Source organism: Nocardia thailandica NBRC 100428 (assembly GCF_000308795.1).
Taxonomy (GTDB): Bacteria; Actinomycetota; Actinomycetes; order Mycobacteriales; family Mycobacteriaceae; genus Nocardia; species Nocardia thailandica.
The window spans coordinates 1-46604 of the sequence record NZ_BAGK01000095.1 but is presented as its reverse complement, the minus strand read 5'-3'; the positions used below and the strand labels follow the sequence as shown (position 1 = coordinate 46604).

Here is a 46604-nt window from a genome sequence, read left to right as displayed (position 1 = left end):
GTCGGACTCGACCAGCGCGCGGCCGGTGTCGCCGTAGCCGCTGACCACGGCGAGGATGCCCGTCGGCAGCTCGGGGTTGGCCCGCGCGAAGGACTCGACGTACCAGTGGCCGATGGCGGTGGTCAGCTCGCTGGGCTTGAACACGACGGTGTTGCCCGCGGCCAGCGCGTAGGCGATGGACCCGTTGGGGGTGTAGACGGGGTAGTTCCACGGGCCGATCACGCCGACGACGCCGTGCGGGCGGTGCTCGATGACGGCCTGATGGTTGGACAGCATCGCGCCGGGCCAGACCTTCTCGGTCTTCAGCACCTTTCCCGCGTTCTTGGCGGCCCAGGCCAGGTGCTCGACGGCGGTCAGGATCTCGACCTCCGCGTCGTCGAGCGGCTTGCCGTTCTCGGCGGAGACCAGCGCGCGGAACTCGTCGATGTCGGCCACGATTCTGCCGGCCCAGCGGAGCAGGGCGCGCTTGCGGCCGGTGAACCCGAGGTCTTCCCAGGTCCGCGCCGCGCGGCGCGCCCGGGCCACGACGGCGGCGACCTGCTCGGGGCCGTCGACCGCCCAGCTCCCGACCGGCTCGCCCGTCGCGGGGTTGGCGGTGGCGAGAGTGGACCGGGAAGTGGTTTCTGTCGTGGGAGTTTCGGTCATCTGTGACCATCCTTCGAAGTGCAGAGGACGTGATGGTGCGGCGCCCGCTGATCCACGGGGCGCCGATCCGGGGCCCCGGCGACGATCTGTTGACACCCTGCGCCCGGGGCCGTTAAGTTAATTTTGATTCTGGTTAAGTTAATCACGATTCGCACCGGTTGCAAAGAGCTTCGCCGCTTTTCGCCGCGACCGGGAAGAACGTCGGATCCGAAAGGGAGAGCGCGATGCTGCGCACCCGATTCACCGAGACATTCGGTATCGAGCACCCGATCGTGCAGGGCGGGATGATGTGGGTCGGCCGCGCCGAACTCGCCGCCGCGGTCTCCAACGCCGGCGGGCTCGGCATCCTCACGGGGCTGACCCAGCCGACCCCCGACGCGCTACGCGAGGAGATCGCCCGCACCCGCGATCTCACCGACAAGCCGTTCGGGGTGAACCTGACCATCCTGCCCTCGATCACGCCGCCGCCCTACGCCGAATACCGGCAGGCCATCATCGACGGCGGGGTGAAGATCGTCGAGATCGCCGGCGGCAACCCGGCCACCCACCTGCCCTACCTCAAGGACGCGGGCATCAAGGTCGTGCACAAGTGCACCAGCGTCAAGCACGCGCTCAAGGCCCAGCAGGTCGGCGTGGACGCGGTGAGCATCGACGGTTTCGAATGCGCCGGGCACCCGGGCGAGAACGACACCCCCGGCCTCGTCCTCATCCCCGCCGCCGCGCGGGAACTGGAGATCCCCATGATCGCCTCCGGCGGCATCGCCGACGCGCAGGGCCTCGTCGCGGCCCTCGCGCTCGGCGCCGACGGCGTGAACATGGGTACGCGGTTCCTGTGCACCGCCGAGTCGCCGATCGCGCAGCGCGTCAAGGAGCAGATCGTCGCCAACTCCGAGCTGGACACCAAACTCATCTTCCGCACGATGAACAACACCGCCCGGGTCGCCGACAACGCGGTCAGCCGTCAGGTCGTGGAGATCGAGCGCAACGGCGGCAGCTTCGAGGACGTGCGCGAGCTGGTCGCGGGCGCGCGCGGGCGCCTGGTCTACGAGAACGGCGACGTCGACGCCGGGATCTGGAGCGTCGGCCAGTGCCAGGGCCTCATCCACGACATCCCCACCTGCGCCGAGCTGATCGGGCGCATGGTGCGCGAGGCCGAGGACCTCATCAACGGCCGGCTGGCCGGCGCCGTGGTCGAGGCGGTGGCGTCGTGAGCGAGAGCGTGCTGATCACCGAGGAGAACGGCGTCCTGCGGGTCACCATCGACCGCCAGGCCCGGATGAACGCCATCGACCTGACCACCATGGGCGAGCTCGCCGACATCGTCACCGCCGCGGTCACCCGGCCGTCGGTGCGGGTCATCGTGCTCACCGGCGCGGGCAAGGCCTTCTGCACCGGCGCCGACCTGGCCGCGGCCAGCGCGGCGGGCGGCAACGAGGCGACCCCCGAGGTCGTCATGGACACCGCCAACGCGCTCATCCGCGCCATCCTGGACTCGCCGCTGCCCGTCATCGCCGAGGTCAACGGCCCGGCCGCCGGCGTCGGCGCCTCCATCGCCCTGGCCGCCGACCTGATCTACGCGGCCGAGAGCACCTACCTGCTGCTGCCGTTCACCAACATCGGACTGATGCCCGACGGCGGCGCCACCGCGGTCGTCGCGGCGGCCATGGGACGGGCCCGCGCGGCGCGCATGGCGCTGCTGGGCGAACGCCTGCCCGCGACCGAGGCCGCCGCGGCGGGCCTGATCACCGAGAGCGTGCCCGACGCCGAGCTCGGCGCGCACGTCGCCGGCGTGGCGACCAAGCTGGCCAACGGCCCGCGCCGCGCCTACGAGCTGACCAAGGCGGCCATCAACGCGGCCACGCTCGACGGCATCGACGCGGCCCTGGCCCGCGAGAAGACCGGGCAGACCGAGCTGCTCACCTCCGCCGACTTCTTCGAGGGCATGACCGCGATGCTGACCCGTCGCGCCCCGAAGTTCGCAGGCACCCCCGAACCGGTCCAGCCCCACACCGTCTAGGAGACGACCGCCATGTCCACTGCCGCACAGCCGATCGCCTCGCGCCGCAATCATTGGATGAACCAGGTCGCCCTGCACGCGACCGCCCGCCCGGACGCGCCCGCGCTGCGCTATCTCGGCAAGACCACCACCTGGCGCGAACTGCACGAGCGCGTCGGCAAGCTGGCGGCCGCGCTGGCCCGCCGCGGCGTCGGCGCGGGCGATCGGGTCATGATCCTGATGCTCAACAACGCCGAGTACATCGAGTCGGTGTTCGCCATCAACACCCTCGGCGCGATCGCGGTGCCGGTCAACTTCCGGCTCACCCCGCCGGAACTGGTGTTCCTGGTGCGCGACAGCGGCGCGGAGACCATCATCACCGACGCCGCGCTCGCCCCGCTCACCGCGGCGGTGCGCGCGCAGACCGACGCGCTGCGCCACTGCGTGGTGGTCGGCGGCGCCACCGAGGGCGACGTGCTGGGCTACGACGATCTCGTCGCCGAGGACAACCCGCCGCTCGCGCCCCTCGACATCCCCGAGGACACCGCGTCGCTGATCATGTACACCTCGGGCACCACCGGCAACCCCAAGGGCGCGGTGCTGACCCACATCAACATGAACGCCCAGGCGCTGACCTGCATCCGGGCCATGCAGTACCGCACCGACGACATCGCGTTCTGCGCCTCGCCGCTGTTCCACATCGCGGGCCTCGGCAGCGTCGCGTCGTGCTTCCAGCTCGGCGCGCTCACGGTCATCCACCCGCTCAAGGCGTTCGACGCGGGCGAGGTGCTCGACGCCTGGGAGCGGGAGAAGGCCACCTCGGTCTTCCTCGTGCCCGCGCAGTGGCAGGTCGTGTGCGCGGATCCGACCGTGCCGCAACGGGATCTGCGCCTGCGGGTGATCAGCTGGGGTGCCGCGCCCGCCTCCGACACCGTGCTGAGGGCGATGGCCGAGACCTTCCCGAACGCGCTGAACGTGGCGGTCTTCGGCCAGACCGAGATGTCGCCGATCACCTGCGTGCTCGACGGCGAGGACGCCATCCGCAAGCTCGGCTCGGTGGGCAAGCCGATCCCGACCATCGCCACCCGCATCGTCGACGACGAGATGAACGACGTCGCCCCCGGCGAGATCGGCGAGATCGTCTACCGCGGCCCGACCATGATGCGCGAGTACTGGAACAACCCCGCCGCGACCGCGGACGCGTTCGCCGGCGGCTGGTTCCACTCCGGCGACCTGGTCCGCGTGGACGAGGAGGGCTTCGTCTACGTGGTCGACCGCAAGAAGGACATGATCATCTCCGGCGGCGAGAACATCTACTGCGCCGAGGTCGAGAACGTGCTGTTCGCCCACCCGCGCATCCGGGAGGCGGCGGTGATCGGCCGCGCCGACGACCGGTGGGGCGAGGTCCCGGTCGCCGTCGTCGCGGTCGAGGGCGAGGGCGAGATCGGCCTGGCCGACCTCGAGGAACACCTCAACGCCAACCTCGCCCGCTACAAGCACCCCAAGGCGCTGGTCGTGGTCGAGGCGCTGCCGCGCAACGCGGGCGGCAAGGTCGTCAAGCACGAGCTGCGCAAGGCGCACGCCTAGCCGCCGGGGCCGGGCCCGGCGCACCCTCGGCCGGGCCCGGCCCACACAAACCGGCATGGCGTACTGTTTTCGATCCGGGATATGTCACAACGCCCCGTGCCGCCCGGTGACTTGTCCGTAAAACCGGCGACACGTACGGTTCTGAGGGTGACCATGCAACGCCCCCGTCGCACGCAGGCGGAGCGCCGGGAGACCACCCGGACGCTCATCCTCGACAGCACCGCCGAGTGCCTGCTCGAGCGCGGGTACGCGGCGACCACCATCAGCGAGGTGCTCGACCGCACCGGCCTGGCCCGCGGGACCCTGCAGCACCACTTCCCGACCCGCACCGAACTGCTCATCGCCGCGATCACGCACGTGGTCGACAGCCGCATCGAGCGCTTCCGCCGCGAGGCCGAACTCATCCCGCCCGACCAGGACCGCCTGCAGGCACTGGTCGACCTGGCCTGGCGCGACCTGAACAGCCCGGCCTTCTTCACCGCGCTGGAACTGTGGGTCGCGGCCCGCACCGACGGCGACCTGCGCGACAACCTGCTGATCGAGGAGCGGCGCCTGTTCGCCGAGATCCGCCGCACCTACGCCGAGATGCTCGGCGAGCCCTACCGTTCCGACCCGCGCACCGAGCTGTTCGTCGAGTACACCATCGACATGCTCACCGGCCTGTCCATGACCACCATGCTGACCGGCCGCCTCGGCGAGCGCGAGGCCGCGCTGCGCCGCTGGAAACGCGCCCTGGCGGTGCTGTCCGGCGCGCTGCCCGCCGAGGAACTCCTCGGCGGGCGGGCGCCGCGCTGGGACGCGCGCGCGGTCTGAGTCCCGCGCCCGCGCCGACCGCGGTCAGCGCGCGGTGAGCCGGGTCAGGTAGGTGCGCGCGAACGCGCGCACGGCCGCGTCGTCGGTGGTCGGGATCGCGCCCTCCGGGGTCAGCGCGAGGGAGTGCGCCAGGCGGGCGTAGATGTCGGCGACGATCTCGGCGTCGAGGCTGCGGTCGCCGTCGATCTCCTGCCTGCGCCGGATCAGCCCGGCGAGGAAGGTGCGGCCGAGCAGCAACAGCGGCGCGCCGCCGGAGGTCAGCATGGGCAGGGCGTCGGAGTCGTTGCGGAACACCGCGGCCAGCACGGGCCTGCGGCCCAGTTCGCCGACGAAGGCGACGAATCCCTCGGTCACCTCGTCCTCGAGCGTCTGCGCGGGCGCGACGGCGGCGTCGACGTTGTCGATCATGCGCCGGGCCTCGCGCAGCAGCACGGCCTGGACCAGCAGTTCCTTGCGGGCGAAGCGCCGGTACACCGTGGCGACGCCGAGCCCGGCGCGGTCGGCGATCGCGTTCATGGTGACGCCCTTGATCTCGCGCGCGTCGGTGAAGCACGCCAGGGCGGCGTCGAGGATGCGCTCGTTGCTCGCGTCGGAGGGATCGAGCGCGTGCAGCATCTCGGCGAGGGGGGACTCGGGACCGGCCACGATCCGGCATTCTACCGGCCGCCCTCGGCGAACATTGATAGAGAACCTGTTGTTCTCTATCATCGGGGGTGATAGAAATTTAACAGGAACCTCTCACCGCGCCCCGCGGTGTGTTCACAACGATGTGAAAGGCCGGCCTGCGATGACCACCTCGGCTGTCCACGCTCCCACCGAGACCGACTTCCTCGACCTCGTCTCCCCCGATTCCCTGCTCGCGCGGACCGCCGGATTGTGGGCCTATCTGCCCGCCAACGGCGTCGCCTTCCTGCTGCAGACCATGCACCCCACCATCGGCGACGTCGTCGGGAAGTACTCGACCTACGGCAGCGATCCCTTCGGGCGTGCCATCCGCTCGATCGACTCGGTCAACCTCTGGGTCTACGGCGAGTCGGCCGCGATCGAGGAGGGGTACCGCCTGCGGCGCCTGCACCAGCCGCTGCAGATGGTGAACGGCGAGGGCAAGCGCATCAGCGCGCTCAATCCCGCGCCGTACGGCTGGGTCATCGCCACCGGCTACGCGGGCGCGGTGTGGCTGTGGCCGCACCTGTTCGGACGCGAGCTGACCGAGGCCGAGCAGGATGCGCTCTTCGAGGACACCGCCAAGGTGGCCCGCATCGTCCAGGTGCCCGAGAGCGCGTTCCCGTCCTCGCGGGCGGAGTTCTGGACCTACTTCGACGACATGGTCGCCAACACCCTGGTCAACCATCCGGTCACCCAGGACCTCATCGGCAACCTGATGACCGAGTCCGGCCCGGTGCCGCGCCACCTCCCGCGCGGGCTGCGCAGGCCGTGGGCCCCGGTCGGCAGGCTGATCGGCCGCTCGGAGTACCTGCTCAGCATCGGCCTGCTCCCTCCGAACGTCCGCGAGATCCTCGGCCTGGAGTGGACCGAGCGCGAGGCCGCCGCCGCCAAGGCCCTGTGGACCTCGGTCCGGCTCGGCTCGAAATACCTGCCCGACCGCCTGCGCTACACCCCCGTCGCCTATCACACGCTGCGCCGGGCCGCGGCCATCGACGCCATCAAGCACCGCGCCCGTTCGTCGTTCACCTCCTGAACCGGACCCGGCCGGGGGTGGTCCACCTCCGGCTACGAGGCCGCCGCGACGCCCGCCGCGCTCACGGTGACCGCGGCGACCAGGGCGGCGTCGATGGCCCGGACGGCCTGCCGGACCGCGCCCGACGCCCAGTCGCCCGCGCCGATCTCGGCCGCGCGCCGCTGCACCGCGCGCCGGTCGAGGTCGGGGAACACGCTGGCGGTGGCACCGATCGCCGACAGCAGAGCGATCGAGGCCACGGCCCGCGGATCCGACGCCGGGGTCGCGCGGTCGGTGAGGACGCGGACCAGCGCGGCGTGCAGCTCGGCGCGCGCGCCGGCGGGAACGCGGGAGGTGCGGGGGACGAGGCCGAGCAGCCGCGCGCGCTCGACCCGCACCAGCCCGGCCCGCTCGAGCCGCTCGGTCACCCTGGGCCGCAACCCTTTCTGCAGCTTCTCGATGGCAGCGCCCGGCTTCCTCGGCGCGCCCGCGCCGAGGGCCGCCGCCGCGTCATCGAGGAGCGGGTCGCCGACGCGGTCGCGCAGCACGACCAGGCGGCCCGGTGCCACCCGATCCCCCGGCTCCGCGAGCCGGATCGCCCCGGCCCGCAGGAGGTCGAGCAGGACCGCGCCGGCCAGCGCCCGCGGCAGCCGGGTGCCGTCGGTCAGCGGGCGCCCGGCCGGGTCGAGCAGCAGCAGGAGGAGGTCGTCGGCGAGGACCGTGCTCATCGCTGGTCCTCCGGCTCGGGATCGGGCCGGTTCCAGCCCAGGATCATGGCCGGGGTGCACCCGCCGACGAGCAGCGCCGTGAGCACCATCAGCCCGCCCGCGTAGGCGGTCTGCATCGCGTCCAGGCCGGTGAGCGCGCCGGCGAAGACCAGCCACAGCGCCGGGATCATGCCGAGGGACTGGGTCACCGTCAGCCCGATCGAGCGTGCGGCGTTGCGCTGCTCGATCTCCCATTCGTCGAGGGTGCCCGAGGGCGCGTCGGCCTGGCGGCCGCCCGCGATCTGCAGCATGATCCACGCGGGGAAGAACGCCACGCAGACCGGAAGCCACAGCAGCGGCGCCCACTCCAGACCGCAGGCGGTCAGCACCGCGACCACGGCCATGGACACGAACGCCCCGGCCAGGATCCGGACCAGCAGCCGCCTGCGCCGCCGGGTGCGCCAGCCGGGCAGCAGGTGCGCGGTCGTCTCCGACCGGCGCAGGAACCGCCGCGTCCGGCCCTCCTGATACCGCTCGAGCAGACTCGGGTGTGTCATCGGTTCTCCCCTCCGGTGCGATAGACCGCCGTGGACAGCGGCCCGAACTCCTCCCGTGAGAACACCGCCTCGACCGGCAGCCCGAACACCTCGCAGATGCGCAGCGCCAGATCCAGACTCGGATAGTGGTCGCCCCGCTCGAGCGCCCCGACCGTCTGCGGGTTGACCTCGATCGCCTCGGCCAGCTGGACACGGCTCAGCCGCCGCTCGGCCCGCAGCACCGCGATGCGGTTGTAGATGGGAAGGTTCTTCCCACGCCTCACCGGACTCATACAAGAAAGTGTTGCAAAAACCCAACACTTCGTCAATGAGTCCGAATGGGTCCTCCGGTCAGCCCGCCTTGGGCAGGTCCCTCGGCTCGCCCGCGGCCGCCGCCCCGCGGACCGCCGCCGGCAGGAGCCCGAACAGGACGAACTGATCGCGCGGCAGCCGGGCGACCTCGGGCGCCCAGTTGTGGACGAAGCCGACCGCCAGCCCGGAATCGGGGTCGGCCCAACCGCCGGAACCGACGAAACCGATGTGGCCGAAGCTGTTCGGCGCGCCCGGCACCGGGAAGGAGTGATAGCCCAGGCGCCAGCCCATGGGCAGCAGCATGTTGCGGTCGGGCAGCCAGGTCTGGACCCGGCTCATGGCGCGGACCCGGGGGCGCGACAGCAACGGCGACTCCGAGGCGATGGCGGCGAAGACCGCGCCGACGGCGCGGGCGGTGAACACGCCGTTGGCGCCGGGCAGCTCGCCGCGCAGGATGGCCGGGTCGGGACCGTGGGAGAGGCGTTCGATGCCGTCGGTGTAGATCGCGCGCAGGAAGCCGGCGCCGGGGATCGGGGTGCGCGCGCCGAGCCGGAAGACGGTGTCGGCCGAGGGGATACCGAAGGGAGTCGCCGAGCCGAAGGACTCGGCCAGCGCCACGCCCGCTCCGGGGGCGGGCGCGCCGAGCCCGAGCCCGTCGCCGATGCCGAGCGGTTCGGCGAGCTCGGTGCGGTACAGCTCGGCCATCCCCCGCCCGGTCACCCCGCGCGCGATCCCGCCGATCAGGGTGCCGAAGGAGATCGCGTGGTAGGCGGGGATCCCGCGGAACCGGTCGGGCGCGGCGGCGGCGAGCCGGTCCTCGAGGAGCCGGTGATCGGCGAGGTCGTCCACGCTGCGGGCGAATTCGCCGATCCGCGACAGGCCGGCGCGGTGGCTCAGCGCCTCGGCCACGGTGATGGTCGATTTCCCGTTCGCCCCGAATTCCGGCCAGTAATCGGCGACGGGAGCGGCGTAATCGATCAATCCCCGCCCGGCGAGCACGTGCAGCACGGTCGAGGTGATGCCCTTGGAGGTCGAATACGACAGCGCCGCGTGATTCTCCCGCCACGGCACGGTCCCCGCCGCGTCCGCCCAGCCGCACCAGACGTCGACCACGGGGCGCCCGTGGTGGTAGACCGACAGGGCCCCGCCACCGCGTCCCCCCGCGAACAGACGCGCGAACCGGTCGATCAGTTCCCGGTAGTGCGGCGCGGCGGTCCCCCGCACCTCGGGCACCGGCCCGTTCGACAGTCCCGGCAGCGGCCATTCCATTCGCACAGCGATTCCCTCACACGTCCCCGTTGACAGCAGAATGTCGACGCTACCGGCGCGACGGGCCGAAGAGAACCGCGACCGGGCGAGAATCGTGTTCGGCGACAACAATTCTCGTTTCCGACGAATTTTGCCGCCGAGATGTTGTCACCCGGAATGAACCCACGGATCCGATCAGGCGAGTTCTTCGATGCGGGCGGCGAGTTCGGCGCCGGTCAGCGGCTCCCGTGCGATGACGGCGATGGTGTCGTCGCCGGCGATCGTGCCGACCACGTACGGCAGTGCGGCGCGGTCGAGGGCGCTGGCGAGGAAGTGCGCGGCGCCCGGCGGCGTGCGCAGGACGGCGATGTTGCCGGACGCGTCGGTGGACACGAGCAGGTCGCCGAGCAGCTTGGACAGCCGGCCGGTACCGCCGGTGACACCGCGGACCGGGCTGCCGTCCTCGGGGACGACGTAGACCCCGGCGCCGCCGTCGGCGGCGCGCAGCTTCACGGCGCCGAGTTCGTCCAGGTCACGGGAGAGGGTGGCCTGGGTGGTCTCGATGCCCTCGGCGGCCAGCAGCGCGGCCAGTTCGGTCTGGCTGCGGACCGGGTGCGCCGAGAGCAGCTCGACGATGCGGGACTGGCGGCCGGCGCGGGTGCGGGCGATGGCGGGCGAGCCCTTGGCGGGTTCACTCATGATCGCCGCCCCGCGCCGGCCGGTCGTCGGGGAATCACGCAGCGGCCCGCTTCGCCAGCAGCCACACCAGCAGCGCCTTCTGGGCGTGCAGGCGGTTCTCGGCCTCGTCCCAGACCACGCTGTGCGGGCCGTCGAGCACCTCGTCGGTGATCTCCTCGCCGCGATGGGCGGGCAGGCAGTGCAGCACGATGGCCTCCGGGTCGGCGTGCGCGAGCAGCTCGGCGTCGACCCGGAACGGCACGAACGGGGCGACGCGGTCCAGGCCGTCGTTCTCCTGGCCCATGGAGGTCCACGTATCGGTCACCAGCACGTCCGCGCCGGTGGCGCCGGCGACGGGATCGTCGGTGACCGCGATCTTGGCACCGGTCTCCGCCGCCCGCTTGCCCGCCGCCTCGAGGATCCACGGCAGCGGCTCGAAACCGGCCGGGGCCGCGATGGTCACGTTGATCCCGGCGGTGACGCCGCCCAGCAGCAGCGAGTGCGCCATGTTGTTGGCGCCGTCGGCGAAGTAGGTCAGGTTCAGCCCGGCCAGGCGGCCCTTGCGTTCGGCGATGGTCTGCAGGTCGGCGAGCACCTGGCAGGGGTGGAACTCGTTGGACAGCGCGTTGACCACGGGAACCGTCGCGGTGGCGGCCATCTCGTCGAGGCGGCTCTGCTCGAAGGTGCGCCACACGACGGCGTCGACGTAGCGCGAGAGCACGCGGCCGGTGTCGCCGAGGGTCTCCTCGCGGCCCAGCTGGGTGTCGCGGCCGTCGACGACGACCGCGTGCCCGCCGAGCTGGGCGATGCCGAGCTCGAAGGAGAACCGGGTGCGGGTGGAGTTCTTCTCGAAGATCACCCCGACCCCGCGCGGCCCCTCCAGCGGGCGGTGCGCGAACGGCGCGGCCTTCAGTTCCGCGGCGAGGGCGAGGATCTCGGCCTGCTCGGCCTGGGTGATGTCGTCGTCGCGCAGGAAGTGGCGCAGCTCGGTCACTTCTCGGCTCCCTTCGCGTCGGCGGCCGCCGCGTCGAGGATGCCGGGCAGGTCGGCGACGAAGTTGTCGGCCTGGGTCTCGGTGAGGATGAGCGGCGGCGCGAGCCGGATGACGTCCGGCTTGGCCGGGTTCACCAGATAGCCCGCCGCCCTGGCCCGTTCGTCGACCTGGGCGGCGATGGGGTTGCGCAGCACGATGCCGATGAGCAGGCCCGCGCCCCGCACGTGGTCGATCTCGGGGTGCTCGAGCAGGGCGATGCCGTCGCTGAGCTTCTTGCCCACCCATTCGACGTGCGGGAGCAGGTTCTCGCTGTCGATGGTGCGCAGCACGGCCAGCGCCGCGGCCGCGCAGACCGGGTTGCCGCCGAAGGTGGTGCCGTGCAGGCCGGGGGTGAGCAGGTCGGCGGCGCGGCCCTGGGCCAGCACGGCGCCGATCGGCAGGCCGCCGCCGAGGCCCTTGGCCAGGGTGATGGCGTCGGGGACGATGCCCGCGGCCTGGTGGGCGTAGAAGGTGCCGGTGCGGCCGATGCCGGTCTGCACCTCGTCCAGGATCAGCAGGGCGCCCGCCTTGGTGGTGATGTCGCGGGCCTTGGCCAGGTAGTCGAACGGCGGGACGACGACGCCGCTCTCGCCCATGATCGGTTCGAGGAACACCGCGGCGGTGTCGGTGTCGACCGCGGCGGCCAGGGCGGCGGCGTCGCCGTAGGGGACGTGCACGACGCCGGGCGGCATCGGCTCGAACGGCGCCCGCTTGGCGGCCTGGCCGGTGAGGGCGAGCGCGCCCATGGTCCGGCCGTGGAACGCCTCCTCGGCGGCGACGATCTTGGTGCGGCCGGTGAGCCGGGCGATCTTGAACGCGGCCTCGTTCGCCTCGGTGCCGGAGTTGCAGAAGAACGCCCGGCCCTCGCCGTCGCCGAAGTGGGCGAGCAGCTTCTCGGCCAGCTCGACGGCGGGCTCGCTGAGGTAGAGGTTCGAGGTGTGCCCGAGGGTGCCCAGCTGCTGGGTGACCGCCTCCAGGATCGCCGGGTGGGCGTGGCCGAGGCTGTTGACCGCGATGCCGCCGAGGAAGTCGACGTACCGCTTGCCGTCGGCGTCGTAGAGCACCGCGCCCGCGCCGCGCGCCAGCGCCACCTTCGGCGTGCCGTAGTTGTTCATCATCGCAGCGGACCACCGCTGCTGGAGCTTCTCTACTTCACTCACGGTTTCACCATCGTTCCGATTCCCTCGCCGGTGAACAGTTCCAGCAGTACCGAATGCGGCACGCGACCGTCGATCACGTGCGCGCTCGGCACGCCGCCCTGCACGGCGCGTAAGCAGGCTTCCATCTTGGGCACCATGCCCGCATCCAGACCGGGCAGCAACTCCGCCAGCGCGGCGGCGTCGATCTCGCTGGTCAGCGAGGACCGGTCCGGCCAGTTCGTGTACAGGCCCTCCACGTCGGTGAGCACGACCAGTTTCTCGGCGCCGATGCCCTCGGCCAGCGCGGCCGCGGCGGTGTCGGCGTTGATGTTGTGCACCACGCCGTCGGCGTCGGGCGCGATGGTCGAGACCACCGGGATGCGGCCCGCGTCGATGAGGTCGAGTACCGCACCGGGATTCACCTCGGTGACGTCACCGACCAGGCCGATGTCGGTGGCCTCGCCGTCGACGGTCACGGTGCGCCGGGTCGCGGTGAACAGGTGCGCGTCCTCCCCGGAGATGCCGACCGCGTACGGGCCGTGGGCGTTGATCAGGCCGACGAGTTCGCGGCCGACCTGGCCGAAGAGCACCATGCGGACCACGTCCATCACCTCGGGGGTGGTGACGCGGAAACCGCCGCGGAACTCGCCCGCCATCCCGAGCCGCTTCAGCATGGCGTTGATCTGCGGGCCGCCGCCGTGCACCACGACCGGGTGCACGCCGACGGTGCGCAGGAAGGCCATGTCGGCGGCGAAGGCGGCCTTGAGCTCGTCGTCGATCATGGCGTTGCCGCCGTACTTCACGACGACGACCTTGTCGCGGAACTTCTGCAGCCAGGGCAGGGCGTCGGCGAGGACGTGGGCCTTGTCCAGGGCGCTGAGGCTGTGCACGGCGCTGCTCATGAGCTGTAGGCCGAGTTCTCTTCGACGTAGTCGTGCGAGAGGTCGGTGGTGCGCACCATGGCCTCGCCGTCACCGACGTTGAGCTCGATGAGCACGGCGATGTCCTCCCCCGACAGGTCGACCTCGCGCGCGCCCGGCGCCCCGACACTGTCCACACACACCGGATTCCCGTTGAACGACACCGCGATCCGGTTCGGGTCAAGGGTGACCGGGGCGATGCCCACCGCGGCGAGCACGCGGCCCCAGTTGGGATCGGAGCCGAACAGCGCGGTCTTGACCAGGCTGTCGCGGGCCACCGCGCGGGCGACGGTGAGCGCCTCGTCCTCGGTGGCCGCGCCGGTCACGGTGATCTCCACCCGCTTGGTGACGCCCTCGGCGTCGGCCATGAGCTGGGCGGCCAGGTCGTCGCACACCGCGAAGACCGCGGCCTCGAGCTCGTCCTGGGTCGGGGTGACCTCGCTGGCGCCGTTGGCCAGCAACAGCACGGTGTCGTTGGTGGAGCAGGAGCCGTCGACGTCGAGGCGGTCGAAGGTGTACTTCGTGGCCTTGCGCAGGGCGGCGTCGAGCTGTTCGGGGGTGGCCACGGCGTCGGTGGTGAGCACGACGAGCATGGTGGCCAGCGACGGGGCGAGCATGCCCGCGCCCTTGGCCATGCCGCCGACGTTCCACTTGCCCTCGGCGTGGAAGGCCGCCTCCTTGGGCACGGTGTCGGTGGTCATGATGGCGTGCGCGGCGTCCGCGCCGCCGGACAGCCCGCCCGCCATCTCGTGCACGATCTCGGTGATGCCCGGCAGCAGCTTGTCCATGGGCAGCCGGTCACCGATGAGACCCGTGGAGCAGACCGCGATCTCGCCCGCGCCGGTCTCGGTGCCCCAGTTGCTCAGCGCCTCGGCCAGCTTCTCGGCGGTGGCGTGGGTGTCCTGGAAACCGCCCGGACCGGTACAGGCGTTCGCGCCGCCGGAGTTCAGGACGACCGCGCGCAGCCTGCCGGTCTTCAGGACCTGCTGCGACCACAGCACCGGCGCGGCCTTGACCTGGTTGCTGGTGAACACGCCCGCCGCGGCGTACTCCGGGCCCTCGTTGAAGACCAGCGCCAGGTCGGGCTTGCCGCTGGCCTTGATCCCGGCGGCGATGCCCGCGGCGCGGAAGCCCAGCGGGGCGGTCACGCCCTGGGAGCGCACGAGCTTGCCGTCGGCGGGGAGCTGGGGGGAAGTCACGGGGCCACTCCTACGGTGGAAAGTCCGGCGGTCTCGTCGAAGCCGACGGCCAGGTTCATCGATTGCACCGCGGCGCCCGCGGTGCCCTTGGTCAGGTTGTCGATCGCGCCGATCACGACCAGCAGGCCCGCGTCGGCGTCCACGGCCACCTGCAGGGTGACCGCGTTGGAGCCGAGTACCGAAGCGGTCTGCGGCAGTTGGCCCTCGGGCAGCAGGTGCACGAAGGGCTCGTCGGCGTAGGCCTTCTCGTAGACCGCGCGGGCCTGGGCGGCGTCGACCTTCACCGGGGCGGTGCAGGTGGCCAGGATGCCGCGCGGCATCGGGGCGAGCACGGGGGTGAACGACACCGAGACGTCCACGCCGCCCGCGGCTTTCAGGTTCTGCGCGATCTCGGGGGTGTGCCGGTGGGCGCCCGCGATGCCGTAGGCGCGCGAGTTGCCCATGGTCTCGGAGCCGAGCAGGGCGACGTCGAGCTTGCGGCCCGCGCCGGAGGTGCCGCTCACCGCGACGACCTGCACGCTGGGCTCGACGATGCCCGCGGCGATCGCGGGGGCCAGCGCCAGGCTGGACACCGTCGGGTAGCAGCCGGGCACGGCGATCCGCCGCGCGCCGGTCAGCCGGTCGCGCCCGCCGGGCAGTTCGGGCAGGCCGTAGGGCCAGCTGCCCGCGTGCGGGGTGCCGTAGTACTTCTCCCAGGCGGCGGGGTCGGTCAGCCGGTAGTCGGCGCCGCAGTCGATGATCACCGTGGACTCGGGCAGCGCGGCGGCGATGGCCGCGGACTGGCCGTGCGGCAGGCCGAGGAACACGATGTCGTGCCCGGCCAGCTCCTCGACCGTGGTCGGGGCCAGCACCCGGTCCGCCAGGGGCAGCAGGTGCGGCTGGAGTTCGCCCAGCGGGGTGCCCGCGTTGGACCCGGCGGTCAGCGCCCCGATCTCGAGGCGCCCGGTTCGGTATTCCGGATGGCCCAGCAGCAGGCGCAGCACCTCACCACCGGCGTACCCGCTCGCACCTGCCACCGCCACCCGCAGCGCGGATCCCGAAGACTTCCCGGACGCATCAACCATGTGATGATTATGCACGACTGTGCAATCTCATTCATAGTCACCCCGCGGATCCGGCCCGCTCCCCGCGCGGCCCGCCCAGCAGCCGGGCGCACAGGGGGAACACCAGAACCGTCGCCGCACCGGCCGCCACCAGCACCGATGCCGTCGCGCCGGACATCAGGCCGGTCGAGACCGCCACCTGGGTGACCGCGACGATGATGGGCAGGCCGGTCGCCGCATACAGCGCCAGCTGCGCGCGCTCGCGCGGCGCCGCGAGGTTCTGCCCGTGCTGGACGAACCGCTCGGACAACCAGACCGGCAACCCGCGGGCCACCGCGATCGCCAGCACGAACGAGACCCACAGCACCGGCTCGGCCGCGACCGCCGCCGGGTCGATCCCCATGCCCGAGACCACGAAGAACACCGGGATGAGCAACCCGTAGCCGATGGTCTCCAGCTGCTCGTCGACCCGCGGGTGCCCGGCGGCGATGAGCCGACGCAGCACCATGCCCGCCGCGAAGGCGCCCAGCACCACGTCCAGGTCGAAGCGCTCGGCCACCACCATCAGCACCAGCAGCAGCAGGATCGCGCCGCGCACCGGCAGCTGCGAGGTGCCGCCGTCCATGCGGGCCAGGGCGGCGCCCAGATCGGGGACGCGGCCGAACAGGCGCAGCGGGACGAGGCCGACCAGCAGGGCGGCCACCACGAACAGCACGAGCACGATCACCGCCGCGCCGACGTCGCGGCTGCTCAGCAGCACCGACATGGCCACGATGGGCCCGAGCTCGCCGACCGCGCCGTGCGCGAGGACCGCCCGGCCCAGCGGGGTGTCCAGGAGCCCGGCCTGTTTGACGATGGGCAGCAGGGTGCCGAGGGCGGTCGAGGTCATCGCGATGGCCACGGCGACGTGCCCGGTGATCGATTCGCCCGGACCGACCAGCGTGACCAGCGCGAAGGCGAAGACCAGCCCGGCCAGCCACACCGCCGACGCGACCCGCCCGGAGCGGCCGCGCAGCAGCGCCGGGTCGAGTTCGTAGCCCGCGAGCAGGAACAGCATGCCGAGGCCGAGTTCCTCGATGAGGTCGACGCCGCCGTCGGCGTTCGCCCAGCCCAGCGCGTGCGGGCCGAGCGCCATCCCGGCGACCAGCAGGATCACCACGTCCGGGACGAAGCCGCGCAGCGCCCGGGCCAGCAGCGGCGCCGCCACCGCGACGAGCGCGATCCAGAACAGCGACACGATGGCCGACGGTTCCGTGTCGGCGGCGGCGTCGGCACCGGCGAGCAGTTCCATGCGCTGATGCTGACACGCCCGGCCCCGCGCTCACGGGTGCCGCGCGGGCCGGGTCACTCGCGCGGCGGGGTCAGCCACAGCTCGGCGACCAGGGCGCGGTGGTCGGCGCCGGGCAGCGCCACGGTGCGCACGGCGTCGGCCCGCCCGTGGGTCAGCAGGATGTGGTCGAGGGCGGCGAGCGGCGGGTAGGGCTTGTCGGTGGGGTAGGTCGGGGCGAAGCCCGCGCCCGCCTGCTCGGCGGCGTCGTGGAAGGCGGGGCCGAGCAGGGCGCGGAAGGCGCGGTGATCGCGGGTGGCGTTGAAGTCGCCGCCCACGACGGCGGGCCGATCGGGCGGCGCGGCGGCCAGCAGCGCGCCGAGCCGGTCGAGTTCCCCGGCCCAGACGCCGGTGTCGTAGACCGGCGGCACCGGATGCAGGGCGAAGACCGAGACCGGCCCGAGGCCCGGGACGGTCGCGGTCGCGGCGAGCTGGTTGAGCACGTAGCCGTCGAACTCGGTCGGGCCGGTGAGCGGATACGCGCTCCAGATCCCGGTGCCCGAGGCTGTTCGACCCGGCGAGAGGTGGCGATGCGGCAGCGCGCGGTCGAGGCCGGCCTCGGTGAGGGCACGGGCCATGTCGCGGGTCAGCTCGTTCACCGTGAGCAGGTCGACCCCGCGCTCGCGGACCTCGCGGACCACGGCCGCCGGGTCCGCGCCGTCGAACAGGAGGTTCGCCTGCATCACCGTCACGCGCACCCCGTCGCCCGCCGCCGCGTCCGCGACGTACAGCGGGACCTGCGTACCGATCCCGGCCACGGCGACCACCGCCGCCACCGCCGCGCCGACGCGGTGACCGCAGGCGGCGAACAGCACCGCGCCCGCCGCGCCGCCGAGGACGAGCACCGGCACGGCCACGGTCGCCGCGACCAGCGGGAACCATGGGAAGGGGTTGACGTACAGGGCGATACCGAGGACGCCCGCGGCGGTGGCACCCGCGGCGAGCACGCGCGCCACCCGCCGGAGTGCCGGGGCGGGAAGGGAGATCGGTCGCATCCCCCCACTCAACCAGCCGGCGGCGCGTCGGCCCCGATCCGTGCCGGCCACCACACCCGGTCGCCGAGGAGCGCGAACAGGGCGGGCACGACCAGGGTCCGCACCACGAAGGTGTCGAGCAGGATGCCGACGCCGACGACGATGCCCAGCTGGGTCAGGGTGATCAGCGGCAGGACGCCCAGCACGCAGAACACCGCGGCCAGCACGACGCCCGCGCTGGTGATGACGGCGCCGGTGGAGGCGACGGCGCGGACCATCCCGCGGACGGTGCCGTGCGCGGCGGCCTCTTCGCGGGCGCGGGTCACCAGGAAGATGGTGTAGTCGACGCCCAGCGCGACCAGGAACAGGAAGCCGTAGAGCGGCACGCCCGTGTCCAGCGCCGGGAACCCGAAGACGTGCGCGCTGATCCAGCTGCCCGCGCCGAGGGCCGCCAGCGCGCTGAGCACGGTGACGCCGACCAGCAGCAGCGCCGCGGGCACCGCGCGCAACAGGATCAGCAGGACCACCAGCACGACGGCCAGCACCAGCGGGATGATCAGCAGCTGGTCGCGGCGCGCGGCGTCGCGGATGTCGAGGGCCTCGGCGTCGGAGCCGCCGACGAGCGCGTCCGCGCCGGGCACCGTGGCCAGCGCCGACCGGATGTCGCCGATCGTGGTGAAGGCCTCCGCCGAGGCGGGCGGGGCCGCGAGCACCACCGACCAGCGGGTCGTCCCCGCCGGGGAGGTGCCGGTCGGCGTGGCCCGCACCACGCCGGGGACCGTCTCCAGGGCGGCTCGCACCGCGCCGGACGCCGCGGTGTTCGCGACCACCTCGGCCGGATCGGACGAGCCGGAGGGGAAGTGGGCGGCCAGGGTGTCGAGGCCGTCGACGGATTCGGCGCGGACCCGGAACTGCTCGGTCTGCGAGAGCCCGATCGCGGTGGTGGCCAGCCCGGTCGCGAAGACCGCCAGCACCGCGACGGCGGCCCCGGCCACCACCAGCGGGCGGCGCACCACCCGTTCTGCCACCGTGGCCCACGCGCCGCTCGCGGCGGGATCGACGCCGTCGGCGCGGGGCACGAAGGGCCAGAACACCTTCCGGCCGCACAGCGCGAGGGCGGGCGGCAGCGCGACCAGGACGAAGACCAGGGCGACCAGCAGCCCGGCCGCGGCGAAGGCGCCGAGGGCCCGGGTGTTGGGCAGGGTGCCGAGCAGCAGCGTCAGCAGGGCGAGCACCACGGTGACGTTGCTGGCCAGCACCGCCGGGCCCGCCCGGCGCACGGCCGCGCGCAGGGCGTCGCGGTGGTCGTCGTGGCGGTGCAGCTCGTCGCGGTACCGCGAGACCAGCAGCAGCGCGTAGTTGGTGCCCGCGCCGAAGACGAGGACGCTGGTGATCCCGGAGGTCGAGCCGTCGAAGGACAGCCCGGTCGGCCCGGACAGCAGGGTGCCGACGGAGGTGGCGACGCGGTCGGCGAGCGCGACCACGGTCAGCGGCACCAGCCACAGCACCGGCGAGCGATAGGTGACGATGAGCAGCACCATCACCACCAGCGCGGTCACCAGCAGCAGCAGCGTGTCGGCCCCGGAGAACGAGTCGGCGATGTCGGCGCCGAAGGCGGGCCCGCCGGTGATCTGGAGGGTCAGCCCGGCGGGCGCGCCGGTCGCGACGGCGGCGCGGAGTTCGGCGACGCGGTCGGTCAGGGCCAGCCCGTCCAGGTCGGCGGCCAGCGGGATCCGGCCGAGGGCGGCGCGGCCGTCGGCGGCGTCGGTCAGGTCGGGCGGCGCGCCCGCGCGAGTCAGGGCCGCGGCGGCCGCGGCGCGGTCGTCGACGGCCAGCGGGGCGCCGTCGGCCCGGCTGACGACCAGGATGGCGACCGCGGTCCCGGCGTCCGGGAAGGTGCCGAGTTCGGCCGCGGCGCGCGCGGATTCGGCGGTGACCGGCAGCGAGTCGGGCGCCCGGCCCGCGCTGTCGTTGCCGCCCGCCACGCCCATGATCGCCGACGCGGCGAGCGCCACCGCCACCAGCAGCACCCACGATCGCCGTCCGCTGACCACGCGCGCGAAGCGTTCCCATGCCGCATCCGCGCCCCATCGAGTCCGAGTCACGCCCCGAACTATTTCAGAAACTTAACTAATAGGCAACCCCGGTTCGCCCTGGGGCTAGGCTCTGACCCGGACGGACAGGAGGGCACGGGTGGACGAGGGCACGGCGGACCGGGCGGCACTCGAGACGGGTATCGCCCGCGACCTGCGCGCGCTGTCGGCGGTCTCGGAGCAGATCGGGCACGCGTTCGCCCGGTCGCACGATCTGCGCCCCAACGACTTCCGCGCGCTGGTCCACATCGCCACCGCCGAGGCCGAGGGCGCGCCGCTCACCGCGGGCGGGCTGAGCAGGCTGATGGGCATCTCCGCCCCGGCGGTCACCTACCTCGTCGAGCGGATGATCGAGGCCGGATATCTGGCGCGCGTCCCCGACGCCACCGACCGCCGCCGCGCGCACCTGCGCTACACCGACCACGGCAGCCGGGCCGCGGGCGGCTTCTTCGGCCCGCTCGGCAGCCGCACCCGCGCGGCCATGGCCGACCTGCCGGACACCGATCTGGCCGCCGCGCACCGGGTCCTGCTGGCGGTCATCGCGGCGCTGCGCGACTTCCACGCCGAACTGCCCGGCACACCCGCCCCCGACTGATTCCTCCCGCGCCGGGGTCGGGGCCGCTCGTTCGCCCGGCGTCGGCGGCTCGCCTCGCCGAACCGCTCCGCCGCTTCGACCGGGACGCGGAGCACGCCGCGACCAATGAGCGTGAGCGCGGCGGCGGATACCGCGCGGGCTCGCGTCGGTACACACTCGCCAGGGTCAGGTGCGGCGCGGATAACTCGCGCGCGCCCCGTCGTGTCGTCGATCCACCACCCATAGGCGTGCTTATCGTGAGTTTCCCGGCACATCCGCCTCGAGTGAGGAGCACAAGGTCATGTGGGATTCGTTCTGGGACGTCGTGTGGACGACACTGCTCATCTTCGCCTTCGTCGCCTACCTGATGATCCTCTACACCATTCTTGTCGACCTGTTCTGGCAGGACCACAAGACCAAGGGCTGGGTGAAGGCGGTGTGGGTGGTCTTCCTGATCATCTTCCCGTTCCTGACCGCACTGGTGTACCTGATCGCCCGGGGTGGCGGCATGGCCGAACGGGCCAGGGCCCGCGCGGTCAAGGACAAGCAGCAGGCCGACGAGTACATCCGCGAGACCGCGGGCCGCTCGCCCGCGCAGGAGATCGCCGACGCCAAGAAGCTGCTGGCCGACGGCAGCATCACCGAGCAGGAGTACGCGGCGCTCAAGGCGCGCGCGCTGAGCTGAGCGCGCCCATCCACCCGCTCCGCCCGCGGCCGGTCCTCCGGCCGCGGGCGGAGAAGTCTCTCAGTGCTTGCGCACCACCGTCTCCCCCCGCCCGGGCTTCCACACGGTGATGTCGAGGTGGTCGCCGACGACCTCGACCGTGGAGGCGCCGGTGAGGTCGGCGACGTAGAAGTGGGCGAATGTCTCCCCGCGCAGGTCCATCCCGCTGTCGTCGAACAGCTTCTGCGCGAAACGCGCGTGGACCCGCTCGTCACGCAGGTCGGTGACCGCGCCGAACAGCTTCGCGTCGCCGTCGGTGACCTGCGTGTCCACCGTGGCGGTGTGCAGGCAGAACCTCGGGTCGCGGGCGAGGTCGTGGAACTTGCGGGTGTCGGGCATGCCGGCCAGGACCAGCATGTCCTCGAAGATCACCGGCTCGATCGGGCTGATCCGCGGCGACCCGTCGGCCCGGACGGTGCCGAGCAGGCACAGGTTGCCGGTGGCGGCGTGCCTGCGCAGGAACAGCGCGCTGATGGTGGGTGCTTCGGCGGCGAACTCGCTCCAGGTGGTCATACCCGCGACGGTACGGCCGAACCTTGTCATCGCCTGTCAGGTTTTCCCGGCTAGTCTTCCCGGCATGCGAGCGAGCAGGCTGGTACACCTGCTGCTCCTGCTCCAGACCAGGGGCCGGGTGACGGCGCCGGAGCTGGCACGGGAGCTGGAGGTGTCGGTGCGGACGGTGTACCGCGACGTGGAAGCGCTGTCGGCGGCGGGCGTCCCGGTCTACAGCGAGCCCGGCCGCGCGGGCGGGGTGCGGCTCGTCGACGGCTATCGCACGCGCCTGACCGGCCTGACCTCCGAGGAGGCCGACGCGGTGCTGCTGGCCGGATCACCCGGCGCGGCGGCCGATCTGGGGCTCGGCACCGTGCTGGCCACGGCCCAGCTCAAGCTGCTGGCCGCGCTGCCGCCGGAACTGCGCGGCCGCGCCAGCCGCATCGCCGAGCGGGTGCACACCGACATGCCGGGCTGGTTCCACCGCACCGAGGAGACGCCCGCACTGGCCGTCCTCGCCGACGCGCTGTGGCACGACCGCCGCGTCGCGGTGGGATACCAGCGCGGCGACCGGGTCGTGGAGCGGGTGCTCGACCCGATCGGCCTGGTCGCCAAGGCGGGGACCTGGTACCTCGTCGCCCGCGCGGGCGAGGACGTCCGCTCCTACCGGGTCGGCCGGATCCGCACCGCGACCGCCACCGGGGAGACCTTCACCCGCCCGGCGGGTTTCGACCTCGCGGCGCACTGGGAACGCTCGGCGGAGGTGTTCGCCCGCTCGATCCTGCGGGTGGAGGCCCGCTGCCGGATCACCGCCGCGCGCCTGGGCCTGCTGCGGCTCATGAACGATCCGGTGGCGGTGGCCGACGCCCTGGCCGGCGCCGGCGAGCCCGACGCCGAGGGCCGGGTGGAGGTGACGGTGGCGGGCGAATCCTGGGAGATCCTCGCGCACGCGCTGCTGCCGCTCGGCGAACATCTCGAGGTGCTCGGGCCGCCGGAACTGCGGACGCGGATGGCGGACACCGCCGCCGCCATGGCGGCGCTGTACGGGCGCGGGCCCGTCACCGCCAGTCGAGGATCGGGGCCAGGGCGCGAAGCTGGGCCGACGCCGGGGTGAGGCGCGCCAGGGCGGTCCGCAGGCCGACCAGGGCGGGGTTGGACCACTGTGCGACCGCGCCGACGCGCGCGGAGCGCGCGGCGATCCGCTGGGTGCGGGGCCTGCGCTCGCGGTCGTAGGCGGCGAGGCCGCCGGGTTCCCCCGCCCGTCGTGCCAGGACGACCGCGTCCTCGAGGGCCTGGCAGGCGCCCTGGCCGAGGTCGGGCGTCATGGCGTGGGCGGCGTCGCCGAGCAGGGCGACGCGTCCCGCGACATAGCGCGGCAGGCGGGGCAGGTCGTAGATGTCGTTGTGCAGGAAGGTCGTCCGCCCGGCCTCGGCCAGCAGCGCGGGAATCGGCTCGTACCAGTCCGCGAAGCGCGCGGCCACCTCGGCGGGCGTGGCCCGGCTGCCCTCGGCGGCGTCGTAGACCGCGAAGCAGTAGACGCGCCCGTCGGCCAGCGGGGCCGTGCCGAACCGCGCGCCCCTCCCCCACGTCTCGCCGAATTCGCGGATCGGCACGGGCGGGTCGACCACCGCACGCCACGCCGTGTACCCGGCGTAGCGGGGCTCGACCCGGCCGCACACCGCCTCGCGGACGCGGCTGCGGATGCCGTCGGCGCCCACCACGAGATCGGCCGTCTCCGTGCCCCCGTCGTGCTCCACGGTGCCGTCCGGCCGCACCGCGCGCACGGTCACCCCGGTCCGCACCGCGCCGTCGGGCACCGCGCCGCGCAGGATGTCGAGCAGGTCGGCCCGGTGCAGGATCACCGGCAGCCCGAACCGCTCGCGCACCGCGGCGACGTCGGCACGCGTGAGCCACCCGCCGCGCGGCGCGCGCACCCCGGCCGAGAGCTCGCGCAGCGATCGGGCGCGCACGGCGTCGCCGATCCCGAGTTCGTCCAGGGCGTGTACCGCGTTGGACCACAGCGAGATCCCCGCGCCCACCTCGCCGAGCGCGGGCGCCCGCTCGAGGACGCGGACCTCCCAGCCGCGCCTGCCCAGTGCCACCGCCGCCGCCAGGCCGCCGATGCCGCCGCCGACCACCACCGCTGTCGCCATCCGTCCGCTCCTCCGCTCGCCGTCGCCGTGACGCTACTACAGCCGTAGTGCCGAGACACTACGGCTGTAGTGAAGGTCACTACGGCTGTAGTATCGCGGCGTGAGTACCCGACGCGAGACCGTGCTGGACGCGGCGATCGATCTGCTGGGCGCCCGCGGGTCGCGCGCGCTGACCCACCGTGCGGTCGACGAGGCCGCGGGCGTCCCGGCGGGCTCGTCGTCGAACTACTTCCGGACGCGCGAGGCCCTGCTGCTCGGCATCGCCGAGCGCCTCGAGGAACGCGACCGCCTCGACTGGGCCGCCCGCGACGGGGCACCGACCGACCCCGCCGCCCTCGTCGACGCCCTGGCCTGGTTCGTCACCCGCGCCGTCGGGCCCGACCGCGCCCGCACCCGCGCCCGCCTCGCCCTGCTGAGCGAGGGCGGCGCGACCCCCTCGGTCGCCGAGGCGGTCCTGCGCGGGCACCACCGCCTGCGCGCGGCCGCCACCGACCTGGCCACCGCCGCGGGACTCGCCGCCGAGGACGCCCCCGTCCTCGTCGACTACCTCGACGGGCTCGTCGTCCACCTGCTCCCGGGCGGCACCGCGGACCCGCGTCCGGGCATCCGGCGCCTGGTCGGCGCGCTGCTGGCTCAGCCCTGACCGGCGGGCGCGGCGAACATCGCGCGCACCGAATCCGCCGTCGGCCGCCAGGTCAGGCCGAAGTCGGCGAGGGTGGCCGAGTCGTCGGTCGGGGTCGCGGCGGTGAGCAGCCAGGCCGCCTCGTAGCCGAAGGCGGCGTCGATGTCGAACCAGCGGCCCGCCGCGTCGGCGGCGCGGCCCATCCCCCGGAAGACCGAGGGGCGCACCGGGATCCGGCGGATGCGCGTGCCGGACGCGTCGGCGAGCAGGTCGATCGCGCGGTCGAAGCCGACCTGGTGGCCGCCGCAGAGATAGCGGCGCGGCCCCCGGCCGGGACGCATGACCGCGGCGTGCACCTCGGCCACGTCGCGGACGTCGATCATGGCCATGCCGCCGTCCAGGCGCGGGGCGAACCCGGTGCGCAGCATGGTGTTCCAGCCGCGCTCGGTGATGCCGCGCGTGCCCGCCAGGCCGGGACCGATCACGCTGGAGGGGTAGGTGATCACCACCGGCGCCCCGGCCCGCTGGAGGGCGCGCGCCATCCGGTCGGCCGCGGACTTGGTGCGCCCGTAGGCGCTACGCCCGGGCGCGGTCGGGCTGTCGGGGGTCATGACCGGGTCGGGGCACGGGAACAGCGCGCTGTAGCTGGCCACGTGCACGATGGGGTCGAGCCCGGCCAGCGCCGCCCTGGCGAGGATCTCGGCGGTGGCGTCGACGTTGACCTGCCACATGAGCGCTTCGCGCTTGTCGTCGGTGGCGACGATGCCCGCCGCGTGCAGCACCGCCGAGCAGCCGTCGAGCAGCGCGGTGATCGTGGCGCTGTCGCACACGTCGCCGCGCACCACGGTGATCCGCTCGCGGTGCGCCGCGAAGTCGGGCCACCACCGCTGCAGGGACTCGGCCGGGTGGACGAGCAGGGCGATCTCGTGCCCGTCGGCGAGCAGCCGGGCGACGGTGGGCGCGCCGAGGTACCCGGTGCCGCCGGTGACCGCGATCCTCACGGGCGCACCCCGCCCGCGATCGGCAGCACGCAGCGCGTGCCGGTGTAGATGGTCGGCATGCACTCGTTGCAGTGGGTGCACACCGAGGTGGTGCCGACCTCGGCCCGGATCCGGTTCGGCAGATCCGGTTCGCACAGCAGCGCCCGTCCCATCGCGGCGAATTCGAAGCCCTCGGACCGGGCCAGCGCCAGGCCCGCGTGGTCGGTGATGCCGCCGAGCAGCACCAGCGGCATGCGCAGCGCGGCGCGGAACTGCCGGGCCCGCTCGAGCAGATAGCCGGGACGGTACGGATATTCGCGCAGGAACACCGGCCCGGCGACACGCATGCCCGCGCGCATCGGCTGCGGGAACATCCGCGCGAACGACCGGCGCGGCGCGTCGCCGTGGAAGTAGAGCATCGGGTTGAGCAGGGAACTGCCCGCGGTGAGTTCGAGGGCGTCGAGGGTGCCGTCGGCCTCGAGCCACCGGGCGACCTGCACCGATTCCGCCGGGCGCAGGCCCCCGGCGACGCCGTCGTCCATGTTGAGCTTGGCCAGGACGGCCAGCCTGCCGCCCACCGCCTCGGCCACCGCCTCGGCGATCTCCCTGGCCAGGCGCGCCCGGTTGGCGAGCGAGCCGCCGTAGCCGTCGCGGCGGCGGTTGAGCAGCGGGCTCAGGAAGGCGCTGACCAGGTAGTTGTGCCCGAAATGGATTTCCACGGCGTCGAATCCGGCCTCCTCGGCGTGCCGGGCGGCGCGCGCGTGCGCGGCGACCAGCCCGGCGATGTCGGCGGCGTCCGGCTTGCGTGTCATCCGCATGCCGAGCGGCGAGAACAGCCGGCTCGGCGAGAGCGCGGGCTCGCGGTTGGAGGCCGCGTTGGCGACCGGGCCCGCGTGGCCGATCTGGGCCGAGACCGCGGCGCCCTCGGCGTGCACGGCGTCGGTGAGCCTGCGCAGGCCCGGCACGGCCTCCGGGCGCATCCAGATCTGGTGCCGGTCGGTGCGGCCGCCGGGCGCGACCGCGCAGTAGGCGACCGTCGACATGCCGACGCCGCCCGCGGCCATGGCGCGGTGGAACTCGATCAGCTCGTCGGTGACCAGCGCGTCGGGGGTGCGGCCCTCGAAGGTCGCGGCCTTGATCAGCCTGTTGCGCAGGGTGATCGGGCCCAGGCGGGCGGGCGAGAAGATATCGGTCATCGTGCACTCTCTCCAGTGAGTCCGGCCAGAACGAAGTCGCGCAGGGTCGCCACGGTGGCCGCCGACGGCGCGCGGCCCGCCCCGAACCGCAGGAGCAGGATCTCGAAGGCGAGCATCCAGCGCCGCCCCGCCTCGGCCGGTTCCAGCTCGGGCAGGAACCGCAGCCACGGCTCGAGCCGGAACCAGTCACCACGCCAGACGACCTCGTCGCCGCCGAGCACCAGCTCCGCGAGCAGCCGCAGGTAGAGCCGCCCGCGCGGGTCGGCCGCCAGCTCGGTCAGCGGTTCGATGACCGCGTCGACCACCTCGGCGGGCTCGGCGTCGCGATGGGCGGCGGCGCCGAGCCGCTCGGCCCACAGCGGCGCGAGACGATCCTCGAGCAGGGCCGCGACCAGGGCCTCCTTGCTGCCGAAGTGGTAGTGCACCGCCGCCGGATTCGCCTCGGCCGCGGTGCACACCGCCCGCACCGACACCTCCGCCGACGGCTGCGTGAGCAGCAGGTCCTCGGCCGCGGCGAGCAGGCGCTCGCGGGTGGCCGCCGAGCGGGTGTCGCGGCCGCGGGTTCCGTTCGATCCCATACAGGGAGGGAACCAGATTTCAATCAGTGTTTCAATCACTGTTTGAAAATTGACCCGGAATCGGTCAGAAGAACGTCTGCACCAGGTCGACCACGCGGGGGCCGACGGCGTCGGCGGAATCGATGACCGGGAGGAGCCGCCACTTGTCGAAGGCGGTGCACGGATGCGAGATCCCCAGCCGCACCACGCTGCCCACCGGCAGGTCGGCGGCGGCGGCGCCGGGCAGGCGCAGGAAGGCGTGCTGGTCGTTGAGCGCGGTCACCGCGGCCTCGGCGGGCAGGACCCCGGCCCGGCCGTCCGCCCGCTGCGGCACCGGCAGGCCCAGGTCGAAGGGCAGATCGCGGCGGCCGGCGTCCAGCAGCGCCAGGCCGGGTTCGGGCCGGGACAGCACCCGGGCCCAGGCGTGCAGCGCGGGCCGCAGGCCCGGCTCCCGCGCCGGGGCGACCAGCGGCGAGATCGCCGCGTAGAACCCGTCGTCGTGAGCCAGGTAGGCGCCGCTGCGCAGCACCACCGCGGTCCCGGGTCCGGCGAGCCCGCCGAGCACCTCGGCGACGAGGTCGGGGTAGGCGCTGCCGCCCGCCGAGACGAGCGCGGGCCCGGGATACGCGTCGGCGAGTTCCCCGTGCAGCCGGGCCACGCGGTCGAGGAAGCCGCGCACGACGGCCAGGCTCTCCGGCGCGCGATCGTGCGCCAGGGCGCCCTCGTATCCCCCGACGCCGGCCAGGCACAGCCGCGGCGACCGGCCGATCGCCGCCGCCACCGCGTGCGCCTCGGCCGGGGTGCGCGCGCCCGTGCGCCCCCGCGCCCCGCCCAGCTCGACCAGCACCCGCAACGGCGGGCCGTCGGGGCACCCGGCCAGCACGCGGTCCATCGCGGCGACGGTCGCGACACTGTCGGCCCAGCACCAGAACTCGAAGGCGGGGTCGCGGGCGAGCTCACCGGCGATCCAGGCCAGGCCGACGGGGTCGAGCGGCGCGTTGGCCAGCAGGATCCGCCGCACCCCGAACGCGCGGCCGACCTGCACCTGCCACGGCGTGGCCAGCGTGATCCCCCAGGCGCCCGCGTCGAGCTGGTCGCGCCACAGCCGCGGCGCCATCGTGGTCTTGCCGTGCGGCGCGAGCAGCAGGCCGGCGGTGGCGGCCCAGTCCGCCATGAGCGCGGTGTTGGCCGCCAGCGCGCCCGCGTCTAGGGTGAGCACCGGCGTCTGCCAGTGCGCGAGTTCCGGTGCGGTGTCCAGGTATTCGCCTACCGTCCGTCCCCAGGCCGAGGGCGGCACCGCCTTGTGGTGCGGCCCGAGCACCGTGTCCGCGAGGGCCGCGACGGCGTCGCGATCGATGTCCACGGCGCTCCTCCGTCCGTCAGCATTAGAAATCGTCATGTTTCAAACTCTGGCGAAAGTCCTGGCCACCACCCGGCGAACGTGTTGTGATGGGAGAGGTCCCGACCCGGGGCCACCCACCCGAACAACCGAGGATGATGATCGTATGTCTTCCAGAATCGCCCGTCCGTTCGCCGTCACCGCCCTCGCGCTGACCCTCGGCGCCCTCGGCGCAGGCACCGCCTCCGCCGCCACGGTGGAGGCCACGCCGATCGTCGGTTCGGTCGCCATCTGCACCAGCATCCCGGTCGGCCCGATCAGCATCAACGTCTGCCTCTGACCCGGCCCTGACCCCACCGGCCCGCCGCGCCGGGCGGGAGCGTGACGCTCCCGCCCGGGGCGGCGGGTCCGGCGCGGGGGTGCCTAGCCCGAGTTGCGCAGCGCCGTGGCCAGGCCGTTCATGGTGAGCAGGATGCCCCGCTTCACCAGCTCGGAGTCGTCGCCGCCGCGGAGCCTGCGCAGCAGGTCGACCTGGAGCTGGTTGAGCGGCTCCAGGTACGGGAAGCGGTTGTGGATGGACTCCGCCAGCGACGGATTGTCGCTGAGCAGCTCGGGATGACCGGTGATCTGCTCGTAGACCGCCACCGTGCGGTCGTACTCGGCGCGGATCATGCCGAAGATCTTCTCCCGCAGCTCCGGGTCGTCGACCAGGCCCGCGTAGCGGGCGGCGATGTCGAGATCGCTCTTGGCCATGACCTGGGCCATGTTCGACAGCACGGTCCGGAAGAACGGCCAGCGCCGGTAGAGATCGGTCAGCCGGGCCAGCCGCTCGGGATCGCCGCCGATCCAGTCGCCGAGGGCGGTGCCGGTGCCGTACCAGCCCGGCAGCATCACCCTGGCCTGGCTCCAGGCCATCACCCACGGGATGGCGCGCAGGTCGGCGACGGAGTTGGTCGGCTTGCGCGAGGCGGGCCGGGAGCCGATGTTGAGGTCGCCGACCTCGGCCACCGGGGTCGACTCGCGGAAGTACTGCACGAAACCGGGGGTCTCGTGCACCAGCGCCCGGTACGCGGCACGGGCCCGGGCGGCCAGCTCGTCGAGGAGTTCGTAGGCCGGCTCGGCGTCCTCGCCGAGGCCCTCGACGTCCAGCAGCGTCGACTCCAGCGTGCCCGCGATCAGCGATTCCAGGTTGCGGTGGGCCGCGCGCTGTTCGGCGTACTTGGCGGCGATCACCTCGCCCTGCTCGGTGAGCCGCAGCGAGCCGCGCACCGCGCCCGCGGGCTGGGCCAGGATGGCGTCGTAGCTGCGGCCGCCGCCGCGACCGACGGTGCCGCCGCGACCGTGGAACAGCCGCAACCGGATCCCGGACTTGCGGGCCACCTCGACCAGATCGAGCTCGGCGCGGTACAGCGCCCAGTTCGCGGCCAGGTACCCGCCGTCCTTGTTGGAGTCGGAGTAGCCGAGCATGACCTCCTGGCGCATCCCGGCCGCGGCGACCAGATCCCGGTACACCGGCACGTCCAGCGCGGCGGCCAGGGTCGCCGCGCCCGCGCCGAGGTCCTCGATGGTCTCGAACAGCGGCACGATGCCGACCGGGCTGACCGCGCCGGAGTCGGCGTCGCCCGGGTCGAGGATGCCCGCCTCCTTCAGCAGCAGCGCGGCCTCGAGCATGTCGCTGACCGAGGTGCACATGCTGATGATGTAGTTCGGGACCGCGGCGGCGCCGAAGGTGTCGATGACGTGCTTGCCCGCGCGCAGCACGCCCAGCTCCTTCTCGGCGAGCTCGCTCAGGTGCGCGTTCGGTCCCAGCAGCGGCCTGCGGGTGCGCAGCTCCCCGGCCAGCAGCGCGACCCGCTCGTCCTCGGCCAGGCTCGCGTAGTCGGCGTGCACCCCCGCCCAGGCGAGCAGCTCGGCGACCACCTGCTCGTGGACCTCGGAGTTCTGGCGCATGTCCAGGCCCTGCAGGTGGAAGCCGAAGGTCTCCACCGCGTGGCGCAGGGCGGCGAGGCGATCGTCGGCGAGCAGGGCGTCCCCGCCCGCGCGCAGGGAGGCGTCGATCGCGTCCAGGTCGTCCAGGACGGCCTGCGGATCGGGGTAGGGCGCGGCGTCGCCGGGCAGGCCGTGCTCGGGCAGGTCGCCGAGCGCGCGGACGGCGGTGGCGCTGAGCCGGGCCCGGATGCCGTGGGCGGCACGGCGATACGGTTCGTCGGCGAACACCGCCGGATCGGGATAGCCCGCCTCGGCCAGGCGTGCCACGGCGTCGGTGACCGGCACCAGCCGGGCCGACAGCGACAGCGTCTTCTCCAGGTCGACGAGATCGCGCAGGTAGCGATCGAAGGCGTACCCGGCCGCCTGGGTCGCCGCGGTCCGCACGACATCGGCGGTGACGTAGGGGTTCCCGTCCCGGTCGCCGCCGATCCACGAGCCCGGCCGCAGGATCGGGCGCGCCAGCAGCTCGGCCTCCGGCCACCGGGAACGCAGGGCCGCACGGACTTCGGCGTTGATGGCCGGGATGACGTCGTAGAGGGTGAGGTCGTAGTAGCGCAGGCCGACCGCGATCTCGTCCTGGATCCGCAGGCGCGCCAACCGGATCAGCGCCGTGCGCCACAGCTGCAGGATCTCGCGGCGGATCGCCCGCTCCGACTCGGCGTACTCCGGCTCGTCGCGGCTGTAGTGCTGGCGCACGCGCATGAGGTCGGTGATCTGGGCCTGCACGTCGAAGACCGTGCGCCGCCGGGTCTCGGTGGGGTGGGCGGTGATGACCGGGGAGACCAGGGCGTCGGTGAGCAGCTCGGCCACCACGCCGCCGTCGAGGCCCGCGGCGTCGAGCTTGGCGTAGGTCGCGGCGAGCGAGGAGTCCTGCGGCGGCTCCCCCGCCCCGACGTGCACCGCGCGGCGCCGATCGCGCTGCAGGTCCTCGGCCAGGTTGGCCAGCAGCACGAAGTAGCTGAACGCCCGGATCAGCGGCAGGGCGGTCTCGACCGGGACGCCGTCGAGCATGTCGGCCACCGCGCTGCGGTCGACCTCCTCGCGGCGCACCCGGAACGCCTCGACGCGGACCCGTTCGATCAGGTCGAACAGCTCCTCGCCCTCGTGGTCGCGGATGGTGTCGCCCAGGATGCCGCCGAGGAACCGGATGTCCTCCCGCAGCGGACGCGTGGCTTCCTGTTCGGGCTCGGTGCGCGTGGGGCTCATGACAAGACAGTATTGCCGTCACGGCACCCGCGCGACCCGGCGACGCGCGCGGCGCGGGCTCAGCCCAGCGGCTGGCTGAACCGCAGGTGGTTGCCCCAGGGGTCGCGGACGCTGCAGTCGCGCACGCCGTAGGGCTGGTCGGTCGGCGGCTGCGCGCCGGTGGCGCCGGCGGCCTCGAGCCGGGCGTAGGTGTCGTCGGCGTTCTCGGTGGCGAAGATGAGCGTGGACATCGCGCCCGCGGCGATGCGGTCGCGGGCGGCCTGCCGGGCGGCCGGGTCGGGGTTCATCTCCGGCGCCTCGAGCAGCAGCTCCAGCGTGGGCTGCTCGGCCGGGCCGACGGTGAGCCAGCGGCCGCCCGCGAAGGGCAGGTCGGCCCTGACCTCGAGGCCGACGACGTCGCGATAGAAGCTCAGCGCCTGTTCCTGGTCGCCGACCAGGACGGCCACGTGGGTGAGGACGAGGTCTTTGCCGGTGCTCATGGGGTCTCCTCGGTGCAGGGGTGTGTCATGGGGTCCGACGGCGTGGCCGCGCGGAATTCATCGGTGCGCGACGAACTGTAGAGGCGGGCACCGACAACCACGCTCACAGCGCGCGGATCACCCGCGCCGGATTGCCCGCCGCGAACACCCGATCCGGGAGATCGCGGGTGACCACGCTGCCCGCGCCGACCACGGTGTCGTCGCCGACCGTCACCCCCGGGCACACGATGACCCCGCCGCCGAACCACACGTTGTCGCCGATCCGGATGGGCGCGGCGCTCTCCCACCGCTGCCTGCGCGCCTCGTGATCGGTCATCGGATGCAGCGCGGTGAGCAGCTGCGCGCGCGGGCCGATCGAGCAGTCGTCGCCGATGACGATGGGCGCGCAGTCGAGCAGGATCGCGTCGTAGTTGAGGAAGCTGTTGGACCCGATCTCGATGAGATGCCCGTAGTCGCACTGGAACCGGGGCATGATCCAGGACCCCTCCCCCAGCTTGCCGAGCAGCTCCCGCAGCAGCGCGGTGCGCTCCTCGGTCTCCTCGGGTCCGGTCCGGTTGAACGCGTCGCACAACCCCTGCGCCCGCCGCCGCTCGGCGACCAGCTCCGGATCGTCGTCCCGATACAGCTCCCCCGCCAGCATGCGCCGCTTCTGCTCGCCCATACCGACGAACCTACCGGGGGTCGATTATTCGATGTCGCGGTCCAGATCCGACCAGGTGATCTCCACAGCGACCGGATCCATGGCCGACACGGCGAAGACGGCGTCCTGACGATCGCTTCGCTCACCCGGCCGGCCTGACCCGGCGGGAGCCCACCGAGCCCCGGGCCGGTCCCGATCGCCGTGATCGCACCCCCTACAGGTACATCCCGGTCTCGAGCGGCTCGCTGGTGACGGCCTGGATGCGGCGGTCGCCGTCGCGCAGGGCGACCAGTTCGGCCAGCGAGAGGCCGCCCGGGCCGACCGGCGGGTGGTCGCCGGGTTCGCGGGCCAGCCAGGCGGCGGCCTCGGCGGCGGGCAGCTTGCCGACCTCGAGCTGGGCCAGGCAGCGGCCCGGCCGGATGACCGCGGGGTGCAGCCGGGCCAGGTCCTCGTTGGTGGTGATCGCGATGAGGACGTTGCGGCCCTGGCCGAGCATGCCGTCGGTGAGGTTGAGCAGGCGCGAGAGATGCTGCCCGGCGGACTCCTTGGCCTCGCCGCGGATGAGTTCGTCGCAGTCCTCGAGCACGAGCAACCGCCAGCGCGAGTTCTCGTCGTCGTCGCCCTCGGCGCCGGTGGCTACCTCCATGAGGTAGCCGGGATTGCCGAACAGCACCTCGGGGTCGAGCACGCAGTCGACCTGGCACCAGGGCGCCCAGGCGCGCGCGAGGGCGCGCAGGGCGGTGGTCTTGCCGGTGCCGGGCGGGCCGTGCAGCAGGACGAGGCGACCGCGCACGTCGGCGGGCTGCAGGCCCATGAGGTGGTTCATGCCCTCGGAGACCGCGCTCGCGTAGTTGCCGCGGATCTCGTCCCAGGTGGGCGCGGTGATGGCGCGGCGGCGGCGCAGCGGACCGCGCGCGGCCAGGTGCCAGAACCCCATCTCCACGGCGGTGTCGGCGGGCGGGTCCTGCACGGCGCCGTCGGTGGCGGCCTTCAGCACCGCCTCGGCGAGCGCGTCGGTGACGGCGGTGACCTCCACCGTCGCCGAGCCTCCGGACCACCGGTTGGCGCGCAGCGACCAGCCCTCGCCGACGGCGAGCAGCGAGCCGCTGTCGTCGTCGGACACCGAACGGATCACGCGCGCGTCGGCGGGGCGCAGCGGGGCGTCGGCGCGCACCCGGTCCAGGTGCGCCTGGCGGGCGAAGGGCTGTTCACCGCGGACGAACGGCGCCAGCGCCAGGGCGTCGATGGTGTCGCGGGTGGACCAGGTGGAGTCGATGGCCGCGTGCCACGGGAATCGTTCTCCGGGATCGGCCGCCTCCCCCGTCGTGTTCACGAGCCGTAATTGCTGTTCGTTGGCCTTCGTCATCGCCGACCATGATCCGGCCGGGTGGGTCCGGTTGTCCAGCCGATTTCGCCGACGTGGGCATGCTCACCCGGGCGCGGGCCGGTCCGCGACGCCGGGGAAGAGCCGGTCGGCCACGGCCGACGGATCCGGCATCGCGGCGATCTCGGCGGCGACCGCCCGCGCGCCGAGGACGAGCTGCGGGTCGTGCAGGAGCCGGTGCAGGCGGGCGGCGGTGATCCGGCGGGCGGGCACCGCGAGCCCGGCGCCGCGCCGGGCGACCAGGCGCGCGTTCCAGGCGCGGTCCCCCGGCGCCGGGGTGACCAGTTGCGGCACACCGGCACACAGGGCCGCGTAGACCGAGCCCGCGCCGCCGTGACCGACGAGCGCGGTGGCGGTGCGCAACGCCTCGGTCAGCGGCAGCCAGCCCGTCGTCGACACGTTGGGGGGCAGCCGTCGTGCCCGCTGGACGGCGCGATTCGGGCGCACGACGACGATGTCGGCGTCGAGGCCGGGCGCGGCGCGCAGGACGGCGCGCAGCATCGCGTCGGGTCCGTCGCCGAGCATGGTCGACCGGGTGACCAGCAGCCGGGGCCGCCGCGGCGGCGCACGCAGCGGTTCCGGTACCTCGTCCCCCGGTAGCGCGTACGGGGTGAACCGCATCGGCAGCCCGGGGACGCCGACCATCGACGGCGGCGCGACCGAGATCGTCTCCGGCTCCGGGAGATCCGGGTGCCCGAGCACGGCGAGCAGTTCCCGGCGGATCTCGCGCGCGTCGTCGAAGGCGATGTTGTGCAGCACCGTCGGCACGCCGAGCCGCTCGGCGACGATCGCGGCCGCCGCGGCGAAGGGCTCGTGCACGATCACGTCCGGCGCGAACGCGGACGCGGCGCGGGTGAGCGGGGCGAGCAGGGGCCGGTTGGTGACGGCGAAGACGTGCGCGCCGCCGCGCGCGTCGGCCATCCCGCGCGCGGAGCGCACCGCGAGCACCGGGTGCGCGGCGAGCCCGCGCAGGGCGGCGCGCACGTGGTCGATCGGGGGCCCCACCTCCAGCACGGGCAGGTCACGGCCGAGCACCGCGCACGGGCCCGCGCCGGTCGCCACCGCGACCGTGTGCCCCCGCGCGCGCAGCAGTCCCGCCAGCGGCAGCATCGGGAACAGGTGCCCGAGCAGCGGCATGCCGACGAACAGGACCCTGCTCACGGCGCCGCGCCGCCGCGCTCTGCCCGGATGCTCACACCGGATCGATCTCCGAACCTGCGGACTCCGTTAACCGTCCGGGCGCGGGCCGCCCCGGCACCGGGGTGTTCAGTAGGCTGACGGGAGTGAGTACGGCCCGCACCCGACACAGCTACCGCGGTACCTCCGTCGCCGAACGGCAGGTCGAGCGGCGTGCCCTGTTCATCGAGGCGGGCCTGACGGTCTTCGCGGACAAGACCTATGCCGCCAGTTCGCTCACCGACGTCTGCGCGGCGGCGGGCCTGTCGCGCCGCCAGTTCTACGAGCAGTTCAGCGGCCGGGAGGAGCTGCTGGTCGCGGTCTACGACGCGGTGCAGGGCCGGGCGCGCGACGCGGTGCTCGCCGCCATCGCGGCCGCGGGCTCCACCGATCTGCGGACCTTCGTCGCGGCCGCGGTGCGGGCCTACGCGCACGCCGTGGCCGACGACATCCGCTGCGCCAAGGTCGCGTTCGTGGAGATCGTCGGGGTGAGCCCGGCGGTCGAGGAACACCGGGTGCGGGTGCGCGAGCAGTGGGGCGAGATCGTCGCGGCGGCCGCGGCGAGCGTGCCGGAGGTGCGGACGCCGCCCGGCGGCTGGCGGATGGCCATGGCCGCGTTCATCGGCGCGGTCAACGGCGCCGTCCACCTGTGGAGCCTGGAGGACCCGCGCCCGCCCGCCGACGTGCTGGTGGAGATCATCTCCGCGCTGCTCATCGCGCTCACCCTGCCCACCGACGGTTGACGATTGCGATCCACGCCACACCCGTGCCATAGTACCCGTCATTGAGACGCAGACGTCTCAATGAACCCGAGGACTGTGAACATGAGAACTTCCCCCGTTCTACGTTGGGCGGCCCTGCTGGCCGGGGCGCTCGCCGTGGCGTCGGCGACGCTGGCCGCGCCGGTGACGGCCGAGCCGGCGGCGGTCGCGCCCGCGCCGGTCGTCCCGCTGCCGCCGGAGCTGGACGCCGCGTTCTATCGCCCGGCCGCCGACGTGGTCGCCGCGGCCGCGCCCGGCGAGATCCTCGCCGTGCGCGAGGTGCGGATCGCCGACTTCGGCCTGCTGCCCGTCGACGTGGACGCCTGGCAGGTGTCCTATCGCTCGAACAACAGCCGCGACGAGGCCATCCCGGCGGTCGCCACGCTGATCAAGCCGCGCGGGCAGTCCCCCGAGCCGCGCAAGCTGCTGTCGGTGCAGCTGGCCGAGGACTCGACGGCGGGCTACTGCGCGCCCTCCTACGCGCTGCAGCACCTGTCGGTGGCCTCGCTCGCGGGACAGATCGTCGTGCCCGCCGAGTTCCTGTTCGCCCAGGCCGCGCTGGCGCAGGGCTGGGCGGTCGTCGTCCCCGATCACCAGGGCCCGGACTCGGCGTACGCGGCCGGCCCGCTGGCCGGGCGGATCACCCTCGACGGCATCCGCGCCGCCACCCACTTCGCGCCGCTCGGCGTCGGCGAGGCGGGCCGGGTGGGGCTCTACGGCTATTCCGGCGGTTCCATCGCCACCGGCCACGCCGCCGAGCTGAAGGCCACCTACGCGCCCGAGCTGAACATCGTCGGCGCGGCGGAGGGCGGCGTCGGCGCGGATCTCGGCGCCGCGCTGCGCATGGCGAACAACCAGCTGACCTCCGGCCTGGTCTTCGCCGCCGTGCTCGGCCTCACCCGCGAATACCCGGATTTCGCCGCCTATCTGGAGCAGCGGCTCGACCCGGTGGGCAAGACGCTGCGCGCCGTGAAGACGCCGCTGTGCGTCCAGTACCAGTCCGCGCTGCTGCCGTTCCTGAACCTCACGGGCATGATCGGCTCCGACGGCGACCCGCTCGACGACGCACCCGTGGCCGCCATGCTGGCCGACACCCGCATGGGCAAGTCCGTCCCGGACATGCCGATGTTCGTCTGGCACTCGGCCTGGGACGAGATCCTGCCGCTGCACTCCACGAACGCGCTGGTCGACACCTACTGCCGGGACCCGAACGCCTCGGTCACCTACACCCGTGACCACGCCAGCGAGCACATCGTCGCCGAGGTCGTCGGCGGCCCCGCCGCGCTGCTGTGGCTGCGCGACCGGCTCGACGGCAAGCCCGCCGCTCCCGGATGTTCGACCTCCGATGCGGGCACCATGCTCGGCACTCCGGGTGAACTGGGCTTCCTCGGCGACACCCTCGCCGCCAAGTTCGCCACTCTCTTCGGCACCCCGCTGGGCGCGGGCCGCTGATCGGATCGGCCGGGTGCCGCGCGAGACCTCGTCGGTCGCGCGGCACCCGGTCGATCGGGCGGCGGCCCCGACGGCGTGGCCGTTCAGCTCACCTCGCGACGGGCGGGGCTGCGGGTGAACAGCACCTGCTCGAGCAGCGCGACCAGGACGTCGCGCACCGATTCGCGCGCGCGGGCGTCGCAGGCCAGCAGGGGAATCCAGTCGTCGAGGCCGAGCGCCTCGCGGACCTCGCCGAGGTCGAACAGCGGCGCGCCGGCGAAGCGGTTGACGACCACCACGAACGGGGTGCCGTGGTCCTCGAAGTAGTCCAGGACGGGGAAGCAGTCCTCGATGCGGTCGGTGTCGACCAGCAGGACCGCGCCGAGGGCGCCGTCGACGAGGTCGTCCCACAGGAACACGAAGCGGTCCTGCCCCGGCGTGCCGAACAGGTAGAGGATGAGCGCGTCGTCGAGGGTGATGCGGCCGAAGTCGAGGGCGACCGTGGTCGCGGTCTTGTCCGCGCGATGACCCGGATCGTCGACGCCGACCGACATCTCGGTCATGTCGGCCTCGGTGACCAGGGGCTCGATCTCGGAGATCGAGCCGATGAACGTGGTCTTGCCGACCCCGAAGCCGCCGCTGACGACGATCTTCACCGACGAGGGGACGGCGGGGACGGCACGGAAGTCAGAGTGCCCGAACAAGATCCCTGATCCTTTCGATGGCGGCGGTGGTCAGTTCCGGTGCGTCACGGACGGTGACGTGGCCCGCGGCGGCCAGATCGCTGACGACGACCTTGGCGACGCCGACGGGAACCCGTAGCGCCGTGGCGATCTCGGCGATCGAGTGCGGGCGGGCGCACAGCTCGACGACGGCGCGTTCCTCGAAGCGCAGCGGCGCCGCGCGCGCGGCGGGCGGGGCGAGGACGAGGGTCTCGATCCGCAGGCCGTCCAGCAGCGGGGTGGTGCGCCCCGCCGTGACGATGAACGGGCGCACCACCCGGTCCACCGGGTCGTCGGACGGGGTGGAGGCGATGTCCGGGCCGGGCCGATGCCAGGTCTGGGCGCGGTTCAGCGCGATCATGCGCGGATCGGGCAGCCGCAACCGGTCGGGATCTCTCATCTGCGCAACGTTTCCCGCAGCTCGGAGACCAGCGCCGGATCCAGCAGCGCGCCCGCTCGTTCGGCGAGCACCGCCATCTCGTACCCGACGAGCCCGACGTCGCACGTGCCGTCGGCGATCACCCCGAGGCAGCTGCCGTCGCCGAGCGCGGAGATCAGCAGGAAGCCGCGGTGCATCTCGATCATGATCAGCTTCAGCCCGTCGAAGTCGTAACTGCGGGACGCGCTGCGGGACAGGCCGGTCAGGCCGGACACGATCGCGGCGAGGCGGTCGGCGCCCGCCCGGTCGAGCCCGTCGGACATGGCGATGAGCAGGCCGTCGGAGGAGACGGCGACCGTGTCACGGACGCCGTCGGTGTTGCGGACGAAGTTGCCGAGCAGCCAGTTGAACGTGTGCGGGTCGGCGGTCTGGAGCGGAGCGGTCACCGGGTCTCCTGGGAGTCGTCACGGGGTGTTGGGTGGTCGCCGGGCCCGCCGCGCTGATGGCCCGACCGGAAACTGGACAGCATGCCGCGGGTCGCCTCCGGCGTGCGCTCGGGCACGGGGGGACGGTCGGCCCTGGGGCGCGGGGCCGGTTCCGGCGCGGCGGGACGGGCCCGCTTGGTGCGCTTGACCAGGCCGTTTCGGGTGCGCTCCGGCGCGGATCGACCGGCGGCCGAGGGCGGCGCGCCGTGACCGGTAGCCGTCTGGTCGGTGAGCCGGGCGGCGGGGAGCACCCGGTCGCGCCCGGGGTGTCCACCCTCATCGATGGACACCCCGGGCGATCCGGCGGCCGGGAGCGGCGCGAGGAACTGCGCGTAGGCCGACCCGGGGAGCGGCTCGGCCCGGCGCGCCCGGTCCGGGGGCAGCGTAGCGCTCCCGGCGTGATCGCCCACCGGTTCCCCGCCCCCGCTCCGCCGGTGGTGCCCCGTCCCGTTCGTCCGCGCCGCGGCGACCGGAGCGCCTGTCGCGGTGGCGTTCCCGGCTGCCTCGGCGGCGGGATCGTGCGCCGGGTCCCCGCCCTCGGGCGCCGCGGCGTGCCTGCCGCCCGCCGCGGTCGCGGCCCCCGGCTCCCGCCGGCCCGGTTCGGCCAGGACGGATTTCGGCAGCAGCACCCGGGCGACGATGCCGCGCACGGGCGAGGTGGTCAGCTCCACCCGCACGTCGAGCCGGTCGGCCAGCCTGCCGACGACATAGTGCCCGAGGTAGCGGGTCGGTGCGACGATGAAGTCGGTGTCGCCCCCGAGACGGGCGTTGGCCTCGGCGAGTTGCTCGGCGGGCATGCCGACGCCGTGGTCGACCACGGCGAGCAGGTATCCGCCGGGGACGACGCTGCCGTAGACCTCGACTTCGAGATCCGGCGGGGAGAAAGCCAGCCCGTTCTCGATCAGTTCGGCGAGCAGGTGCGCGAGATCGGTCACCGCGGATCCGGCGATGTGTGCGTCGTCCATGCGGCGCAACAGGACCCGGCGGTAGTCGTCGACCTCCGACAGGGCCGCCCGGATGACCTCCGTCAGCGGGATCGGTTCGGCCCAGCGGCGCGGGCCCGCCTCGCCGACCAGCACCAGCAGGCTCTCGGCGTTGCGGCGCATGCGGGTGGCCAGGTGGTCGAGCTCGAACAGTTTGGCCAGGCCCTCGGGATCGAGTTCCTCGCGCTCGAAGTCGCTGATGAGACCGAGCTGGCGGCGCACGAGGTTCTGGTTGCGGCGGGCGAGGTTGGCCAGCGACTCGGTCGTGTTGCGCCGGACGAGGGCCTGCGCGGAGGCGAGGTCGACGGCGGTGGCCTGCACCCGGTCCAGCGCGTCGGCGACCGCGGCGATCTCGCGGGTGGCCTTGGCGGGCACGGTCACCGGGGCGGGCCGTTCGGGGTGCGCGTCGGCGTCGCGGCCCCAGGCGGCGACGACCTCGGGCAGCCGGGTGCCCGCGACGTCGTCGGCCTCCGCGGCCAGGCCCGCCAGCGGCCGCACGATGGCGCGCAGGCTCGCCACGACGAGCCCGATCTGCACGGCGACCGCGGCCAGGGCGACCAGCAGGCACACGCCGAGCCACAGCGCGGCCTCCCGGCGCAGCTGCGCGGCCCGCTCGCGCACGTCCTCGCCGACGGCGCGCTGCACCTCGCGCTGTCCGTCGATGACCTGCGTCATCCGCGTCCACCAGGCGCCCGCGTCGACCGGCCGCGCCAGCGGCCCGGTGGCCGAGGCGATGGCGACGTTCTCCGACTCGGCGGCCAGGCGGGCGTGCTCGCCGCCGGTGACGGCGTCGAGCGCGGACTGCTGGGCCGGGGTGGCCTCGCCGGCGAACGCGGTCAGCGCCACCGCGCGCCCGGACCGCATCTCCAGGAACTGCACGTACTCCCCCGCCCCGAATTCGCCCGCCGCGAAGACACCGTTGAGGAAGCCGCGTTCGCGCGCGGTGTACTCCTTGGCGTCGCCGAGGGCGTAGAGGGCGGCCAGACCGTGCCGCACGCGCGCATCGCGGGCCTGGTCGAGGCCGAGCTCCGGACGGTTCAGGGCGGTGATGCCGTCGGTGTAGAACTGGAAGGCCGCCTGCCTGCCCGCGTTGCCCGCGTCGATGCTCGCGCGCAGCTGCGGCAGCCCCGCCAGATGGCCGAGCGCCGCGCGGATCTCGGTCGCGCCGGGCACGTCCCGGCCCGCGACCGCGTCGAGGGCGTCCAGCGCGCGATCGGTCTCGGCCCGCTGCTCGGCCACCGGCCGCCGCCAGCGCTCGTCGCCGCCGAGCAGCCCGTTGGACAGGCCGCGTTCGCGCTGCGCCTGGTGCACCAGGTCCTGCACCGCCAGGGCGACGGCGACGGCGTCGGCGGTGTCGCCGCTGCGCCGGTACGCCGCGATCTGCCCCGCGACCGTGACCCCGAGCAGGGCGAGCACCAGGATCAGCGACACGGCCAGGATCCGGCTCAGCTGTCCCCGGATGGTCCGGGGGTGCAGCCGGTTCCGGCGTGCTCGGTCCGTCGCCACCGACACCGTTTCTCCTCGCTCACTGCGGTCAGGTCAGGAGGAAAATGTCACGGGTGCGGGGCCGCGGCAACGGGGAGAGGCGCGAATGCGCGGTTTGTCGATTGATGTCAACACGGCCGAAACCTGCGGCCACCGATGTGGCCGAATCCTCACAACGGCGCCGGACGGGCCGTAACGCGGCCGAACAACGGTGTTTACATGCGCCGCCGGAATTCCGGTGACCGGCCGCACAGCCCGGGAAACGGACCGGCCGAAATACCGTGGAGTAACCCCGGACACATCACGGTACCCCGAAAACGACTCCCGGTGACCGCTTTCCGCGAAGACGCACGCCGCGAGCGACACCGCGGGGTGAATCCGCCCGCGGTGTCGCTCGCTGGACGTCGTCAGGCGCCGGTCTCGCCCAGGATGCCGAGCACGAGATCGGAGGTGTAGAAGGGTTCGAGGCGCTCGCGGATCAGCCCGGCCAGCACCCCGTCGGCCTTGGCCGCCTCGATCACCGCGGGCCCGTAGCGCAGGATCTCCGCCGCGACGTCGTCGGCGGTCAGGCCCAGCTCCGGCAGCATGGCGGTCAGGGTGTGGTCGGCGTAGCGCTGGTAGAACACCTCGGTGCACTCGCGCACGAGCAGCCCGAAGTACTCCTTCTCCCGCGTGGTGACGGCGATCTCGTAGCAGATCTGCACCAGCTCGTTGAGGTCCTTCTGCGTCAGGTACTCCCGCAGGCCCGACACCGGTTCGGCCGAGTGCAGGTCCCAGAATTCCATGGCCGCCGAGTGCACCGGCGCGTCGCGCAGCATCTCGCGGATGGCGTTGTTGGTGCGCTTGAGCGCGAACAGCGCGCCCTTGCCGGCCAGATCGCCGACGAAGGTGGAGTCGGCGACCTTCTTGGCCCGGTTGGCCGCGGACTGCCCCAGCGACATCAGCGAGGAGACGCCGGGGATCTTCTCCGCGCGTTCCCGGTTGGCCTGCATGAAGTCGCCGATCAGCTTGTCGACGAACTTGGCGGCCACCGTCGCCACGAGCGGGCTCTCGGTGAGCCGGTCCAGGATCCGCTCCTGGGCCTGGTGCATGCCGAAGATCTTCTCCAGCAACGCTTCCACGGGCTCCCGGTCGACGACGTCGCCGAGGGTGTAGTCGGTGTTGGCGGCGATGTGGTCGTAGATGGTGTCGGAGAAGACCCCCGCGTTGTCGGCGATGACGGGACTGCCGCCGATCCGGTCGAACACCGTGGCCACGGTCTCGTGCGCCTGGTCGAGGGACACCACGTCCCCGAAGCGGATGGTGTCGCCGACGGCGAGCACGGCGGCCACGTCGCGGGCGATCACCTCGGCGAACCGGTCACCGGTGACCTCGCCGAGCAGGAACTCGACCTGTGCGTCGAGCAGGCGTGCGGCGACCTCGCGCGCGTTCGTCATCGATCTCTTCCACCCAATCACTTCGCAGGCGGGAACGTCGCGCGCGGCGGCCCGGCGCTCAGTCGTCGTGCTTCATCGACTCGCGGATCCGTGCCAGGCGTTCGCGCGCGGCCTGCTCCCGCGCCTCCCATTGTTCGTCGGCGCCGCGACCCGCCGGGGTCTGCCGATCGAGCTCGCCCATGCCCTGCGCGGTGCCGAAGCGCTGCTCGACCTTATCCCGAACGGCGTCGAAAGTCGGCACTCCGGTGGCGGAATATCCGCCGGTCGCGGCGGGTCCCGCCGAGTGCGGTACCGGCGGTACCACGATTTCGGCCTCTACCTCGCCGGATGCGCCGAACACCGGCAGGGACGGGGGCGCGGACGTGCCGAGAGTCACAGGCGCGGGCGTGGGCGCATCACCGGCGCCCAGGGCCGCGACGACGGCCCCGAACCCGGCCCGGCCCAGCACGGCGGCGCGCAGCACGGCGCGCAGCTCGTCGTCGGGCAGGGCCGCCAGGCGGGTCACCAGGTCGGCGGGGTCACTCATGCCGTTCTCCCTTCCCGCGCGGCCCGGCCGAGCCGCTCTCCCACCCAGGCTACGCAGGCCGCCGTGGCGGGGGGCCGCTCCGTCCCCGCGCTCAGGCGGTGGCGCGCGCCGACCAGTCGGCCAGCAGCTCGCCCCACCGCGGGCCGAGGACCGTGGGGACGTCGGTGTGGCCCGCACCGGGGACGACGACCAGACGCTTGGGCCCGGCGGCCGCGGCGTGGTTGCGTTCGGCCTGGCGCAGCGGGATGAGCTCGTCGCGGTCGCCGTGCAGGACCAGCACCGGGACCCGCAGGGACGCCAGGCGCCGCGCGCTCGGGTACGCGTCGGGGATCAGCGGCGCGGGCAGGACCGGATACACCGCGCGAGCCGCGTCGCGCATGCTGCTGAAACTCGACAGCAGCGTCAGGGTCGCCGGCGGGTGCTCCAGGGCGAGCTCGACGAGCACGCCGCCACCGAGGGATTCACCGAGATAGTGGACGCGGCCGGGATCGACGCCGGGCTGGTCGAGCAGGGCGGCACGCGCGGCCCGCGCGTCGAGATAGGTGCCTGCCTCGGTGGTGCGGCCGGTGCTGGCGCCGTAGCCGCGGTAGTCGAAGGCGAGCACGCCGAAGCCCGCCGCGACCAGGCCCGCGATCCAGGGCACCCGGTCGCCGATGGTGCCGCCGTTGCCGTGGGCGTAGAGGATGTACCCGCGCGCGGCCGGGGCCGGGACGAACCACGCGTGCACGGTCTCCCCGTCCGCGGTGCGCGGGCGCAACTCGGTGAAGTCCAGGCCCGCGGCGGCGGGGGTGACGGGGATGACGCGGTCGGGATGGAAGACCATCGACTCGAGCACGCGGGTGGCCGGATGCCTCATTTGCCCTCGCCCCGGCGGAAACCGAAGTCCCAGTTGTACAGTCGCGCGATCTCCATGACGCCCGCGCCCGGCTGTCCGGCGGGCGGCCGCACGAAGGTGCCCTCGCGGCGCACCACCAGCTCGCCGTCGACGTTCTCGATGACCGCCAGCACGGCATCGCGCGAGTTGTCCTGGCAGCCGTCGAGGAACATCTCGATCGGCGGCGAGTTCACCGGGTGCAGGGTGACGGTGGCGTGCACGCCGCGGAAGTCGCCCGCGCCCTCGTAGATGGAGGCGAAGACCAGGATCCGCCGGAACAGGGGCGTGAAATCGAGATTGATCGACAGGTTCTCGCCCGTGGCGCTCGCGCCGGTGCGGTCGTCCTGGTCGAGGTGGATGAACGGCGGCTCGTACAGGGCGCCGAAGCGGCGGTCCAGGGCGCGCACCGACCCGATCGCGCCGTTGACCAGCTCGTAGAAGCAGCACAGGTCCAGGTCGATGTTCTTGCCGCGCAGCTTGCCGAACAGGCGCCCGGTCGCGGCCATCGAGGTCCAGTTGAGATTGACCCGCATGACACCGCCGGTCGCCCCGTGCTTGCGCAGGGACACCGACGGGGACTCCTTGGTGAGCGAGACCTTGCCCGGCGCGGGCGGGTTCGGTCCGGGCGGCTGATTCCAGGACGCCACCTGCGTCACGTCGGCGTCACCGGGCCGCGGATGACCGCCCGGGACGTGGCCCGGCCCACCCGCGACCTGCTGCCCGCCGTTCGGCGCGAAACCCGGTGCGGGCGGCGGGAATCCCCCGGGCGCCGCCGGATATCCGCCCGGTGGATACGCGTTCGGGTCTCCCCCGACCGGAGGCGGCGGATAGCCCGGCGCGCCGCCGAAACCGTCCGCCGGGGCGCCCTGACCGGGAAATCCCGGCGGAACCTGCCCCGGGTGACCACCGGACGGCACGCCCTGACCCGGAAACCCACCCGGGGCGCCCTGACCGGGCTGCTGACCCGGAAATCCGCCCGTCGGGGCGCCCTGGCCAGGTGCCTGGCCCGGGAATCCACCCGTCGATACGCCCTGGCCCGAGCCCGGCCGCGAGAAGTGGTCGCCCGACGGACCCGCACCGGGAAACCCGCCCGGCGGCGCGCCGTGACCGGCGGCCGGGGCGGACACACCCGGCGCCGGGTTCCCCGGGTGAGCGGCCGGAACACCCTGTCCGGCAGCGGGATACGCGGGCGGGGCCGAGGCCGGACCGGGGGCAGGGGCGGCGTGCGGCGCTGCCGATGGCGCGGCGCCCGCGGGCGCGTCGTCGACGCTGATCCCGTAGTCGGTGGCCAGGCCGGCGAGGCCGGAGTCGTACCCCTGGCCGACGGCGCGGAACTTCCAGGCGCCCTGGCGGCGATAGAGCTCGCCGAGGACGAAGGCGGTCTCGGTGGTGGCGCCGGGGCTGTCGAAGCGGGCCAGTTCGGCGCCGGTGCCCGCGTCGAGGACGCGGATGTGCAGGCCGGGGAACGCGCGGAAGGTGCCGCCGTCGGCCGAGGCGGCCAGCACGATGGTCTCGATCTGCGGTTCGACCCGGTCGAGCCGGACCGAGAGGGTGTCGACGATGGTCGGGCCCTGCCGTTTGCCCTCGTGGCGCACCGCGCCCGCGGGATGCACCGGCTGGTTGTAGAAGACGAAGTCGTCGTCGGACCGGACCCGGCCGCCGCTCAGCAGCAGCGCGGAGGCATCCGCGTCCGGTACACCCGCCCCCGCCTGCCAGCCGAGCTCCACCCGGACGGCAGCAGCGGGTACCACCACATTGGCACCCTTGATCATCGACACCCTGCCACGGTATACGGCGCCCGCCGACGGGACCACCGGTCCCACCGGCTTATGCCTCGGGCACAAACCGGTCAGGTGCCCGGGACGGCGGGCTCGGCGGGGGCGAGCACCCGCGGGTGCCACCGGCACACGCCGAGGGCGAACCGGATGCCGAAAGTGTCTGCGCCGAGGTCGATTCCGTAGCGGCCGGTGATCTGCTGGATGCGGTAGTGCACGGTGTTGCGGTGCACGTCGAGCGCGGCTGCCGTGCGGGCGTGGCTGCCGTCCTCGGCGAGGAAGACCTCCAGGGTGTGGCGCAGCAGTTC

The 46604-nt window shown here is 73.4% G+C and carries 47 protein-coding genes; 12 read left to right on the top strand and 35 right to left on the bottom strand.

Annotated features, from left to right (window positions below):
- The coding region (locus ON36_RS09935; RefSeq protein ID WP_043650674.1) for an aldehyde dehydrogenase family protein at positions 1-645 on the bottom strand (645 nt) is incomplete at its 3' end.
- 224 nt (positions 646-869) lie between these two features.
- Between ON36_RS09935 and ON36_RS09930 the strand changes: the two genes are divergently transcribed.
- The 4 genes from ON36_RS09930 (at position 870) to ON36_RS09915 (ending at position 5041) form a co-directional block, all read left to right on the top strand.
- On the top strand, positions 870-1856 hold the full coding sequence (locus tag ON36_RS09930) for an NAD(P)H-dependent flavin oxidoreductase (protein WP_043650673.1): 987 nt from the start codon (positions 870-872) through the stop codon (positions 1854-1856).
- Positions 1853-2662, top strand: coding sequence for an enoyl-CoA hydratase-related protein (locus ON36_RS09925; protein ID WP_043650672.1), 810 nt, complete (start codon positions 1853-1855; stop codon positions 2660-2662). The genes ON36_RS09930 and ON36_RS09925 overlap by 4 nt, the downstream gene beginning before the upstream one ends.
- A 12-nt stretch (positions 2663-2674) precedes the next feature.
- A complete protein-coding gene (gene fadD5 / locus ON36_RS09920; protein ID WP_043650670.1) occupies positions 2675-4228 on the top strand; it encodes a fatty-acid--CoA ligase FadD5 in 1554 nt (517 codons plus the stop codon).
- 153 nt (positions 4229-4381) lie between these two features.
- Positions 4382-5041: a TetR/AcrR family transcriptional regulator gene (locus ON36_RS09915; RefSeq protein ID WP_052313823.1), complete on the top strand. Its 660-nt coding sequence runs from the start codon at positions 4382-4384 to the stop codon at positions 5039-5041.
- Positions 5042-5065: 24 nt separating this feature from the next.
- On the opposite strand, the gene ON36_RS09910 is transcribed toward ON36_RS09915, so the two are convergent.
- On the bottom strand, positions 5066-5686 hold the full coding sequence (locus ON36_RS09910; RefSeq protein WP_218001184.1) for a TetR/AcrR family transcriptional regulator: 621 nt from the start codon (positions 5684-5686) through the stop codon (positions 5066-5068).
- Between the two features lie 142 nt (positions 5687-5828).
- Between ON36_RS09910 and ON36_RS09905 the strand changes: the two genes are divergently transcribed.
- Positions 5829-6740, top strand: a complete 912-nt coding sequence (locus ON36_RS09905) for an oxygenase MpaB family protein (protein ID WP_052313821.1) — start codon at positions 5829-5831, stop codon at positions 6738-6740.
- Between the two features lie 32 nt (positions 6741-6772).
- Here ON36_RS09905 and ON36_RS09900 read toward each other — a convergent pair whose 3' ends face one another.
- From ON36_RS09900 to ON36_RS09840, 13 genes are all read right to left on the bottom strand, one after another.
- Complete coding sequence (locus tag ON36_RS09900) at positions 6773-7447, bottom strand: GOLPH3/VPS74 family protein (RefSeq protein WP_043650668.1); 675 nt, start codon at positions 7445-7447, stop codon at positions 6773-6775.
- Positions 7444-7983, bottom strand: a complete 540-nt coding sequence (locus ON36_RS09895; RefSeq protein ID WP_043650666.1) for a hypothetical protein — start codon at positions 7981-7983, stop codon at positions 7444-7446. Before ON36_RS09895 ends, ON36_RS09900 begins: the two co-directional genes overlap by 4 nt.
- A complete protein-coding gene (locus tag ON36_RS09890; RefSeq protein ID WP_043650664.1) occupies positions 7980-8255 on the bottom strand; it encodes a helix-turn-helix transcriptional regulator in 276 nt (91 codons plus the stop codon). Before ON36_RS09890 ends, ON36_RS09895 begins: the two co-directional genes overlap by 4 nt.
- 58 nt (positions 8256-8313) lie before the next feature.
- Positions 8314-9543, bottom strand: coding sequence for a serine hydrolase domain-containing protein (locus ON36_RS09885; RefSeq protein ID WP_043650661.1), 1230 nt, complete (start codon positions 9541-9543; stop codon positions 8314-8316).
- A 174-nt stretch (positions 9544-9717) separates the two neighbouring features.
- Positions 9718-10221, bottom strand: a complete 504-nt coding sequence (locus ON36_RS09880; RefSeq protein WP_043650659.1) for an arginine repressor — start codon at positions 10219-10221, stop codon at positions 9718-9720.
- Positions 10222-10255: 34 nt separating this feature from the next.
- A complete protein-coding gene (gene argF / locus ON36_RS09875; RefSeq protein WP_043650658.1) occupies positions 10256-11194 on the bottom strand; it encodes an ornithine carbamoyltransferase in 939 nt (312 codons plus the stop codon).
- Positions 11191-12393, bottom strand: a complete 1203-nt coding sequence (locus ON36_RS09870) for an acetylornithine transaminase (RefSeq protein ID WP_043650656.1) — start codon at positions 12391-12393, stop codon at positions 11191-11193. The genes argF and ON36_RS09870 overlap by 4 nt, the downstream gene beginning before the upstream one ends.
- Positions 12390-13274 (bottom strand): acetylglutamate kinase, encoded by an 885-nt coding sequence (gene argB, locus ON36_RS09865; protein ID WP_043650654.1) that lies wholly within the window; start codon positions 13272-13274, stop codon positions 12390-12392. The genes ON36_RS09870 and argB overlap by 4 nt, the downstream gene beginning before the upstream one ends.
- A complete protein-coding gene (gene argJ / locus ON36_RS09860) occupies positions 13271-14491 on the bottom strand; it encodes a bifunctional glutamate N-acetyltransferase/amino-acid acetyltransferase ArgJ (RefSeq protein ID WP_043650652.1) in 1221 nt (406 codons plus the stop codon). The genes argB and argJ overlap by 4 nt, the downstream gene beginning before the upstream one ends.
- Positions 14488-15555, bottom strand: a complete 1068-nt coding sequence (gene argC, locus ON36_RS09855) for an N-acetyl-gamma-glutamyl-phosphate reductase (RefSeq protein WP_043650650.1) — start codon at positions 15553-15555, stop codon at positions 14488-14490. The genes argJ and argC overlap by 4 nt, the downstream gene beginning before the upstream one ends.
- A gap of 37 nt (positions 15556-15592) precedes the next feature.
- Positions 15593-16825, bottom strand: coding sequence for a cation:proton antiporter (locus ON36_RS09850; RefSeq protein WP_043650648.1), 1233 nt, complete (start codon positions 16823-16825; stop codon positions 15593-15595).
- Positions 16826-16878: 53 nt separating this feature from the next.
- The gene (locus ON36_RS09845; RefSeq protein ID WP_043650647.1) at positions 16879-17856 is read right to left on the bottom strand and encodes an endonuclease/exonuclease/phosphatase family protein; all 978 of its coding nucleotides are present in this window, start codon (positions 17854-17856) and stop codon (positions 16879-16881) included.
- Between the two features lie 8 nt (positions 17857-17864).
- Positions 17865-19940 (bottom strand): MMPL family transporter, encoded by a 2076-nt coding sequence (locus ON36_RS09840; RefSeq protein WP_245558025.1) that lies wholly within the window; start codon positions 19938-19940, stop codon positions 17865-17867.
- 88 nt (positions 19941-20028) lie between these two features.
- Here ON36_RS09840 and ON36_RS09835 point away from each other — a divergent pair, with 88 nt between their 5' ends.
- On the top strand, positions 20029-20523 hold the full coding sequence (locus ON36_RS09835; RefSeq protein ID WP_043650645.1) for a MarR family winged helix-turn-helix transcriptional regulator: 495 nt from the start codon (positions 20029-20031) through the stop codon (positions 20521-20523).
- A gap of 280 nt (positions 20524-20803) precedes the next feature.
- A complete protein-coding gene (locus ON36_RS09830) occupies positions 20804-21187 on the top strand; it encodes an SHOCT domain-containing protein (protein ID WP_043650643.1) in 384 nt (127 codons plus the stop codon).
- A gap of 60 nt (positions 21188-21247) precedes the next feature.
- Here ON36_RS09830 and ON36_RS09825 read toward each other — a convergent pair whose 3' ends face one another.
- Positions 21248-21739: a pyridoxamine 5'-phosphate oxidase family protein gene (locus tag ON36_RS09825; protein WP_043650641.1), complete on the bottom strand. Its 492-nt coding sequence runs from the start codon at positions 21737-21739 to the stop codon at positions 21248-21250.
- A 64-nt stretch (positions 21740-21803) separates the two neighbouring features.
- On the opposite strand from ON36_RS09825, the gene ON36_RS09820 reads away from it, so the two are divergent.
- A complete protein-coding gene (locus ON36_RS09820; RefSeq protein WP_052313820.1) occupies positions 21804-22832 on the top strand; it encodes a helix-turn-helix transcriptional regulator in 1029 nt (342 codons plus the stop codon).
- Here ON36_RS09820 and ON36_RS09815 read toward each other — a convergent pair.
- The gene (locus ON36_RS09815; protein WP_043650640.1) at positions 22777-23871 is read right to left on the bottom strand and encodes an FAD-dependent monooxygenase; all 1095 of its coding nucleotides are present in this window, start codon (positions 23869-23871) and stop codon (positions 22777-22779) included. The genes ON36_RS09820 and ON36_RS09815 overlap by 56 nt on opposite strands.
- A 100-nt stretch (positions 23872-23971) precedes the next feature.
- Between ON36_RS09815 and ON36_RS09810 the strand changes: the two genes are divergently transcribed.
- Entirely contained in the window at positions 23972-24514 is a 543-nt protein-coding gene (locus ON36_RS09810) for a TetR/AcrR family transcriptional regulator (RefSeq protein WP_043650639.1), read from the top strand.
- On the opposite strand, the gene ON36_RS09805 is transcribed toward ON36_RS09810, so the two are convergent.
- The 4 genes from ON36_RS09805 to ON36_RS09790 form a co-directional block, all read right to left on the bottom strand.
- Complete coding sequence (locus ON36_RS09805) at positions 24505-25494, bottom strand: NAD-dependent epimerase/dehydratase family protein (RefSeq protein WP_043650638.1); 990 nt, start codon at positions 25492-25494, stop codon at positions 24505-24507. The two genes, ON36_RS09810 and ON36_RS09805, sit on opposite strands and share 10 nt — an antisense overlap.
- Positions 25491-26669 carry an NADH:flavin oxidoreductase gene (locus ON36_RS09800; protein WP_043650637.1) on the bottom strand — a complete coding sequence of 393 codons (1179 nt, stop codon included), beginning with the start codon at positions 26667-26669 and terminating at the stop codon, positions 25491-25493. Before ON36_RS09800 ends, ON36_RS09805 begins: the two co-directional genes overlap by 4 nt.
- A complete protein-coding gene (locus ON36_RS09795; protein ID WP_043650635.1) occupies positions 26666-27247 on the bottom strand; it encodes a TetR family transcriptional regulator in 582 nt (193 codons plus the stop codon). Before ON36_RS09795 ends, ON36_RS09800 begins: the two co-directional genes overlap by 4 nt.
- Positions 27248-27311: 64 nt before the next feature.
- Complete coding sequence (locus tag ON36_RS09790) at positions 27312-28625, bottom strand: type III PLP-dependent enzyme domain-containing protein (RefSeq protein WP_052313819.1); 1314 nt, start codon at positions 28623-28625, stop codon at positions 27312-27314.
- Between the two features lie 106 nt (positions 28626-28731).
- Between ON36_RS09790 and ON36_RS35425 the strand changes: the two genes are divergently transcribed.
- The gene (locus ON36_RS35425; protein ID WP_169334690.1) at positions 28732-28905 is read left to right on the top strand and encodes a hypothetical protein; all 174 of its coding nucleotides are present in this window, start codon (positions 28732-28734) and stop codon (positions 28903-28905) included.
- Positions 28906-28988: 83 nt separating this feature from the next.
- Here the strand turns inward: ON36_RS35425 and ppc are convergent, their stop codons facing one another.
- The 5 genes from ppc to ON36_RS09765 form a co-directional block, all read right to left on the bottom strand.
- Positions 28989-31760 carry a phosphoenolpyruvate carboxylase gene (ppc, locus tag ON36_RS09785; RefSeq protein WP_043650631.1) on the bottom strand — a complete coding sequence of 924 codons (2772 nt, stop codon included), beginning with the start codon at positions 31758-31760 and terminating at the stop codon, positions 28989-28991.
- Between the two features lie 59 nt (positions 31761-31819).
- A complete protein-coding gene (locus ON36_RS09780) occupies positions 31820-32239 on the bottom strand; it encodes a VOC family protein (protein ID WP_043650629.1) in 420 nt (139 codons plus the stop codon).
- Between the two features lie 103 nt (positions 32240-32342).
- On the bottom strand, positions 32343-32900 hold the full coding sequence (locus tag ON36_RS09775; RefSeq protein WP_043650627.1) for a sugar O-acetyltransferase: 558 nt from the start codon (positions 32898-32900) through the stop codon (positions 32343-32345).
- Between the two features lie 193 nt (positions 32901-33093).
- Entirely contained in the window at positions 33094-34245 is a 1152-nt protein-coding gene (locus ON36_RS09770; RefSeq protein WP_043650625.1) for a DUF5925 domain-containing protein, read from the bottom strand.
- Positions 34246-34308: 63 nt separating this feature from the next.
- Entirely contained in the window at positions 34309-35424 is a 1116-nt protein-coding gene (locus tag ON36_RS09765) for a glycosyltransferase (RefSeq protein WP_052313818.1), read from the bottom strand.
- A 122-nt stretch (positions 35425-35546) separates the two neighbouring features.
- Between ON36_RS09765 and ON36_RS09760 the strand changes: the two genes are divergently transcribed.
- Positions 35547-36182, top strand: a complete 636-nt coding sequence (locus ON36_RS09760) for a TetR/AcrR family transcriptional regulator (protein ID WP_043650623.1) — start codon at positions 35547-35549, stop codon at positions 36180-36182.
- An 81-nt stretch (positions 36183-36263) separates the two neighbouring features.
- Positions 36264-37652 carry a lipase family protein gene (locus ON36_RS09755; protein ID WP_043650621.1) on the top strand — a complete coding sequence of 463 codons (1389 nt, stop codon included), beginning with the start codon at positions 36264-36266 and terminating at the stop codon, positions 37650-37652.
- Positions 37653-37735: 83 nt separating this feature from the next.
- On the opposite strand, the gene ON36_RS09750 is transcribed toward ON36_RS09755, so the two are convergent.
- From ON36_RS09750 to ON36_RS09710, 9 genes are all read right to left on the bottom strand, one after another.
- Complete coding sequence (locus ON36_RS09750) at positions 37736-38338, bottom strand: GTP-binding protein (protein WP_373281790.1); 603 nt, start codon at positions 38336-38338, stop codon at positions 37736-37738.
- Positions 38319-38753 (bottom strand): DUF742 domain-containing protein, encoded by a 435-nt coding sequence (locus ON36_RS09745; protein ID WP_043650619.1) that lies wholly within the window; start codon positions 38751-38753, stop codon positions 38319-38321. The genes ON36_RS09750 and ON36_RS09745 overlap by 20 nt, the downstream gene beginning before the upstream one ends.
- On the bottom strand, positions 38750-39178 hold the full coding sequence (locus ON36_RS09740; RefSeq protein ID WP_043650618.1) for a roadblock/LC7 domain-containing protein: 429 nt from the start codon (positions 39176-39178) through the stop codon (positions 38750-38752). Before ON36_RS09740 ends, ON36_RS09745 begins: the two co-directional genes overlap by 4 nt.
- Positions 39175-41712: a sensor histidine kinase gene (locus ON36_RS09735; protein ID WP_245558024.1), complete on the bottom strand. Its 2538-nt coding sequence runs from the start codon at positions 41710-41712 to the stop codon at positions 39175-39177. Before ON36_RS09735 ends, ON36_RS09740 begins: the two co-directional genes overlap by 4 nt.
- 380 nt (positions 41713-42092) lie before the next feature.
- Entirely contained in the window at positions 42093-43121 is a 1029-nt protein-coding gene (locus ON36_RS09730; RefSeq protein WP_043650617.1) for a hypothetical protein, read from the bottom strand.
- Between the two features lie 58 nt (positions 43122-43179).
- Complete coding sequence (locus ON36_RS35420; RefSeq protein ID WP_043650615.1) at positions 43180-43647, bottom strand: hypothetical protein; 468 nt, start codon at positions 43645-43647, stop codon at positions 43180-43182.
- A 91-nt stretch (positions 43648-43738) separates the two neighbouring features.
- Complete coding sequence (locus tag ON36_RS09720) at positions 43739-44503, bottom strand: alpha/beta hydrolase (RefSeq protein WP_043650613.1); 765 nt, start codon at positions 44501-44503, stop codon at positions 43739-43741.
- Entirely contained in the window at positions 44500-46293 is a 1794-nt protein-coding gene (locus tag ON36_RS36070) for a TerD family protein (protein ID WP_052313822.1), read from the bottom strand. Before ON36_RS36070 ends, ON36_RS09720 begins: the two co-directional genes overlap by 4 nt.
- A 77-nt stretch (positions 46294-46370) precedes the next feature.
- Positions 46371-46604 (bottom strand): helix-turn-helix domain-containing protein (locus ON36_RS09710; protein WP_043650609.1); only part of this gene is annotated, 234 nt, incomplete at its 5' end.

Coding starts and splice junctions, on each gene's coding strand:
- ON36_RS09930 (WP_043650673.1), top strand. CDS start 870: ATGCTGCGCACCCGATTCACCGAGACATTCGGTATCGAGCACCCGATC.
- fadD5 (WP_043650670.1), top strand. CDS start 2,675: ATGTCCACTGCCGCACAGCCGATCGCCTCGCGCCGCAATCATTGGATG.
- ON36_RS09915 (WP_052313823.1), top strand. CDS start 4,382: ATGCAACGCCCCCGTCGCACGCAGGCGGAGCGCCGGGAGACCACCCGG.
- ON36_RS09905 (WP_052313821.1), top strand. CDS start 5,829: ATGACCACCTCGGCTGTCCACGCTCCCACCGAGACCGACTTCCTCGAC.
- ON36_RS09900 (WP_043650668.1), bottom strand. CDS start 7,447: ATGAGCACGGTCCTCGCCGACGACCTCCTCCTGCTGCTGCTCGACCCG.
- ON36_RS09895 (WP_043650666.1), bottom strand. CDS start 7,983: ATGACACACCCGAGTCTGCTCGAGCGGTATCAGGAGGGCCGGACGCGG.
- ON36_RS09890 (WP_043650664.1), bottom strand. CDS start 8,255: ATGAGTCCGGTGAGGCGTGGGAAGAACCTTCCCATCTACAACCGCATC.
- ON36_RS09885 (WP_043650661.1), bottom strand. CDS start 9,543: ATGGAATGGCCGCTGCCGGGACTGTCGAACGGGCCGGTGCCCGAGGTG.
- ON36_RS09880 (WP_043650659.1), bottom strand. CDS start 10,221: ATGAGTGAACCCGCCAAGGGCTCGCCCGCCATCGCCCGCACCCGCGCC.
- argB (WP_043650654.1), bottom strand. CDS start 13,274: ATGAGCAGCGCCGTGCACAGCCTCAGCGCCCTGGACAAGGCCCACGTC.
- argC (WP_043650650.1), bottom strand. CDS start 15,555: ATGGTTGATGCGTCCGGGAAGTCTTCGGGATCCGCGCTGCGGGTGGCG.
- ON36_RS09850 (WP_043650648.1), bottom strand. CDS start 16,825: ATGGAACTGCTCGCCGGTGCCGACGCCGCCGCCGACACGGAACCGTCG.
- ON36_RS09845 (WP_043650647.1), bottom strand. CDS start 17,856: ATGCGACCGATCTCCCTTCCCGCCCCGGCACTCCGGCGGGTGGCGCGC.
- ON36_RS09830 (WP_043650643.1), top strand. CDS start 20,804: ATGTGGGATTCGTTCTGGGACGTCGTGTGGACGACACTGCTCATCTTC.
- ON36_RS09825 (WP_043650641.1), bottom strand. CDS start 21,739: ATGACCACCTGGAGCGAGTTCGCCGCCGAAGCACCCACCATCAGCGCG.
- ON36_RS09820 (WP_052313820.1), top strand. CDS start 21,804: ATGCGAGCGAGCAGGCTGGTACACCTGCTGCTCCTGCTCCAGACCAGG.
- ON36_RS09815 (WP_043650640.1), bottom strand. CDS start 23,871: ATGGCGACAGCGGTGGTGGTCGGCGGCGGCATCGGCGGCCTGGCGGCG.
- ON36_RS09800 (WP_043650637.1), bottom strand. CDS start 26,669: ATGACCGATATCTTCTCGCCCGCCCGCCTGGGCCCGATCACCCTGCGC.
- ON36_RS09795 (WP_043650635.1), bottom strand. CDS start 27,247: ATGGGATCGAACGGAACCCGCGGCCGCGACACCCGCTCGGCGGCCACC.
- ON36_RS09790 (WP_052313819.1), bottom strand. CDS start 28,625: ATGACGATTTCTAATGCTGACGGACGGAGGAGCGCCGTGGACATCGAT.
- ON36_RS35425 (WP_169334690.1), top strand. CDS start 28,732: ATGTCTTCCAGAATCGCCCGTCCGTTCGCCGTCACCGCCCTCGCGCTG.
- ppc (WP_043650631.1), bottom strand. CDS start 31,760: ATGAGCCCCACGCGCACCGAGCCCGAACAGGAAGCCACGCGTCCGCTG.
- ON36_RS09780 (WP_043650629.1), bottom strand. CDS start 32,239: ATGAGCACCGGCAAAGACCTCGTCCTCACCCACGTGGCCGTCCTGGTC.
- ON36_RS09775 (WP_043650627.1), bottom strand. CDS start 32,900: ATGGGCGAGCAGAAGCGGCGCATGCTGGCGGGGGAGCTGTATCGGGAC.
- ON36_RS09770 (WP_043650625.1), bottom strand. CDS start 34,245: ATGACGAAGGCCAACGAACAGCAATTACGGCTCGTGAACACGACGGGG.
- ON36_RS09755 (WP_043650621.1), top strand. CDS start 36,264: ATGAGAACTTCCCCCGTTCTACGTTGGGCGGCCCTGCTGGCCGGGGCG.
- ON36_RS09745 (WP_043650619.1), bottom strand. CDS start 38,753: ATGAGAGATCCCGACCGGTTGCGGCTGCCCGATCCGCGCATGATCGCG.
- ON36_RS09730 (WP_043650617.1), bottom strand. CDS start 43,121: ATGACGAACGCGCGCGAGGTCGCCGCACGCCTGCTCGACGCACAGGTC.
- ON36_RS35420 (WP_043650615.1), bottom strand. CDS start 43,647: ATGAGTGACCCCGCCGACCTGGTGACCCGCCTGGCGGCCCTGCCCGAC.
- ON36_RS09720 (WP_043650613.1), bottom strand. CDS start 44,503: ATGAGGCATCCGGCCACCCGCGTGCTCGAGTCGATGGTCTTCCATCCC.
- ON36_RS36070 (WP_052313822.1), bottom strand. CDS start 46,293: ATGATCAAGGGTGCCAATGTGGTGGTACCCGCTGCTGCCGTCCGGGTG.